Origin of the sequence: Colwellia sp. MB3u-41 (assembly GCF_014076845.1) — a bacterium.
Taxonomy (GTDB): Bacteria; Pseudomonadota; Gammaproteobacteria; order Enterobacterales; family Alteromonadaceae; genus Colwellia_A.
This window is the reverse complement of the sequence record NZ_JACGUT010000085.1, coordinates 1-52,477: the sequence shown is the minus strand read 5'-3', so window position 1 is coordinate 52,477 and position 52,477 is coordinate 1. Positions and strand designations below refer to the sequence as shown.

Genomic DNA, 52,477 nt, shown 5'->3' with positions numbered 1-52,477 from the left:
CAACAACAGGTGTCTCAACTACCGGCGTTTCAACTACAGGCGTTTCAACCACAGGTGTCTCAACCACAGGCGTTTCAACAACAGGTGTTTCAACTACAGGCGTTTCAGGGTATCTTGATTGAACAGGGTCTTCACTTACTTCTATATTTGAAACAACTGCAGGGTTTTCAGTTGCAGCGTTATCTGAAGATTGGCGACGACGTTGTCCATTAGAACGTAAATGTCTAGGTGAACGACGGTTTCTAGGACGTTGTTCATCAGTTGATTTAGTCTCACTAAGCTCTGGCTGTGTCGTATCAGGTTGAGCAACCACTGTCTCAACTGTTAACGCTTCATCAACTTTAGCAGCTACTTGAGTATTTTCTTCTGCGGCTATTTTGCTTAACGCGGCATTATTAACAACCGTTGAGTTTTCGTCAACAATACGTATTTTCTTCGTATTAGTGCGACGCTGACGGCGTACCGTCGTTTTTTCTTCTTTAGGCTTAATATTACGCTCTACTGGCGCTTTACGAGGCTGTTTATTTTGCTTGTTATCTTTATTTTCATTAATGTTGTCTTTATTGTCATTAATGTTAGTTTTTAATTCAGCGCGTTCTTCATTTTGAGCATCATTGCGCTTGTCGTTACGATTTACATTTCTATTGTCGTTACGATTTTCATTGCGATTATTGTTACGACGTTGTCCTTGACGACTACGCTGAGGACGACGCTCATTACTACTCGTTTCTGGCTTCTTAACTGGCTCAACAACCTCAGGTGCAACTTCTTCAGTAACAAATAGTGCTTTAGCCCATTTCACTAAACCATCAAATAATCCTGCAGATTCTTTTGTAACCGCAGTTGTTGGAGCTATTGGTTTAACGATGGTTGAAGGTGCTGATTGCTTAGGGGAAGACATACCCTGTAATGCAGGCTCGTCGCGTTTAGCGGCTTGCTTGTCAAATTTTGGCATTACTGCTTCTTCAACTGAAGCTTCAGTAATGGTTCTTTCGTAACTGGCTTCTTCAACACTTTCGTCTGTTCTTACTCTAAGTACTTCATATTGCGGTGTGTCCATATGAGGATTAGGAATAATAAGAATATTAACGCTGTGATGTTTTTCAATATGAAATACTGAACGACGTTTCTCATTCAAAAGGTAAGTCGCTACGGGTACAGGAACTTGAGCTTGTACATGTTGCGTATTTTCTTTAATGGCTTCTTCTTCCATTAAACGCAAAATAGACAAAGCTAATGATTCAACACTACGTACGTGCCCTGTACCGTTACAACGAGGACAAACGCCTTGACTGGTTTCACCGATAGAAGGGCGTAAACGTTGACGTGACATTTCTAATAAGCCAAAACGAGAAATACGGCCTAATTGAATGCGAGCTCTGTCTTGTTTTACAGCGTCACGCATACGATTTTCAACTTCACGTTGATGACGCACTGGTGTCATATCAATAAAGTCAATAACGACTAAACCGCCTAAATCACGTAAACGTAATTGACGAGCAACTTCTTCAGCAGCCTCTAAGTTAGTATTGAATGCCGTTTCTTCTATGTCACTACCTTTTGTTGCACGGGCAGAGTTAACATCAATTGATGTCATTGCTTCAGTTGGGTCAATAACGATTGAACCACCTGAAGGAAGTCTTACTTCACGTTGAAAGGCTGATTCAATTTGTGTTTCAATTTGGTAATGGGTAAAGAGAGGGACATCGTTGGTGTAGAGTTTAATTTTACTTAAAAAGTCTGGACGAACCACTTCAATATGTTTTTTTACGCTTTCGAATGTTTTCGGGCGATCAATTAGCACTTCACCGATATCACGACGTAAATAATCACGAATAGCACGTAAAATAACGTTAGTTTCTTGATGAATTAAAAAAGGAGCAGGTTTTGTTTCAGCCGCTTCTGAAATAGCTTTCCAGTGATGTAATAAAACATTTAAATCCCAGTCTAGCTCTTCGTAGTCTTTACCAACACCAGCAGTGCGAACAATTAATCCCATGCCTTTTGGTAAATCTAGTTTGTTTAGAGAGGTCTTTAAGTCAGTACGCTCATCACCTTCAATGCGACGAGAGATACCACCAGCACGAGGATTGTTAGGCATTAATACTAAATAGCTGCCCGCTAAACTAATAAAAGTCGTTAATGCTGCGCCTTTTTGGCCGCGTTCTTCTTTATCAATTTGAACAATAACTTCTTGGCCTTCGCGCAAGACTTCTTTGATATTTGGACGACCCTGGAAGGTATAACCTTTAGGGAAGTATTCGCGTGCGATTTCTTTCATCGGTAGGAAACCATGACGCTCTGCGCCATAGTCAACAAATGCAGCTTCTAGAGAGGGCTCTATACGCGTAATTTTTGCTTTGTAAATATTTGATTTTTTTTGTTGATGACCAGGACTTTCGATATCTAAATCATAAAGTTGTTGACCATCGACAAGTGCTACACGTAACTCTTCCGATTGTGTAGCGTTAATTAACATACGTTTCATAGTTTTAGTGACTCGGTTTAGTCACAACACTATAAGCTTCGAACACAAAGCAATTTATCGCTATGGTAACAGCAAGTTGTCAACCTCTCGGGTGTCATATTACAGCGCCATATTACGCTGTAAGCTGTTATTTAATCTGATTGTACCCTCAGGTGACCTTCACCCAAGAAAAATTGTTTCTTCATGCGCGCAGCAAATCGTGCTGTGCTCGATATTATCAAATTGATATTTGTTGAGCAGTTTGAAGTTCGGCGATTTGGCTTACTATTCGGGTTGTTGCTCGATGGAAACTTATCTAATTTGGTTTATATCATTATAAATACAAAATAGCTTTCGTTGCGCGGGACTAAAATGTTTATGCCGTTTTTTGACTTGTTATTCAGGTCAATACTTGCAACAGGCCGTTCGGTTAATGTGTCGGCGATAATAATTTATCGAGATAACGCACATTAATGTGGCCGCATTTTGCCTCTTACGTTTCGCTAAAAGCTTCTATTTTTAACCTTATTGTCTTAAATAAACAATAACGCTAAGATTATCCCACTTAATTGAGGCAAAAGGCAATTAAATCGCTGAGTTAATTACTCAAAAATGAAAATATATATGTTAAACTGACTTTTATGAATGAAAATACAAAACCCCAAGTTCGATTTTATACAATCGATAGCGAAGACGCTGGTCAAAGAATAGATAACTTTTTATTAAAAACCTTAAAAGGCGTGCCGAAAAGCATGATTTATCGCCTGTTAAGAAAAGGTGAAATTAGGGCTAATAAAAAACGGACTAAACCAGAATACAAAATTCAAGATGAGGATCTGATTCGTGTAGCACCCATTCGTATTTCTGAAAATACCAATGAAGTTTCAACAAAATTAAATGTTGTTGCCAATTTAGAGAAGCAAATATTATTTGAAGATGACCGTTTAATTGTTATTAATAAACCTTCTGGCATGGCAGTACATGGTGGCAGTGGTTTAAGTTTTGGCTTAATTGAAGCTATGCGAGCTCTACGTCCTGACGCAAGAATGCTTGAACTTGTTCATCGACTTGATAGAGATACTTCGGGTTGCTTAGTTATTGCTAAAAAACGTTCAGCTTTACGTCACTTGCATGAGCAGTTACGCAGCAAAACCGTGCAAAAATATTATCATGCACTGGTTAAGGGACAATGGTCGACTAAATTAACGCGTGTCACCGAAGGTTTGAAAAAGAATGATTTGAAATCCGGCGAACGTGTTGTTGTTGTTGATAATATTAATGGTAAAGAAGCTGAAACACGTTTTAAAGTGCTGAAAAACTTTGAAAATGCCACACTGATTCGCGCTTTCCCCGTAACTGGGCGAACGCATCAAATTCGTGTTCATTGCCAAATTAAAGGCCATCCTATAGCGTGTGATTCAAAATATGGCTATGAAAACTTTGATGAAGACATGAGAAAACTTGGTTTAAAACGGTTGTTTTTGCACGCGGCGAGTATTGAGTTTACTCATCCTAACACGGGCGAAAAAATGAAAGTAGAAGCGCCTTTAGAACATTCATTACAAAATTTACTGACAAAGCTTAAGTAATTTTCTCCAGCGTGATGCAGAAACGATTTCAGTATCACGCTTCTCCTTCCTATATTATACCTATGTAAAGCCAAGTACTGATCAGTAAATTAAGTCGATAATAAATTAATTATTAAAAGAGAATGTATGCACCATTATAAATTGGTTATTTTTGATTGGGACGGTACTTTGATGGACTCTGTCGATCGTATTGTTTTCTCAATGCAAGCGAGTGCTATTGCACTAGCACTTGAACCTCCTTGCTATCAGCAAGCTAAACAAATTATCGGTTTAAGTTTACCGAAAGCGATTAAAACTTTATTTCCAAGTTTACATGAAGCACAGATACAACAATTTACAGAACAATATAAGCATCAGTATGTTGAAGTTAATACCACGCCAACGCCTTTGTTTAACTATGCACTTGAATTACTGGTTAATTTAAAAAAAGAAAAAAAATTATTAGCGGTTGCTACAGGTAAAGCGCGGGCAGGTTTACAACGAGTATGGCAAGCGAGTGATACCGAGCACTTCTTCCATGCCTCTCGCTGTGCCGATGAAAGCATTTCAAAACCAGACCCTGATATGATCAACAGTTTGTTAAAAGAATTACATATCCAAAAACATGAAGCCGTGATGATAGGCGATACATCCTTCGACCTTGAAATGGCGCAAAGGGCAGGGGTTGATAGCATAGGTGTGACTTATGGCGTGCATGATGATGAGGTACTGTCAAAGTTCCAGCCAAAAGCTATTGTTGACTCGTTGGCTGAATTACATCAACTCTTGTTAAATACCGCAGTAAAGCTATAAAATAAGTCGGCTTTTGCTATTACCTTTTGATATTCTTATTTATTGACCAAAGGATAATTGTTGGGGCTGTTTTATTTTACTTTTTATTATTGATCTATTGTTCTTCCAAAACATCTAAACCTTGGGCCTTGAGCAAGCTAATAAGTTTAATTAAGGGTAAGCCTATTAGGGTGTTAGGATCGTCACCCTCAAGTTTCTTAAATAAACAAATGCCTAGCCCTTCACTTTTAAAACTTCCAGCACAGTTATAGGGTTGTTCAATATTTAGATAAGCGGTAATTTCTTGTGTTGATAATTTTTTAAAATGTACAGTGAACAATTCAACTAAAGACAGTGACTTTCCTGTTGAACTGTCGAATACACATAAGCCAGTATGAAACTCTACCACTTTACCACTGAAACTAGCGAGTTGTTTAAAGCCATTTTCAAAATTGTGAGGTTTACCTAATATCTTCCCTTCAGATAAAGCCACTTGATCTGAGCCGATGATCAGTGCATTTGGAAATTCACGAGCAACAGCTTTTGCTTTTTCTATGGCTAAACGTTCAACAAGCTCGATGGCTGTTTCATCAGCTAATGCTGTTTCATCAATATTCGGTTTTGCACACTTGAAGGCTAAATTTAATTTTTCTAAAATAATCTTTCGAAAAGGCGATGTTGAAGCTAAAATTAAGGTTTTCACAGGAATTACTCAAAATATAAACAGTTAAGTAATAATATGTGGGCTTTCTTTAGTTTTTAAACAAAATTTGTTATTTTTCTTTTGACAGAAGAGGGCAAGCACATTAACATGCGCGCCTTATGCAAAATCTTAAACTCCCGATAATGATAAACCCCCGAAAGAGCGCCCAACGTAGGTTGGTGTGTGACGGCTTCTTTGAAGTGTCGGGGATGACTAGATTGCTTGATGTGTGTACTCCATGCAATGAGCATATGCAGGTTAATGTTAAATTTGATGTAGATGATCTAGGCTTGAATGTAATCTCAGGCTCAGGAGTCTTATCAGTAGCATTAATTTGTCAGCGTTGTACTGAATCATTAATTATTGATTTGGATATAGAGTTTACTCTTAGTCCAGCCAAGAATGATGAAGCCGCTGAAGCATTGCCGTCATATTATGACGCAATAGAATTAGATGAAAATGGTGAAGTTAACCTGCTAGAATTAGTGGAAGAAGAGTTATTACTCGCAATTCCATTAATAGCAAAGCATGAGCCTAGTCAGTGTCAGGCACCAGTTGACAGTGTATGGGGCGAATTGCCTGAAGAGCTAGAAAAACCAAACCCTTTTGATGTATTACAGAAATTTAAATAAACAATTTATTTAATTATTAACGATTAACCGATTTTAGGAGTAGCTAATGGCAGTTCAAAAGAGCAAAAAGTCTCGTTCAAGACGTGGCATGCGCCGTTCACATGACGCAGTAACAACAGAAAATTTATCAGTAGATCCAGTATCTGGTGAAACACACCGTCGCCATCATGTAACAGCTGATGGCTTTTACAAAGGTGTTCAAGTAATCAATAAGTAAGCTGATTGCTTTGAATAGTCTAACCATAGCGTTAGATGTTATGGGGGGCGATAAAGGCCCCCTTATAACAATACCTGCTGCTATTTTAGCAGTTAGAAAAATTCCTGAACTTCATCTCATTCTTTGTGGTGATGCCGATATTATCAACGCTGAATTATCAAAAAAACAGTGTCTTGAACATCCTCAATTATCAATTTTTCCAACCACTCAAGTCGTGGCTATGGACGATAAACCTATTGTTGCACTGCGCAGCAAAAAGAATTCTTCAATGCGTAAAGCACTTGATCTTGTGCATGAGAAAAAAGCGCAAGCGTGTGTAAGTGCGGGTAATACCGGTGCGCTGTTTTCAATGGCTCATTTTGTCTTAAAAACATTAACGGGTGTCGAACGGCCTGCATTAATTTCTTCTCTACCCACTCATGATGAAAATAAACATGTCTTTATGCTCGACTTAGGCGCAAATGTTTTTTGTGACTCTAATATTTTGTATCAGTTTGCGGTTATGGGCTCTGTCATGGCTGAGCAAGTCGATGGTATTAAAGCGCCACGCATCGCATTATTGAATATGGGCGAAGAAGAAATGAAAGGTAGTGACCACATAAAGCTAACCGCTGCGATGCTAGCACAAAATAATGAAATTAATTATATTGGCTTTGTTGAAGGTAATGACATTTTTACGAATAAAGCAGATGTGATTGTTTGTGATGGCTTTGTGGGTAATGTTGCCTTGAAAACCTGTGAAGGTGTTGCTCGCTTAGTCTATCAAAAAATGAATACGGTGTTGTCACGCAACCTTTTTACCCGAATTGTTGGTCGATTATTGTCCTCAACGTTAAAAAAACTCTTCAAACCCCTGAACCCCGACCAGTATAACGGCGCAAGTCTGATAGGATTACGCGGCATTGTAGTCAAGAGTCACGGCGATGCGAGTTCAAAGGCTTTTTATATGGCTATATTAGAAGCGATAAAAGAAGTTGAACGCCAAGTACCGGATCGAATTAAAGACAAGCTTGAAAATGGTTTTGCTTGTGGTCGTAAATAAGTTATGAGTATTTATCTAAGGTAAAATGTATTTAAAAAATTGTTTTTTTTCAACAAGAAAACAATTCATTAAGTATCATTGATGCATACTTAATTAAAAACCAATAAACATTAGGTAATAAAATGCAAAATAATTTAGCGTTTGTTTTTCCCGGCCAAGGTTCTCAAACCGTTGGTATGTTAGCTGATTTTGCTGACAATGAAGTTGTACAAAATACGTTTTCAGAAGCTTCAGCTGCTTTAGGTTATAACCTTTGGCAATTAATTGCTGAAGGTCCTGTTGAAAAATTAAACCAAACAAACTTCACACAACCCGCTCTATTAACAGCCAGTGTCGCATTATGGCGTTTATGGGCATCTCAGTCTGATTGTAAGCCTGCAATGTTAGCAGGTCATAGTTTAGGTGAGTATTCAGCGTTAGTTTGTGCCGGTGTTATTTCTTTAACGGAAGGTGTTAAGCTAGTAGAAAAACGTGGCGAATTCATGCAAGCCTCGGTGCCTGAAGGTGTTGGCGCTATGGCTGCTATTATTGGTCTTGATGATCAAGCGATTATCGATGCCTGTGAAAAAGCACAAGGTGATGATGTCGTTGCGGCGGTAAATTTTAATTCACCCGGGCAAGTCGTTATTGCGGGGCATAAAGATGCTGTAGAGCGCGCTGGAGTGTTATGTAAAGAAGCGGGCGCAAAACGTGTATTACCTTTACCTGTGAGCGTTCCGTCGCATTGTGCATTAATGAAAGATGCCGCGGATAAGCTTGCTGAAGAATTTAGCCAAATTACCTTTAATACGCCACTGATCCCTATGGTAAATAATGTTGACGTAGTGGCAGAAACTGATGTTGCTGCGATTAAATTAGCCTTAATTAAACAATTATATAGTCCGGTACGTTGGACAGAAACGATTGAAAAACTAGCAAGTAATGGTATTTCATTGGTTGTAGAAGCTGGCCCAGGCAAAGTATTACAAGGGTTAATTAAGCGTATCGATAAATCAATTATCAGTGTTTCAGTTAATGATCAAGTATCATTGACTAAAGCATTAGAAACAATTAAATAGGATAAAATATGTTTTCTTTAGAAGGAAAAGTCGCCTTAGTTACTGGCGCAAGTCGTGGTATAGGCAAAGCGATTGCTACGCAACTTAAAGCCTTGGGAGCAACGGTTTTAGGTACAGCAACATCAGCACACGGCGCTGAAAAAATTAGCGAATATTTAGGTGAAGGGCATGGTTTAGTGCTTAATGTCACCGACAATGATTCAATTGCAGCATTGTTCGCTTCTATTAAAGAAAACCATGGTGGCATTGATATTTTAGTCAATAATGCTGGTATTACGCGCGATAATTTATTTATGCGAATGAAAGATGATGAATGGCAAGATATTATTGATACCAATCTTTCATCCGTGTTTAAAATCAGTAAAGCGGTTATTCGCGGTATGATGAAAAAACGCAATGGTCGCATTATTAATATTGGCTCAGTAGTAGGGACGATGGGTAATGCAGGGCAAGTAAATTATGCAACAGCCAAAGCAGGACTGATTGGTTTTACAAAATCATTGGCACGCGAGGTTGCATCTCGTGGCATAACTGTTAATACTGTATCGCCGGGGTTTATCGATACAGATATGACACAAACATTAACTGATGAGCAAAAAGAAGGTATTTTTTCTCAAGTTCCTGCCAATCGCTTAGGTAAACCTGAAGAAATTGCAAACGCAGTTGCTTTTCTAGCTTCTGATGGCGCAGCATATATTACCGGTGAAACATTGCATGTAAACGGCGGTATGTATATGGTTTAATTTGTTTGCTGAGTTTTAACAAGGCAATAAATTGAACAATTTTAGAGCAGTCAACAGGTTAGACCAGACGAAAATTAAAATTAGAAGCTTGCAAGCTAGGCTGTTGACGAATAAACTACACACAATTATGAAAAATTATATTTTCTAGAAAGGAAAAAAAATGAGTACTATTGAAGAACGCGTAAGAAAAATTACTATTGAACAATTAGGTGTAAGTGAAGAAGAAGTTAAAATTAGCTCTTCTTTTGTTGACGACCTAGGTGCTGACTCTTTAGACACTGTTGAATTAGTAATGGCGTTAGAAGAAGAATTTGATACTGAAATTCCAGACGAAGAAGCTGAAAAAATCACTACTGTTCAAGCAGCTGTTGATTACGTAACTGCTAACCAATAATTACAACGTAATTATTGGCTTTCAAGTAAAGCTTTTTAAATGAGAATTTAAAGTACATATTCAGGCGGTTTTTACCGCCTGTTTTTTTATCTACGATTTCAGTTTGTTACTTTCTCTAAATGAGAATGTAATGACTTCCTATCCCTTATAAACTCTTAGCGGAGGCACATAGCCATGAGACGCGTTGTTGTTACCGGTCTTGGTATGTTAAGCCCTTTGGGCAATTGTCCTAAATCTACTTGGCAAAATTTATTGCTGGGTAAAAGTGGTATTAGTAACATTGAACATTTTGATACGTCTGCATACACGACCAAGTTTGCCGGTTTAATCAAAGACTTTAATGCAGAAGACTATATTGCACGAAAAGATGCTAAAAAAATGGATCTTTTTATTCAATACGGTGTTGCTGCAGGTGCACAGGCTTTCAAAGACTCTGGTCTTGAAGTTAATGATGTAAACACCCATAGAATTGGCGTTGCTGTTGGCGCGGGTATTGGCGGTCTAGGGCTTATTGAAGAAAACGTCGAAAAAATGTTAAATGCGGGGCCTCGCAAGTTGTCACCATTTTTTGTGCCCTCAACCATCATTAATATGATTTCTGGTCATTTATCTATGATGCATAGTTTAAGAGGCCCTAATATTTCTATAGCTACCGCTTGTACGAGTGGGGTTCATAATATTGGACATGCGGCCCGTATGATAGCCTATGGCGATGCTGACGCTATGTTAGCGGGTGGGGCTGAAAAGGCATCAACACGTACCGGTATTGGTGGCTTTGGCGCTGCACGTGCATTATCAACACGAAATGATGCACCAGAGCAAGCTTCGCGCCCATGGGACAAAGACCGTGATGGTTTTGTACTTGGCGATGGTGCCGGTGTTCTAGTGCTTGAAGAGTATGAACATGCAAAAGATCGTGGCGCAAAAATTTACTCAGAGCTTGTTGGCTTTGGAATGAGTGCTGATGCTTATCATATGACATCACCACCAGCGAATGGTGAAGGTGGCGCGCGTGCGATGATTAACGCGATTAATGATGCTAAAGTTGATATAAGTAACATTGGTTATATTAATGCCCACGGCACATCAACACCAGCAGGTGATATTGCTGAGACAAATGCGGTAAAATCGGTGTTTGGCGACCATGCTTATAAAGTGATGATGGGTTCCACAAAGTCAATGACAGGTCATTTGTTGGGTGCTGCAGGTGCGGTTGAAACTATTTTTACTGTGCAAGCCTTGATGAATAATATGGTACCACCGACAATAAACTTAGATAACCCAAGCGAAGGCTGTGATTTAGATTACATTGCTCATACGGCACGTGATGTGAATTTAGAATATGCCTTATGTAACTCCTTTGGTTTTGGCGGTACGAACGGTTCATTAATCTTTAAAAAAGTTTAAGCGTTATAACCGATAGATATCATCAACTAAACCTTGCAGTTAATTGTTTAAGCCTGAATACTAGTCATCAGTATTCAGGCTTTTCTATTTCTAATGAAACCCAATATGTATTATCAAAGTATTAATGGCCAAGCAGAACAACACTTATCAATCAATAACCGTGGGTTAGCTTATGGCGACGGCGTGTTTACCACTGCGAAAGTGGTTAACGGCCATGTCGCGTTATTATCGGCCCATATCGAACGATTAACACGAAGTTGCGAAACACTCAATATTCCCTTGCCAGACATGGATGACGTTACTTGTGAATTAATTGCTGTAGCCCAGCGTTACGCTTTGTCGGTGGCGAAAATCATTATAACGATGGGGGATGGCGGACGAGGTTATTCTCGACAAGGTTGCTTAACAAGTAACGTTATTATCACCTTCCATGATTTCCCTAAACATTATGCCGATATGCAACAACAGGGTATTCACTTAGGTGTATCTTCATTGAAGTTAGGTGTAAACCCATTACTCTCAGGGATAAAACACCTAAATCGACTTGAACAAGTGCTTATTCGCCAAGAAGTTGATAACCGAGAGGAGGATGATCTATTAGTACTGAATTACTTTGATGATATTATTGAAGCGAGTGCGGCAAATGTTTTTTGGCTAAAGGATAATTGTTGGTATACGCCACAATTAAATGAATCAGGTGTTGAGGGGCTAATGCGTAATCATATTTTACAGTGTTGTAATAATGATCGTAAAATAATGGTCGTCAAAGAAAAGCTTTTAGGGCTTAAAGATATTGACGCAATGTTCATTTGTAACAGTGTTATGGGGATTATGCCGATTAGACAATTTCAAAATCAACCATTAGCACTAATACCATGCCATGAGATGATTAAATTTATACAGGATGTTAAGTAGAGCATGAAAAAATTTAAGATATTATTATCCGTTTCATTTATAGCGCTGCTCATATTAAGTGCTTCATTGGTTGCTTATACCTTCTATCAGATTAAACAACCACTTAATATTTTAACCACTCAATTATTAACGATTAAAGAGGGCACCTCGTTTAGTCGGTTTTCTCAGCAATTGATCAATGAAGGCTGGCTTGCAAGTCGTTTTTGGGTACGTAATTATGTTCGGCTAAAACCTGAGTATGCCAATATAAAAGCGGGTACTTATCAAGTTAATAAGGGTAGCTCTATCGAGCGTTTATTAGTGCAATTAGTTGTAGGTAAAGAGTATCAATTTAGCGTCACTTTTATTGAAGGAACAACCTTTAAACAATGGCTAATACAGCTAAGTGAAATGGATAACCTAGTGCAGACCCTGCAGCAAAGTTCGGTGGCTGATATTGTTAGCGAACTCAATATTGAGCAAACAAACCCAGAAGGGCTTTTTTACCCTGAAACATATGCTTTTACTGCAGGTACAACAGATATAGAATTATTAAAACGTGCCCAACAAAAAATGACAGTTGAACTAAATTTAGCTTGGGGAAGTCGTGCACATCCTTTGCCTTATGAAAATAAGTATCAAGCGTTGATTATGGCGTCAATTATTGAAAAGGAAAGTGGTGAAAATGCAGAACATGGCATCATTTCATCGGTGTTTATTAACCGTTTAAATAAAAAAATGCGTTTGCAAACCGACCCAACGGTTATTTATGGTTTAGGTGAACGTTATCATGGAGACATCAAATATCGTCACTTGCGCGAGAAAACACCGTATAATACTTACCGAATTAATGGCTTGCCGCCAACACCTATTGCTATGCCAGGTAAAAGTGCATTACATGCCGCGTTAAACCCATTAGCAACTGATTATTTTTATTTTGTCAGTAATGGGAACGGGCAGCATATCTTTTCTACTAACTTAAAAGATCATAATGCAGCAGTAGCAAAATATCAGTTAAAATAAAAACTTAAAAAGAAGTGAAAAATGAATAAAGGTCAATTTATTGTCATCGAAGGTATTGAAGGTGCAGGAAAATCTTCAGCTATTTCGGTGGTAAAAAAAATATTAGCTGAGCACGGGATTGATTTTATTACTACCCGAGAGCCAGGAGGAACCCCTTTAGCCGAATCGTTGCGTAACATTGTAAAATCTGCCGATCACGATGAAGTATTAACACAAGAAACTGAGTTATTACTGATGTACGCTAGCCGAAGCCAACTACTCGCCAATAGAATTCTTCCGGCGTTAGAAAAAGGTCAATGGGTTATTGGCGATCGCCATGATTTAAGCTCGAGAGCTTATCAAGGTGGTGGTCGAGAATTTAACGATGAACTTATGGATACTATCGCTCAAGTTACCTTAAAAGGTTTCAAGCCGCAGTTAACACTCTATTTAGATATATCCCCTGAGTTAGGTTTAGCAAGAGCACAAGCACGCGGTGCGTTAGATCGTATCGAGCTAGAAAAAATAGAGTTTTTTCATCGAGTGCGCAATAAATACCTTGAAATTGCTTTAGCAGATGAGACAATTAAAATTATTGATGCGAGTGCTCCTATGCCTGTCGTGCATAATAATATTCGCTTGACAGTTAACGCTTTTTTGAAAAATCATCAATAGCCATAACCGCTTTTAGGAAACACTAATGCACAGTTGGTTAGATCAGCAGCAGCTTTTATTATCAAAGCAAATAGCGCAAATAAAACTGCCTCATGCCATTTTAATTAATGGTGTTGAAGGGGCAGGTAAAAGTGATCTTTCTCAATGGCTCATTCAGGTTTTGTCATGCGCAAACCCTGTAAATAATCAACAAGTGCTATTACCCTGTAAAATATGTAAATCGTGCTTACTGCATAAAAGTCATACTTATCCTGATCATTTACTGATTGAAAGTGAAGGAAAAAGCATCGGTGTTGATCAAGTTCGACAAGCGAGTCGTTTTTTTGAAAAAAAAGCGCAAATAGGTCACTGTAAAACAACCTTAATTACCGCAGCGCATCAAATGACGGTATCAGCGGCAAATGCCTTATTGAAAACGCTCGAAGAACCCAATGCGGATAATTTTATTGTATTGCTGACCTCTGAACTTGAAACGTTATTACCAACCATTATTAGTCGCTGTTATGTTATAGATATCAGGCCGCCTGTAGGCGAGAAATTATTAGCAGAACTTAAGCAGTCAGGTACTGACCCATTTGTTAATTTGAGCCATTTAAAAGAGCTCTCTGACACTTTTGTTAAGGACCAATACCAACATTTTGAAAGTTGTTTCTTTACTTTTTTGCAAAATAAACCCATAAATCGTAGCGAAATATTGAGTTTACTGGCTGAAAATACTAACAGTGTACGCTGGTTAGAAAAAGTGATGGTTAAATTGATGCGTCAACAATATGCCTGGCTAAAAACCGAAATATTACTGAGTGAACAGGTAATATGGTCGATATATCAATTAGTGTTGTCTGCCGTTAAACAACTCAAGTTACTCATGCAAGCTAATAAGCAGTTTGTCTTTGAAAAGCTCCTCGTCGATATAACAGCGGTTATCGATGAGAAATAAGCTAAAAGTCTCGCGATATTAATTTTTGAGGAATAACTATGCACCAATTTAGCTTAGAGTTTTTATCTGACAGAGAGTTGTACCAATACTATATGCCTTTTGTAAAAAATGGTGGGTTATTTGTTCGAACCCCCGAACATTATAGTTTAGGCGATGATATTAAACTAGAAGTGACCTTACCTGACGCCTTAGAAGCATCAATTGTTATCGGTAAAGTTTGCTGGTTAACCCCTATAGGTGCCCAAAATGGTACACCAGCAGGCATAGGGGTAAGTTTTGATGAAGATAAGGATAATGTGTGTAACCAAATAGAGCAGTTGATAGGGCGCTTACTCAGCTCTTCAGAACCTACCTTATCGATGTAAATACGTTGTAGTTAACTAAAAATTATAGGAGAAAATTGTTTGTTTATAGATTCACATTGCCACTTAGATAGGCTCGATTTAACTGAATTTGATGGTAACCTAGATAATGTCCTCGCGGCAGCGGCAGCAGCTAAAGTTAGCGAAATTTTATGTGTTAGCGTTACATTAGCTGAATTTCCTAGCATGGTAGAAAAAACCGCTAAATACGATAATGTTTGGTTGTCGTGTGGTGCTCATCCATTAAATCAAGATGATTTAATTGACCAAGAAGAGCTTGCTCGTTTGTCGCAAACAGACAACGTTATCGCGATTGGTGAAACCGGTTTAGACTATTTTTATGCCCCTGAAACGAAAGCGGTGCAACTTGATTCTTTTCGCAAGCATGTTCGCGTTGCTAACCAATTAAATAAACCCTTGATTATTCATACGCGGGATGCACAACAGGATACCTTGGATATGCTTCGTGAAGAAAATGCAGAGAATGTTGGCGGAATTTTACACTGTTTTACTGAATCTTGGGACATGGCTAAACAAGCGATTGATCTTGGCTTTTATATTTCATTTTCTGGCATTGTTACCTTTAAAAACGCCAGTGAATTACGTGAAGTTGCCAAACAAGTACCCGATGACCGATTTTTAATTGAAACAGATGCGCCTTATTTAGCGCCTGTTCCGCATCGAGGTAAACAAAATCAACCCGCTTATGTTGTTGATGTTGCTAAATTTTTAGCTAGTGTTCGAGGGCAATCAATTGAAGAAATAGCGGCGCTTTCAACCGCAAACTTTAAACGCCTTTTCAAATTAGATTAACACCTATACCACACGCAAAAAAGTGCCCGAAACTATTACTAGTTCGGGCTCAAGGGAATGGCTCATATGGAAGTGAGCCTTGCGCTAATAAACTTTATTTGCAGTAATAAAATGCAGTAAAATAAAAATGAAACGTTGCGAGCAATTGATTAATATTTAAACTGTAAAATCAATTGTAGTGTAATCTTTTTTAAAAGCTAATTTAATTTCGATTAATTGTCAGTTATTAATAATTAAGTTATAAAATTATTTTTTGAATTGCTTTTTATTTTTGTGGTTGAATTTTGTATACCTGCTGTGCACTTGTTCTTCACACCTTCTCCACAAGCGCTTTTGCCTGTAATAACGACTCGTTTTATGTCATGATAATTTCATTACCTCGTGACTAATAAGATTATATTTGTGCTAAATCGTTTATGGATCAGTTTCTTTTTTATTGCTTTTGGCTCAGCGATTTATCAATGGCTATTTCTTGACAATCTTTTAATCTTTGAACAACTCGTGCAGGCACTTTTTTCAATGTCAAAAGTGACTGTCGATATTGCCATAGGCTTAATTGGTATTTTAAGTTTTTGGCTAGGGATGATGAAAATAGCTGAAAACGCGGGTTTGATGGACAAACTTGCGCGCGCTATTTCTCCGTTATTTACTCGCTTAATGCCAGAAGTGCCTAAAGGCCACCCGGCTGTTGCTTCTATGACGATGAATTTATCGGCTAACTTTTTGGGGTTAGACAACGCAGCAACACCGCTTGGTTTAAAAGCCATGCAAGATCTTCAGCAATTAAACCCAAAGAAAGATACCGCGACAAATGCGCAAATACTGTTTCTTGTTTTAAATACCTCATCGGTAACACTTTTTCCCGTTGCTGTTTTTGTTTATCGTGCTCAGCAGGGAGCTGCTAGCCCTACCGATGTTTTTGTCCCTATTATACTGGCAACGTTTGCTTCAACCTTTGCTGGTTTATTAGCAGTGGCAAGTGTTCAAAAAATTAAGCTGTATAACTCAATTGTTTTACTTTATTTGTCTGCTGCCATTGCCTTAGTAGGTGGTTTAGTGGTTTATTTTTCGATGCTCACCTCGCAGGCCCTTGCTGAACAATCGTCATTTTTGGGTAACTTTTTAATTTTTTCGACTTTAATTCTATTTATTTGGGCAGCGGTGCGTAAAAAGGTCGATGTTTACGACAGTTTTATAGAAGGTGCTAAAGAAGGCTTTGAAACAAGCATTAAACTGATCCCCTATTTACTGGCGATGCTAGTGGCTATTGGGGTGTTTCGTGCCAGTGGTGCTTTGACACTAATTGTCGACAGCTTTAGGCAGTTAGTGATGTTTCTAGGTTTTGATACCCGCTTTGTTGATGCGATGCCAACGGCGTTAATGCAACCGTTAAGTGGCTCTGGTGCGAGAGCGATGATGATTGAAACCATGAAAACCCACGGTGCCGATTCTTTTGCTGGCCGTTTAGCGTCGATTTTTCAAGGGTCAACAGAAACCACCTTTTACGTCTTGGCTGTTTATTTTGGCTCAGTGGGTATTCGATATAGTCGACATGCTATCGCCTGTGGCCTATTTGCTGACTTAGCAGGGATCACCGCAGCAATAGCGGTTTGCTACTGGTTTTTTGGTTAAACCCCTCAGCGCCTACACCTAATTTAACGATTGAATTGTCGACAATTATACTTTGCTCTACTTGACTTTTACTCTGTGTGCTTTATTATAATTTCTAAAATCAGTAAATGTCGACAATTGTATTGCTAAAACACTTTTGGTGTTAAGACAGTTATACGGTTAAGGCAATTATGGCGTTAGGACACTTATGGCATTAGACAATCCAACCTTACAAAAACCAGTGACTACTGCGGATAAAGTTTTTGATGCAATACTTCACGCTATCGTTGACGGAAAAATAGCGGCAGGCAGTAAAATTAGTGAGCCAGGTTTAGCTAAGCAGTATGAAATTAGTCGTTCAACCCTGCGTGAAGCCCTCAATCGTTTAGAAAAATGTCATTTAATTGAACGTAAAGCCAATGTTGGCTCTAGAGTTGTCGATTGCACTATTGAAGGCTTATTAGAAATATATGTTGTGCGCGAAGCACTTGAAGGTATGGCTTGTCGAGAAGCCGCAATCAACATGAGCGACGATGAAATAGCCGAAATGCAAGATATGCTTGCTCAACATGCCAACTCACAAGCCCTTATCGATGGTATCTCTTACTATCAAGAAGAGGGCGACTTAGACTTTCACTATAAAGTTATTTTAGGTAGTCACAACCAGCAACTGATTAATATTCTCTGCGGACAGCTTTATCATTTAGTGCGTATGTACCGTATTCAATTTGGTATGCACAGCCCACGCGCAACTCGTGCTTTTCAAGAGCATTCAAATATTATTCAAGCGATTTGTGACCGAGATGGTGAACTTGCTGAAATTTTGATGAGGCGTCATATTGCCGCATCAAGAAAAAATATTGAAAAGAAAATAGCGCTGCAAAACAGCACTGCAGCTTAACGACAGTACGGATAAATAAATATTAATAATGTTAATTATTATTTGATGACTATTGTTTAATAACAAATATTTAACGACTATTATTCAACGACAACTAAGAGGAAACCCGATGTCTACGCAACTTTCACCTGGCGCAAAATTCCGCCAAGCATTAGTAAACAACAAACCTTTACAAGTAGTGGGTACTATCAACGCTTATTGCGCGATGATGGCAGAGCAATTAGGTCACCAAGCGATTTACCTTTCTGGTGGCGGTGTTGCCAATGCTTCGTATGGTTTACCCGATTTAGGTATGACCTCTTTAAATGATGTTATTGCTGACGTTCAACGTATTACTTCTGCTTCAAGTTTACCTTTGTTGGTTGATATAGATACCGGTTGGGGGGGGGCGTTTAACATCGCTAAAACTATTCGCGATATGGAAAAAGCAGGTGCAGCGGCGGTTCATCTTGAAGACCAAGTGGCGCAGAAGCGTTGTGGACATCGTCCGAATAAAGAAATTGTTTCAACCCAAGAAATGGTTGACCGTATTAAAGCTGCTGTTGATGCGCGCATTGATAAAGACTTCTTTATCATGGCTCGCACTGATGCTTTTGCACAAGAAGGCTTAGCAGCTGCACTTGAAAGGGCTAAAGCTTATGTTGCAGCAGGTGCCGATGGTATTTTCGCCGAAGCGGTTAAAACAGAAGAACATTATCGCGCCTTTACTGAAGCGTTAGATGTGCCAGTACTTGCTAACATTACTGAGTTTGGCCAAACCGAATTGTGGAACAAGGAGCAATTAGGTGAGTGGGGTTGTGCAATGGTACTTTACCCATTATCAGCATTTCGTGCGATGAATAAAGCGGCTGAGTCGGTTTACAAAACCTTACTCGCTGATGGCGACCAAAAAGCTGAAATCGACAATATGCAAACGCGTATGGATTTATACGATTACTTGGGTTACCACGACTATGAGCAAAAGCTTGATGCTTTGTTCACCGAAGGCAAAAATAAGTAACAGATATTATAATAAAATAAAATAAAGTTAGTAGCGATACAAGCAGCTAACCCAATAAAAGAATATGAGGAAAATAGTATGTCAGATGTAAAAGTAGCAGATAAAAAAATTGGTGGCGCAGGCTTACGTGGTCAAAGTGCGGGTGAAACTTCGCTTTGTACTGTTGGTGAGTCAGGCTCAGGTTTAACCTATTGTGGTTATGATATTGCTGACTTAGCTGAAAACAGCACCTTCGAAGAAGTCGCATATTTACTCTTTCATGGCGAACTCCCTAATGAAAAAGAGCTCGCCACTTATAAAACTGAGTTGTTTGCCATGCGCGACTTACCGCAAGCATTAAAAGCGGTATTAAAACTGATTCCAAAAGAAACTCATCCAATGGATGTTATGCGCACCGGTTGTTCATTTTTAGGTAATTTAGAGCCAGAAAATGATTTTAGCGAGCAAAATCAAGCCGCCAATCGGTTATTAGCCGCATTTCCTGCCATCATGTGTTACTGGTATAAATTCTCCCATGACGGCGTAGAAATTGACTGTACTTCAACCGAAGACTCTTTAGGTGGACATTTCTTGCGCTTACTCAATGGTGAAAGCCCATCAGCACAGCATCAACGTGTTATGGATGTATCATTAATTTTATATGCAGAACATGAGTTTAATGCTTCAACCTTCACGGCGCGTGTATGTGCTTCAACTTTGTCTGATATGTTTTCATGTGTTACCGGCGCTATTGGCACTTTACGTGGTCCACTTCATGGTGGTGCTAACGAAGCCGCAATGGATATGATTGAATCATTTTCATCGCCAAGCGACGCTAAAGAAAAAATGGCGGGAATGCTTGAACGTAAAGAAAAAATCATGGGCTTTGGTCACGCAATTTACCGTACTTCAGACCCACGTAATGTCATTATTAAAGCATGGTCTGAAAAGTTAGCGAACGAGAATGGTGATACGTCACTTTACGATATTTCAGTAGCTTGTGAAGAATTCATGTGGGATACCAAAAAATTATTCTGTAACGCTGATTTCTTCCATGCTTCAACGTACAGCTACATGGGTATTCCCACTAAATTGTTTACCCCTATTTTTGTCTGTTCACGCGTAACAGGTTGGTCTGCTCACATTATGGAGCAACGTTCAAACAACCGTATTATTCGTCCAAGTGCTGACTACAAAGGCGCTAAGCCGAGAACGGTTCCACCTATCAGCGAAAGGTAATGACTATGAATTATGAACATCGCAAACCGTTGCCCGGTTATAAAATTGGCGGCATCAATATAGATTATTTTGATACTCGAGGGGCGGTTGAAGCAATAAGCGCCGGTAGTTACGCAAAACTACCTTATACCTCACGGGTATTAGCTGAACAATTGGTACGCCGTTGTTCACCTGAAACTTTAACAGATTCGCTTAAGCAATTAATTGAGCGTAAGCAAGATCTTGATTTTCCATGGTATCCGGCACGTGTTGTTTGTCATGATATCTTAGGTCAAACGGCTTTGGTTGATTTAGCGGGCCTGCGTGATGCGATTGCTGAGCAAGGTGGTGATCCTTCAAAAGTAAACCCGGTTGTGCCAACGCAATTAATTGTTGATCATTCTGTTGCTGTTGAACATGCTGGTTTTGAAAGTGATGCGTTTGAAAAAAATCGTGCCATTGAAGACCGCCGCAACGAAGACCGTTTCCATTTTATTGAATGGACCAAAACAGCGTTTAAAAATGTTGATGTTATTCCTGCGGGTAATGGCATTATGCACCAAATCAATTTGGAAAAAATGTCACCGGTTATTCAACTGCGTGACGGTGTTGCTTTTCCTGATACTTGTGTTGGCACCGACAGCCATACCCCGCATATCGATTGCTTGGGTGTTATAGCTATTGGTGTCGGTGGTTTAGAAGCAGAAACCGTCATGTTAGGTCGCCCGTCGATGATGCGCTTACCTGATATTATTGGCGTAAAACTGGTAGGTAAACGCCAACCGGGTATTACGGCTACTGATTTGGTTTTAGCCATTACTGAATTTTTGCGTAATCAAAAAGTGGTATCAAGTTACTTAGAATTCTTTGGTGAAGGCACCAAAGGCTTAACTATAGGCGACCGCGCTACTATTTCGAACATGACACCTGAATATGGCGCTTCAGCAGGAATGTTTTATATTGATCAACAAACCATTGATTATTTAAAACTGACCGGCCGTGAGCCAGAGCAAGTTGAACTGGTAGAAACCTATGCTAAACATACCGGTTTATGGGCTGATGACTTAGCTGACGTTGAATATGACCGCGTTATCGAGTTTGATTTATCATCAGTTGGTCGTAATATGGCTGGCCCGTCTAATCCGCACAGTCGTTTACCGACCAGCGAATTGTCGTCAAAAGGCATAGCGAAAGACCTTGATGCCTGTAAAGCACAAGAAAAAGCCGGAGAGATGCCAGATGGTGCGGTTATTATTGCCGCTATAACCAGTTGTACTAATACCTCGAACCCTCGCAACGTTGTGGCGGCAGGCTTAGTGGCTAAACGCGCTAACGAGCTTGGCTTATTGCGCAAACCTTGGGTTAAATCATCTTTTGCACCAGGTTCAAAAGTCGCAAAACTTTATTTAGAAGAAGCCGGCTTATTATCTGAAATGGAAAAAATGGGTTTTGGTATTGTCGGTTACGCTTGTACAACTTGTAACGGCATGTCGGGCGCGTTAGATCCAAAAATTCAACAAGAAATTATCGACCGTGATCTTTATTCAACGGCGGTTTTATCGGGTAATCGTAACTTTGACGGACGTATTCATCCGTATGCTAAACAAGCCTTTTTAGCTTCACCACCATTAGTAGTTGCTTATGCTATTGCCGGTACGATGCGTTTCGATATTGAAAAAGATGTACTCGGACAAGACCAACAAGGTAATGATATTACCTTAAAAGATATTTGGCCAACTGACGAAGCCATCGATGCGATAGTTGCCAGCTGTGTTAAGCCAGAGCAGTTCAAGAAAATTTATACGCCGATGTTTGATTTAGGCGCTTTTGAACCGGCTGAATCTCCGCTTTACGATTGGCGAGAAATGAGCACTTACATTCGTCGTCCACCTTATTGGGAAGGCGCCTTAGCAGGTGAACGTACCATGAAAGGTATGCGTCCGTTAGCAGTTTTAGGTGACAACATCACCACAGATCATTTATCACCCTCAAATGCTATTCAACTCGATAGTGCTGCAGGAGCTTATTTAGATAAAATGGGCTTACCCGAAGTAGACTTTAACTCTTATGCAACGCATCGCGGCGATCATTTAACCGCGCAACGGGCAACTTTTGCTAACCCTAAATTGTTCAATGAAATGTGTCGTGATGACAACGGTGACATTAAACAAGGTTCACTGGCGCGTATAGAACCAGAGGGTACTGAGTCACGTATGTGGGAAGCAATTGAAACCTACATGGAGCGTAAACAACCGTTAATTATCATTGCTGGCGCTGACTATGGTCAAGGTTCATCACGTGATTGGGCGGCTAAAGGTGTTCGTTTAGCCGGCGTTGAAGTGATCGTTGCCGAAGGTTTTGAGCGTATTCACCGCACTAACTTAGTGGGCATGGGTGTTTTACCCTTGCAATTTGTTAATAACGAAACACGTCATACCTACAATATTGATGGTACCGAAACGTTTGATGTTGCAGGTAACGGTGAAATGTCGCCGGGCGCTGAAATGAACGTATTAATGACCCGTACCAACGGCGAATTATTAACGATACCGGTAAAGTGTCGTTTAGATACCGGCGAAGAAGTGTCAGTTTACAATGCGGGTGGCGTATTACAAAAGTTTGCGAATGACTTTTTGGCGTCTAATGCATAAACGTTTATTTTTAATGATACATCGTTGGAAGTACTCACTTGGTCAACCAAGCTCCGTACTTCCACCTTGTTCTCAATAAAAAATAATTCGTTTAGTCATTAAACTCATATCTATAGCAACAACTTAGACGGTCTAAGTTGTTGCTTTTATATTTTTAGGTCGTATATTCTTGACAAAGAATAAGTAATAAACCAATGAAGGTGTTATATGTCTATTGTTCCTCAAACTCATAAACCACAAGTAAAAATCCCTGCTACTTATATGCGTGGCGGTACTTCAAAAGGCGTATTTTTTAATTTAACTGATTTACCTGAACGTTGTCAGGTTGCAGGCAATGCACGCGATAATATGCTGCTACGGGTTATTGGTAGTCCAGATCCTTACGGCAAACAAACCGACGGTATGGGCGGCGCAACCTCAAGCACCAGTAAAACAGTTATCTTAGCAAAATCAAACCAAGCTGATCACGATGTTGATTATTTATTTGGTCAAGTCGCTATCGATAAAAGGTTCGTTGATTGGAGTGGTAACTGCGGTAACTTAACCGCTGCGGTTGGCTCATTTGCGATTAATTCTGGCCTTGTTGATGCAACGCGTATTCCTGAAAACGGAATTTGTACCGTACGTATTTGGCAAAAAAACATCTCGAAAACGATTATTGCCCAAGTACCTATCACCAACGGTGAAGTACAAGAAACCGGTGATTTCGAGCTCGACGGAGTTACTTTCCCTGCAGCAGAAGTACCAGTTGAATTTATAGCGCCCGTTGACCCATCAGAGGCAATGTTTCCTACTGGAAATATTGTTGATAACCTAGAGGTGCCCGGTGTTGGTGTTTTTAAAGCAACGATGATCACCGCAGGTATTCCAACCATCTTTTTAAATGCAGATGAAATTGGTTATACCGGCGCCGAGTTACAAGAAGCTATTAATGGCGACCCTGCGGCACTAGAACGTTTTGAAACGATTCGTGCTTACGGCGCGATTAAAATGGGCTTAATTACTGAACTTTCAGAGGCTGAGGCTCGCCAGCATACGCCCAAAGTTGCTTTTGTTGCACCAGCTAAAGATTATGTTACCTCAAGTGGTAAAGCTGTTTTAGCAAGTGATATTGACTTACACGTTCGCGCATTGTCTATGGGTAAATTACACCATGCGATGATGGGCACAGCGGCAGTCGCTATTGGCGCAGCAGCCGCTATTCCTGGCACCTTAGTTGCTTTTGCTACGGGTAATGCTACAAGTGAAGGCTCAGAATCTGTGACTTTTGGTCATCCATCAGGCACGCTTAAAGTGGGCGCACAAGCCAGTGAAGTTAATGGCGCCTGGATTGTTGATAAAGCCGTAATGAGCCGAAGTGCTCGGGTATTAATGGAAGGTTGGGTACGTATTCCTGGCGATTCATTTTAGGTCAGCGCCTTTCATGCTATCAATAAAAATGGAGCGATTAGGCTCCATTTTTATTGAGTAATTACCTCATATGAAATACGACATAAATAACAAGGTAACTTTAAGACTGTAAGTATTGATAAAGCGCTTTAAGCACCTTCATTTTCCCTGTATCGCTCTCATGTTCATGCGCTAAATTTTCTAACGTGATCATAAATTCATCAGCACTTAATAAGCCTTTACCACCAAACTGAATTTTGTCTTGGCAACGTTGCTGCCACTTTTGTTGTTCAGCACTGCTTAAGGTTAATGGATAATTTCTGGCTCGATATAAAAACAATAAAGGCATTAATCGTTCATCTTGAAAAATAAACGGGTGAGTCGCTAATTGTTCAGGTGAAAGCTCACGTAGAATATCCATTTGTGCTTTATCACCGTGCGAAAAGAAATTACCTCCATACAGAGAGTGCTCAGCGTCTGGCTTTGCTTGGTCACTATAGTCTTCGGCGGCAAAAACTTCTGCTAATTTATCTCTTACTTCTAAATGCTGTTTTAACTTAGCCAAATTTGCTAAACAAAGCTCTCGAGGGATCTTCAAACGTTCGGCATTTTCAGGCAATAATGTTTTTGCTGGCGCAACAATAGGGCACTTGTTGAGATGAATAAGTTTTATGGGGATGGGTAATTCGTCATCGGCTAATTCATCGTGTCGAGTATACAATCGCGTTTTGATTTCATCGCTACTTAACTCAAATAATGGCTGTGGATCTAACGCTAAGTCTACGGCGATAATGGCATTTTTATTAACAGGATGATAAGCAAAAGGGGCGAACCAGCTGGTACAACCGTGCTCAGATGAAATTTTACTCGAGGTATGCACAATCGGCGTCATATTATAAACGTCAATTAATTCAGCAACCTGCTTTTTATTTCTCAGATTAAAAATAAAATCATAAAGCTTAGGCTGTTTTTCTTTAATCAACTTTGCCATCGCAATAGTGGCATAAACATCACTCATCGCATCATGCGCGGCTTGATGAGCAATATCATTGGCTTTAGTTAGTAACTCAAGACGAAAACTAACCACTTGTTCACCATCTCGCTCAACGGTTGGCCAGTTGATACCTTCAGGGCGAAGGGCATAACAAGCACGCACCATATCAATAATATCCCAACGAGAATTACCATTTTGCCATTCCCGGGCATAAGGGTCGTAAAAATTACGATAAAGCAGATAACGGGTAAATTCATCATCAAAACGAATACTGTTATAGCCAGCAACGCAGGTATCAGGTTGGGTAAATAACGTATGAATACGTTCAGCGAACTCAACCTCAGATAAACCCTCTTGCTGAGCTTTCTGCGGAGTAATACCCGTAACTAAACAAGCTTCCGGCTGCGGAAGATAATCTTGTGGCGGCCGACAATAAAACATTTCTGGCTTGCCAATAATGTTTAAATCATGATCGGTGCGTATACCGGCGAACTGAGACGGTTTATCAAACTTTGGCGATATGCCAAAAGTTTCATAATCGTGCCACAAAATACTTGGCTGGTTCATAGTGTCACTCTGTGTAACTTTACGTTCTTTGTTATTCATATAAATCAACCGATTAACTCTGTTTTATGTGTTGTTGTGTAACATTGGATATCATCGTATTTTCTACCGTTATAAATAAAAACATACTCATTTGTGTACCCACGGGAAATTTCTTGTGTGTACCCATGATAAAAATTATAAGGTAGTAAAAAATGGCACTAAGTGATTAAAAATTAAAATCTTTATTAAATAAAAAACAATCCAAACTTTTGATATAGCTAACCGTGACAGTTTAAGTGTGCGTATTTTGGAGTTCGGAATCATTACTTTTCAATATTGTTACCGTTACCATGATAAACCATCTCGCATTGCATTGGGACGTTATCCTGACATTTCATTGAAAAAAGCGCGTGAGAAGATACCAGAGTTACGACAATTATTAAATGATGGCTTCAACCCAGCAGTTCAAAAAAAACGTTCTAAAGCAACTCGAAACGCAACGTTAGACGAATGTATTGATTTTTTTATGAAAAAGCACGTCACAACTCTAAGAGAGGTCTCACAAGGTAATTACCAGTTAACATTAGTTCTTCATGGTAAAAATTCTTTTAAATTTCCAGTAGAAGAAGTAACCATTCCAGAATGGTTTCAGTTGTTTGTGAAGTGGCACAGTTAATTTGGCCACCTACTTAGAGGTGTTATTATGCATCACGTCAAACGTTAGGTGATACAAATGACAAAGAAAAAACGTCCCAATTTTAGTCCTGAATTTCGGTTAGAAACAGCACAATTAGTTGTAGATAATGATTATACCCATTAAGATGCAGCGAAAGCGATGGGTGCTGGTTATTCCACCGTTAGCAAATAGGTAAACAGTTAAATGAAGAGCGAAAAGGTAAACAACCTAAAGCGACTCAGATGACCGCCGATTAATTAAAAATACGTGAACTTGAAAAAAGATTGAACGCATTGAATTAGAAAAGGATATCTTAAAAAAGGCTACCGCTTTGTTGATGCCAGATTCCCTGAACAATTCTTATTAATTGAGAAACTCAATCAGAGCAACAAAATAAAATATCCAATCACTACGTTATGCGATGTATTTAAAGTACATCGCAGCAGTTATAAATATTGGGTGAACAGGGATAATAATTTAAGCTCGTCAGAGATTAAATTAAGAGCTGATGTTAAACGCTTTCATGCACTTAGTGGTGGCTCTGCGGCTGCTAGAAGCCTATCTGAACTGGTGACGAATGAAGGTTATCCATTAAGTCGTTATCGGGCAAGAAGCTTAATGAATGAGCTAGATTTAGTGAGTTGTCAGATACCTAAGCATAAATATAAGAAGGTGAATCAAGATCATGTGGCCATCCCAAATATACTCAAACGTCAATTCGCCGTTGTTGAGCCTAATACTTATTGGTGTGACGTACATTTGGACGGGTGATCGTTTGTTTTATCTTGCCGTTGTCCTTGATTTTTTTTCTAGAAAAGTTATCGGCGGGGCGATCTCAAACTTACCGGATAGTGAGTTAATGCTTACATCACAGATTATTACAATAAGACCAGGCCACATACTTACAACGGTGGAATAAGCCCAAATGAATCAGAAAGAAGATATGAGTTAAGCTACAAAACTGTGGCCAATATTACTTGACCACTTCACTCACTGTTACCGTGGATAATAGACAATATTTAAGGTGTGATTATTAGGTTTTTGTCACCAAGTTGAAGTGATACCTCCACCAAAATTACGACGCGAATTTAAAAATATGGCAGATAAGATGTCTGCATTATAGGGGTAGTCAATATAAGGATTTATAAAATGAACGAAAAACTACTGGATTTATATAATAAATATTGGCCAGATTTAGTAAGTAATGCTGTTCGATTGAGCAATGAAAGTGACAAGCGCAAACCAAGTCATCCATTACTTATAAGGGTAAATGATAAATATGAAAATGCTAAAATAAAAGTGATGATAGTTGGGCAAGAAACAGATGGATGGTGTGAATCTATGATTGGTTCAGAACGTAGCCCTGATGGTATTGCAAATATTTATTTTAACTATTTTTATGAAACAACTAAAAAAGCTGCTAAAGCTAAAAACAAAAGACCTTTTTGGAATAAATCAAATTTTAAGTACTTTAAAGACGCTTTAGAAAAAGAGCTTGGTAGTGATAATGTTGGCTTTGTATGGAATAACTTATCTAAAATTGGAAAAAATTCTCGTGGGGCAACTACAAAAAAAATTAATAAGTTAGAAGAAGAAAGTTTCAGTGTTCATATACAAGAATTAGATATCTTAAAACCTGACGTAATTATTTTTAACACTGGCAGTGATCGTGACTACCTACTAAAGCAAAGGTTTAATGTCACTTTATCCAATACTCATTATGCCGATACAAAGAAAGAAGTCGCAAAGGTTGGCTTCTCTGGGAAGCATGAAAATATTATATCATTCAGGACTTTTCACCCTAATGCTAGGGCTTATGTAAAAACAAGAAGAGCTAGAAATACCTATATAATTAAACAAGTGATTGAAAGTATCAAAATGATTGGCTAATAAATTTAATGTACAAAAGTAACACTTTAAATATTTTTATTTGGAGCAAAAAATGACAAAAATACCTGATGATTTCATCGAAATAGTAGAGATTAAGAAAATAAAAGTTTGGGCTGTAAAAAAATGTACAAAATGTAATGAATCTTTCTATTTTATGTTCCGTCAAGGAAGTGTTTTCTATGATAATAGTTGCGACTGTAGTCAAAGAGATAAAAGTCGAAAATCTAGCTGGGGTGAAGTAGCCGAAGTGTATAATAAACCCGAAAGTAAAGAGTTAGCTGAAAAGTATCAAACATTTTGGCAGCTTGATTAATAAAGGAAGAGCTATGCGATCAATAATGTCGTAATACATCTTTACTATTCATTTATGATTTACCTAATAGATGAATACCGATGACTTTTGAAGATATTTTTAAATAGTTTGCCCTTCCAAAAAGCTATAACGTTACGCTTCTTCCTTTGTTCGTTAAAGGGTTACTTGAAATACATCGAATAGAATCGTTAAGAAAAAAATAATTGTACTACAAATGAAATAAAAATTAGTGCTCTTGGTAACTATGGTATTTGGGAAGCTAAGCGTATCGTATTGGTTGGTTTTGATGATATCGAGTTACTAACTTAACCCCAAGTAATTACAATTACCGAAATCAACAGCGTATACGACCACATTATTAGTTTTGACGGTGATTTAAAACTCACAAGTGGTTCAGAAGAAGTTGAATAATATCTCCATACCTATTTTAAGAAACAAAGCGATGAAAAAAGAACTAAGAAAGTTAATGCGCCAGCAGGAAGTAGAGTGATAATTACTCAAAACGATAAGCAATTTGCAGAAGAGTTTATAAGACAGTACTTAAATGATTATGAATTATATCTATTGCAAAATAGCAAGTGTAATTGTCAGGCTATAGGGACAGATAAAACTTGATTCTGATTGAAATATGCGGTGTTATTCTATGATTCGGTAGTAAATTAACGATGTGACTCCACGTGTGAGCCCATGAGAGAATTACTTGTTCTATCCTTTTAAATTAAGGTAGGTTTCATAATCGTGCCAAAGGGTCGTAGCTTGGTTACTGGTATCGTTCTTTACTGGAGAATATTGTTTAGTCATCCGTATTTACTGGCCTTTAATCAATCTACTGTTGTTTGTTATTGTTTTTTTATTGTCATTAAATGATGTTTTAAATTTTTATACACACAGCTGCCAACATAAATTTTTTATGTGTCTGCAGAAAATATGAAGCTTACAGAAAAAGAATTAAAGAAGCTACAGGACAAACATTAAGATAACCCCCTGAGGTCTCTGATCGAGACTCTATAAGTCTTAGGGTATTTAAAAGGTAAAGTTGTTTAGCAATAGAGATATAAATTTAATAATAAGCCTATTCGCTTAACATTAGGATATTACCCTAGCATGTCATTGAGTGAGGTACGAAGTAAAGTACATCGCTTAAAGGTTTGTTATTAGGCCACATCAGTCGCGCCTCGTAGTCTTTTCAGCTATATAAATTTAACTCTGTCGTTTACTAATCAAGAAGCCTATTTTATCGTTCTTGATAGGTAACTGGTATATCTAGCTAAGACCTATTGTTGGTTATCCATTTTTTCAATAGATATTGGTATCGATTTATATGTTGGGGTACCGCATTCATCAGCAATACTTTCTAACGGCACTAAGGGATTTGTTTCTGGATAATAGGCAGCCACACAGCCTGGAGGGATAAGGTATTCAACAATTTTAAAATTAGAGAGCGAACGTTCTATGCCATCGTTTGATACCGTTGTTATTTTTACATGATCTCCATTTTTTAATGCCTGTTTATCTATATCTTTTGCACTCATAAAGATGATGTCACGTTCACCATATACACCACGGTAACGATCATCCATTCCATAAATAGTGGTGTTGTATTGATCGTGTGAACGCAGTGTTTGCAGCGTTAGTACTGGCTTTTTAGTCATTAACTGTGCACGCTCATGTACTAATTGGTCTGGTAATCTAGCATCACTAAAAATGGCTTTTTTTATTGGAGTACGCCAATGACGTTGTGCTGCTGAATTTTCTAGGTGGAAACCTCTACCTGCTTTTATTCGGGAGTTATAGTCATCAAAACCGGGTATAACAGCACTTATTTCTTCACGAATTAACCCGTAATTACCGGCCAGCGTATTCCAGTCGACTATTTTATCGCCTACTGATGCCATGGCTATTGCAGCAACAATAGCTGTTTCTGAACGAAGAGTGTTCGCTGCTGGTTCATTTTGACCCGTTGAACTGTGCACCATACTCATTGAGTCTTCTACCGTAATACATTGTTCACCGCAAGATTGACGATCTATTTCTGTACGGCCCAAGCACGGGAGAATTAGCGCACGTTTACCTGTTATCACATGGCTTCGATTTAATTTAGTACTGATTTGTACGGTTAAGTCACACTTTTTTAAGGCCTTGTGAGTACGTGTGGTATCGGGTGTTGCCGCTGAAAAATTACCGCCTAAGGCAATAAATACCTTAGCCTTACCCTCAAGCATGGCATGAATAGACTCAACGGTATTAAAGCCATTATCACGAGGAACATTAAAGGAGTAACGATTCTCTAGTGCATCAAGAAAGTCCATTGACGGATTTTCATTGATCCCCATAGTACGATTACCTTGCACATTTGAATGACCGCGTACCGGACATGCGCCAGCCCCTGCTTTGCCAATATTACCCCTGAGCATTAGTACGTTCAATAACTCTCGCACTGTAGCGACAGAGTGGCGGTGTTGGGTAATACCCATCGCCCAGGTGAAAATAACCTTATTACTGCTGGCATATATTGTTGTTATTTGTTCAATATTTTCTCGAGTTAAACTACATTGTTTGAGAATTTTGTCCCATTCACTTGCCGCGACACTTTGTTGATATGCTTCAAAACCATGACAATGTTTATTGATAAAGTCGATATCGAGCACTGATTTATCATGCTCAAATTTTTCAAATAAACATTTAGCGACGCCACGTAATAACGCCATGTCTCCGCCTAAGCGAGGGGTGAAATAATATTGACTGATGGTAGTCCCCGTTAAGAAGATCATTTCTTTTGGGCTTTGTGGGTCTGAAAACTTTTGCAATCCACGTTCTTTTAAATTGTTCACGGAGACAATTTTAGCTCCGCGTTTACTTGCCTCACGCAAGGTTCCCAACATACGAGGATGATTAGTGCCTGGATTTTGGCCGAAGACAAAAATGGCGTCAGCTTTAGAAAAGTCGTCCATAGTCACCGTACCTTTACCCGTACCTAGACTATTTGTCATGCCTATGCCAGAGGCTTCATGACACATATTAGAGCAGTCAGGAAAGTTATTTGTGCCTAATACTCGACCAAATAACTGATATAAGTAAGCCACTTCATTACTCGCTCGACCAGAGGTATACAATAATGCTTCATTGGGGGAGGAAAGTTGCTGCAGGCTAGTGCCAATTACTTTAAAAGCTTCTTGCCAATCAATTGGCTGGTAGTGATCACTTATTCCATCGTAATACATAGGTTGGGTTAAACGGCCACTTTTCTCTAGTGAATGATCATCCCATTGTTGTAATTCTGTTATTGAATACTGTTTGAAAAAATTGCTATCAACACGTTTACTGGTGGCTTCCCATGCAATGGCTTTAACGCCATTTTCACAGAAGTCTACTTTCCCGGCAGTGGTAGAATCACCCCATGCACAACCAGGACAATCAAAGCCACCTGGCTGATTTGCTCTGAGTAATGCTTTAACGCTTTTCGCGGCATTTTCACTTTGAATTAAGTGTTTAGCTGAGCTTCTTAGTGCTCCCCAACCACCAGCAGGTGGAGAATAGGCAGGATTGTTTTTTGATGACTTAGACATATAAATCCTTTATTAGGCGTAACGTTTTAGTTGCCCATGTTGGAAGCAAAATAAGGCTATTTGTGATGTGCGAGCTGAATTAACAGCTAAGTCAGTCGGCTGTGCTAGCGTGACTAACGTTGTTAGTAATAAGCGAGCTGCCTTGGCAATTAAATCATGACTGCAGCGGCTTGTTATTAAAGCAAAACCATCATGAGTCAGTCGTTTTTTATGCGACAAACAACCTAGCAATTTATCTAACGCTGAATGGCGCCCCACATCTTCTCGAAAGGCGATCATTTTAGCAGATAAATCAAAAAATGCAGCGCAATGATTTCCTCGGATACTCCCCGATTTTTTTAAAATACTAGGTAAGGCATCTCTTGCTTGAATAATAATTTTCTCAGAGGGTAATTGAAACGATTTCACCTCTTTTTGATGAGGCTGATTTAATGACATAGCAGCTTCAATAGAGTCAAGGCCACAGAGGCCACAGCCACTTGGCCCAGCCATTGTTCTACGTCGTTGCTTTAATCGATGCTGAACTCGTGCTAAAACCAGAATATCAACTTGCCATCCAGAGACATGTGAATGAACAATGATATCTAAAACTTCGTTAACCGAATGAATTAAACCTTCGCTTAAACTAAAGCCAAGTGCAAAGTCTTTCAAATGCTCAGGAGATGCCATCATTACCGCTTGGCTAATGCCATTAATACTAATTGCAATAGCTGCCTCTTTAAGCTGCGCTTGGTGCAACTCTTTCTGAGGAAGTTCAGCAATTTGTTTAGTGCAGCTAAGATGCTTTATAATAAAATTCTCCAAAGTGTTTTTATCTTAAAAGAGTGGCGTTTTGCCATACTATCGACAAAACCATTCTATTATACAATAGGACCAGTAAGGTTTTTAATTACCTCCATCATATTTTCTCGAACGCTCAGAGTTTTCAACCATTACACTTAAATCTATAGTATTAATTTCTCTCCAGACATCATTATCAATTTCAATACCATATTCAACCGTAAATTCTTTGTTTTTTTTCAATCTATTAAAAACTAATGAGGTGACTTTTACTCTTTTGTAAAGAAGAGGTTAAATCTAGCCAAGGGCTAGTAATCACCAGAAGAATTAATAAGACACTCATATTAAAAAGCTAAACATATGACAAATATACTTCTAATTAATAAGACACTCATGTTAAAAAGCTAAACATATGACAAATATACTTCAACATTTATGGAGTCCTCACCTATAAGAGATATTTTGACAATATATTCGTGTGTTAAAGGAAAATGTAGTCAATTTGCTTCCAAAATGACAATTTTTTGGCAAGGTTATTCACCCAAAGTCATGGGTTCATAATCTACACCTATTTTTAATGTCTTCAAGCAAAGAGTTTATTACAATGGCTTAAGTTATGTCGTCGCTTTAATTGCTGATGGTCGCAGTAATCACTCAACACATCTTCGTGGCCGATAGCACCATGAAATTGTGTTCTAAATTCGGTGGTGATGATTAACCAGTTGTCCGCTGAAATATTTAATCGCTTGAGTATCTCTGGTTGTTTTTGTTCGATGAAACCCCTTTTATCCCCGCTAATACAGCGGCCAGTTAACGCAATTAATTGAAGGTAGTCGGCGAGTTCAAAAGGTAGACCCTTTGGCGTGTTTTTTCTAGGGTTACCAATAAAGGGAAATAGGGTCTTTGGCTGCAGGCCATTTCTTGCCTTTTTACAACGAAGTTTTATGCTGGTGTGGGCAGAGCTCTCTGGTGTCTTTGCGATATTGGCTCGAATAGGGTTTAAATCAACATAGGCCATACAAGACGCTAGCGCAGCTTCATCCAATAACGCTTGGGATTTAAAGCGTCCTTCCCAAAATCTACCGGTGCAGTTATCTTCTTGGTTAGCCGCTCTTGCAATACTTTCATTGATATACCCCATAAACCAACTGATTTTCATCAGGCGTTTTCGATAGACCTCCGCGGTTGCATTAACCTCATCAAGTAAGGGTTGAGCTAAGCGCTCACCGTTGCAATATTGTTTGGTCAGTAACGTACCTTTGTGTATGCGGTGCCAGCGCACAAGTACGTCAGTCATTGTCCACTGCTTCGCTTTTTCTTCATCAATAAATAACACCACATGATAGTGATTACTCATCACCGCATAGGCACAAACCTCAATCGCAAAAACTTGCGTTAGAAAATGGAGTTTGTCTTCCACCCAATCTCGCCGGTGCTCAAAGCTTTGACCTGAAAAGGTATCTTCACCACATAAGAAAGCGCGTCGAACACAACGCGCCACACAATGGTAATAAGGAGTGTCTACTAAACTGATTTGTTGTTTCCTTGGTGTGGGCATAACTCACCTAAGATAAAATAGCTTGGTTACTTTAGCTTAGTACAAAGGTAAAACTTGTTCAATTTAAGATGAGTGTCTTGTTAATTGTTTCTTGTTAATTGTTATATCTAATATGAGCAGCCTCAGTAGCCAAAAAAATTATATGGTTAATGCAGAGGGGATAAATAACAAACAGATCAGCGGTAGATTATTATTTTATAAAATTTAAACGCGAGTATTTGTTGAGCGTATATGAAATTTGGTCTGCTGAACACAGAATTACCTTTAGACTAGTGGTAGAATTACAGCTTAGGGTAAGTCGAATTTTTCTATATCTAGGTTTGTGCTGTAAATGAAATGTATATCTTCAAGTGTTTTTGGGCGCTTTATTGGTAAAAATACGAAAATTAATATTACTGAGATCGGCTTATCTATTGATGTTGAAAAGACCTTAAGCCAAATTAAATGGCAAGAACTCATAACACCGCCAATGTTTCATATCAGCTTTTTTGGGTACATAATGACATTGGAAACGGCAGATAAAAGTTATGCTTTTAGTATGCTTGCTTTCAATGCTAAACGCGAACAGAAGAGTCAGTGTGATAAACTTTGGGCGTTAGCCAATATTAAGCCAGTTGAGGCCTTATTAACGTCCATCAAAAAAATTATTACCACTCGCTATTTACGTCAGTCAACTATTGATGTTACTCAGTCATTAGTCAATAAAGAACTCAAACGTTGGTTTCCTTGGATTAACACCAGCAAAGCACTGCCCTTGGTTGATAAGCAGCTGCAGCAGCTGTCGAATTACCATCACTGGCAAGAGCAGGCTATAGACGATTGTCGTGAACGTTATATCAAGCAACAGCTTCAAGCCCACCAAGCCTTTTTTGATCGTGTCGAGTCTAATCCTTTAACGTTATGTCAACGGCGGGCCTGTATTATCGACAATAATAATAACTTGTTGTTAGCTGGCGCAGGAACAGGTAAAACCAGTGTGATGGTTGGCCGAGCCGGTTATTTACTTAACAGCCAACAAGCGCAGCATAGTGACATTTTATTATTAGCTTATGGCCGAAAAGCGGCTGATGAAATGGATACAAGAATAAAAGAAAAATTATCGACTAATAAAATTAGTGCAACGACCTTTCATCGTTTAGGCCTTAATATTATTGCTCAAGTTGAGGGAAAAAAGCCTAGTTTATCGGTATTCGCCGAAGATGAAAAAGCAAAAGCTAAGTGGATCCAAAGATGTTTTGAAACCTTGATTAATGAGCAGGCCCAATATCGTCAACTTATTATAGAGTATTTCAGTAAATACTATTACGTTGAACGTAATGATTCTGACTTTAAAAGCCTAGGTGAGTATTACCAATATTTAAATGATAATGATATTCGTAGTTTAAAAGGAGAGAAGGTTAAAAGTTTTGGTGAGCTCTATATTGCCAATTGGTTATTTAACCACGGTATAGAATACCAGTATGAAGCGAGCTACGTTCATGATGTAAAAACAATCGAGCGCAGACAATACCAACCAGACTTTTTTCTACCTGAGCTTAATGTTTATATTGAATATTACGGGGTAGATGAGAACGGGAATACAGCGCCTTACATCAATAAAAGTGAATATCACACCTCTATTGAGTGGAAACGAGACACCCATAAAAAATTTAACACTCTTTGTCTTGAATTTACCTATGCTCAGCATAAAAAAGGGCAGTTAATTAGCGCTTTAGAATCATTTTTTAATGCTCATCAAGTTAAATTTGACTTACTCCCTGATGAAGCGATACTCGAAAATTTAAAAGAAAGTGGGCGGATAACAACACTTGCCCAAATGTTTTGTCAGCTAGTAGGACTTTATAAAGCCGCGTGTTTAGACCATTCGTTAGAAAATAATGTGATCATAAATTCTTCTGATCAAAAGCAGACTACAAAAGCTTTAACGTTGCTTAAACCGATTTTAACCGCTTATGATGAACACTTAACATCTCGCGCTGAAATTGATTTTGAAGATATGATTAATAAAGCATTAGCGTATGTGCAGGGGGGTAAATTTAATTCGCCATGGCGTTACATCATGGTCGATGAATTTCAAGATGTATCGGAGCCAAGAGCACGGTTAGTTAAAGCCTTACGTGACAATAATAAAGCCTGTTCAGTTTTTGCTGTTGGTGATGATTGGCAGGCGATATATCGCTTTAGTGGCGCTGACATTACCTTGACCACAGGGTTTGCTCATTACTTTGGCGTTACCACTCAATCAGCTTTAGACCAAACCTTTCGATTTAATAACCAAATAGGCAAGGTGGCAACAGACTTTATTAGCCAAAATCCAGCACAAATTAAGAAAAAAATAAAATCATTAAAACAAGTTAAAGCACCTGCAGTTTCATTACTTAAACGAGAGAATGGCGCACTCAACTCTTCAAAAAAAGGTATTGTTGATGAAATGGCTAATGGTGCAATCGATGATGTTTTAGCGGCTATTTCAGCTAAAGCGTGTAAAACCGTGAGTGTTTACTTATTAGCGCGTTTTTGGTTTCAATTACCAGATAAAGTCGATCTTAATCGGTTAAATAATCAATATCCGCTATTAACTATTGAATCTCAATCTTTTCATGCTTCTAAAGGAAAGGAAGCTGATTATGTCATTATTCTTGGACTCAAAAAAGGTGCTCATGGTTTCCCTTCAGAAAAAATAACACCAGCCTTACTTGACGCCTTACTCGCGAAAAAAGAAGCCTTTGCTTATGCCGAGGAACGACGATTATTTTATGTTGCCCTAACGAGGGCTAAAGATAGGGTTTATGTTATTGCCGATATGACTGAAGCAAGCTGTTTTGTTAAAGAGCTTGCCAGCGGTCATAACATCGAACTTGATGAATTTGACAGCACAGCCAGTCAATTATTTATAGATGAGATCAACTGCTTGGTTTGTGAAACAGGCATCTTAAAGAAACGAACAGGGCGCTTTGGCGATTTTTATTCATGTACACACTTTCCTCGCTGCGAGCATAAAGAGGAACCCTGTGCTAGCTGCCAAAGTCCAATGACGCGAAAACGTCACCCAGGTTTTAAGTTTTGTTTGAATGATGCCTGTAAAGGTGTCATACCGACGTGTAAAGAATGTCATGCTGAAATGGTGTTGCGCTCAAGTAAACGTGGTGAGTTTTGGGGATGTAGAAACTATAAAGGTAATGAACCAATGAGCTGTAAAAATGGTCTCGATACCGCCAAAATAAAATGGCCAGAATTGGTGAGTTAAATAATGCGAAATAGTTATGAACACCTGTAGTTTGAAAATATTTCAGTATAAATTGATCAATGAGTTTCTTAGCTGTTAACGAATAAGATAATAAGGTTTCATAAGTAAAAGCAATAAGTTATATTTTAGGTGCTACTATAATTAGTTGCCAGTTGCCAGTTGCCAGTTCAAGGATGAATAAATGCGTTTAAAAGGAAAAGTTGTTCAATGGAATGCAGATAAAGCCTTTGGCTTTATTACACCAAACGGAGGTGGAGACAATATTTTTATTCATAAAACAGCCTTATCAAATAGAAGTCGTACTCCACAAATTAACGATGTCATTACCTTTTCAGTTGCCAAAGATAAAACCGGACGCTATTGTGTTAGCGAGGCTACTTTTTCGGGTGAAAAATTAAAGAAAAATTCAGCTAAAAAAGCCAATAAATTTTCTATTTATTTAGCGATCATATTTCTAATAACGATAATAGCTGTTTATTTTTTTGGGCTATTCCCTAAATATTTATTATTGGGTTATTTAGGTATGATTGTCATTACTTTTTTTGCGTACGCTTTGGATAAATCAGCAGCAAAACGAGGGGGATGGCGCACTCAAGAAAGTACCTTGCACCTTTTTTCACTCTTTGGTGGGTGGGCAGGTGCGGCAATAGCGCAACAACTGCTAAGACATAAATCATCAAAAAAAGCATTTCAAAATGTTTTTTGGATAACCCTTACTATTAACATTGGTGCTTTAATTTGGCTTTATTCATCTTCAGGTGCGGAATATCTAGCATTACTTAGCTAAGTTATAGTTGACCAAATACAATTAATTACCTTACAGGTGATTAGAGACAATTAACTATAAATGTAGCATGATAAAAATGTTGTATGATGAGTGTTTTTTCTTTTGAGGATCTAATGCCGTATTCTTACATGATGACAACTAATTAAAAAGTAACAAGGATGAAGTTGCACAGCAGGGCGCATTAGGATGATGTAATTGGCACTACAATTTTATAATGACAATGCTAATAAATTAGCCCAACAATACCTTTCAAAATCTTTCGAAGAGGTCTTTCAAAGCTGGTCCCAATTATTGTGGGGTACTATAATAATCCTTATGCGCGTATTCTCGATATTGGTGCTGGGTTAGGTCGATATGCTAAGTACATCACCGAATGTGCGATAAAAACTCATAATGATGAGAACAACTTCAAGTGTTTGCGGTTGAGCCTGCAAATATACTGGCAGAGCTTGGAGCACGTCATACATCGTGTCTCAATGTAAAGTGGATTACTAACTCATTACCCGCATTAAGCATTATTACTAAATAAGAAGTCAGTTTTGATTTAATACTACTTAGCGCAGTATGGATGCATATTCCAATAAGTGATTGTGCTCGCTCAATTCGTAAACTGGCTAATCTATTAAAGCCAGATGGAAAGCTGGTTATATCACTTCGACACGGACAAACAGACGAAGAACGCCTAACGCGTAAAATACATAACGGTTGTGCGGATGAACTAAGGTACGGGCGCATTTCCATTTATTCGCCACGTAGCTGTAAACGAGGGTAAATCAGCTACCCATGAGTTTGCCTTGTTAATAGTGTATTGCGTATTGCAGACGGTCACTCTGGCGCTGTGCTCAGGCAAGAGGGCGATCGCGTTATATTGCCTGTTGGCTTAATTGCTCTTTATTGGTGTCATCAATATAAAGACTTAATTGATACACATAAGATATTTCAAACCCCCAATAAAAGTCCCAACATGGGCTTTATGAAAGCTAATGGGGGCATAAGTTAACGCATCGAACCGCTTCTGATTATTGTATTGGTAATTTATTTACCGGTGATGATGCCATAGCACTGCACAAAACAATTACATCCGCTGTTAGCAACATTAAAACAATACCGTGTCGCTTTATTACTCAGCCCAATAGTCACAAATCTGTTTTCGAGGTTGCCAGTAAAACAGTCAAGCCTAAAGAGAGTATATTTCTTGATTTACAAACACTAGCACCGTGGGGCGAATTCTCATTGCCAGAAGCAACGTGGTTAGCCTTTTATCGTTATGCTTGTTAGATTGAGCCTGTACTCGTTAGTGAGTGGGTAAAAACCATGGCAAGTTATGCGGGCAATAGTCATTATAAATCGCTTGAAAACCAATACCATTTGCACCAAGCCCTAAACTGGTTAGAGCCTAAGTCGACAACAACTGAAGTAGGTAATCGTTTTGAGCCGCTAAAAGAGGTCTTGCCAGCACAAGAGCAGACCCGATGTGTTTGGTCGCAAAAGTCATTAAAGCAACAATATGATATTGACCATAGTATGCCTTTTGCTCGTTGGCCTAATAACGACTTATGGAATTTGCTGCCAACTGACAGCCGTATTAACAACCAAAAAAGTGATCGACTCCCGACAGAGCAAAAACTTAAACAGGCAAAAGCAAGCATTCAACACTGGTGGCAAATTGCTTGGCTTGATGACTCCACGGCTTTAACCAAACAACCAGCCTTGTTAAAAAGAGTAGAGCCTGTAATGTTATTAAAAAGTTAATAAAGCCAATGTTTCTTTGCTGAGGCGAGCATAGCATTGCCTGGACTAAGTTCAGATAACTCATCGGTAGATGATTTGTTTGAAGCTCTAGTTATGCAACGCGGTCGATTGAAAGAAATGCAGCAGTTGACTGAGTGGTAGTATTTAACGCTATTTTACCCCTAATTTTTTATCTTCAATAATAAAACAGGCCAAAAGAGTGATACGCCTTTATAAGTAGCGTGATGAAATACCGAGATTTTTCATACTCCAACCATTGTCATCATCTTTTTTTATATAAGATACAGCATCTACTATTCATCACAAAAACAGAGATCAGCAAACTTAATTATTAGTTAACTAGGTTGATGATCTTTATTTTTACGTACAAAGACTAGTGTTAGAAAATTTCTAGCACGTCTTTAACATGAGATACGGGTATCAAGGTAACGCCTTTAGTTTCTAAACGTTTATTGTAATTACGTTTAGGTAATATAATAACTTTAAAGTCGTTACGAATAGCTTCTTTAACACGCTCTTCACCTGAAGGCACGGGTCTTATACTGCCGTCTAAACCTATTTCTCCAAAGGCGATAGTATTGACCGAAAATTTATGTTCTCTTGATGAAGATATCATTGCGAGGATCAAAGGCAGATCCGAGCCAACATCTTTGGTTAAATTAACACCTGAGACCACGTTTACGTAAATATCATTACCACCAATATTGACTCCCATACGACTTCTCAATATGGCTAACAGCATTTGCATGCGTTTATAATCAAAGCCGACACCACCTCTAATAGGGTTCTCAGCCTGAGACTCAGTAACAAGTGATTGTATATTGATTAATAAAGTTCTGCCGGTATCATTTGATGCATAGGCCATATTTCCACTCGATTCAGCACCATCTTTATCCAAAAAGATGGCCGACGGGTTTACAACATCTTGCATACCTTTGGCTGTCATGGCGAAAGTGGCTATTTCTGTGGTGTCACCAAATCGGTTTTTAGAGGTTCTAAGTGTTCGGTATTTACTGTCAGCTTCAGGCTCTATTTTACACATGCAATCGCCAATGTGCTCAAGTACTCTAGGCCCAGCCATATCTCCGGATTTAGAAACATGACAAACTAATATAACGGTAACACCATGCTCTTTCGCTAGCCGGTTTAGCATAGCCGCTGATTCTTTGACTTGAGTAACACCGCCAGGAGAATTGGGCAGTGAACTAATAAATGCCGTCTGGATAGAATCAACAACCAGGAACTTATAACCGTCGGTGACCATGACATTACAGATAAGCTCAACGTCACCGGAGTTCATTATGTCAATTTTAGAAATGTCGGCTTGTAATCTTAAGCCTCGGTCTCTTACCTGACCTTTAGATTCTTCACCTGAGGTGTATAAAGATTTACCGATTTGGCTTAAATGAGCGCATGTTTTTAACAACAATGTACTTTTACCCGCCCCCGGGTCGCCTGCTACAAGAATAACAGACCCTTCAACAATACCACCGCCCAACACTCGATTGAATTCAGAACTACCGGTATCAAATCGAGTTAAGTCCATATCAGAGACTTCACTCAATTTATCTATTTTTGCATCTTCTTTAGAGTAACCTCGGTGAGCGTTTTTACTCGGTGTGCGCTGTGTTATAACCTTGGACTCTTTAAATTCTGTAATGCTGTTCCAAGCCGAACAACTTGAACATTGACCTAACCATCGAGGATGATTTTCACCACACTCAGTGCAAACATAAGTTGTTTTATCTTTTGCCATAATATTCTTAATAATGTATTTGTGAGGGTTATTATTTCGCGCTAGTTATATTGTTTAACGAGAAAGTCAGTAGAGTCAACACGATCAATCGATTGACAAGTTATGAGTTTATTCCAATTCCTGATGCGCATTTAACCACAAGCTCAGGTGAAGAAGCAAAAATATAGTCTTTGTCAATATAAGTGATTTATATATCGCTTTCAATTTAGCGCGCTTGGTTGCCCATTACATAAAGTAGAATGACATTTATATGCTGTTGGTTTTAATTGATTACATTTTGCTTAAAGGTATTATTATGTACTAGAAACTTAGGTGAACACTAAGAGCATTGAAAGCGTGGTAGTATATTACTGCGATTTTAATGTAAAAACATCAGTTCTAGGGTGTTTCAGTTGAATGTTGAACGATATACGTTCATTAATAAAAAGTAACGGTATGTATAACAATAAAAGTAAAAAAAGTACGAAGCCTCAAGAGATTTCTTATAAACGCGTTCAATCATATATGATGTGGATGATCGAGAGATATGGCGATTATTCAGCAAAATCTTTACTGCAAAAAGCAAATTTGTTATTTAAAGAGGATACACAGTTTAATCAAACCGCCCTAGATTATTTAATTGAACATGAAATTATAGACGATGCCCGTTATGCAAAAAGGCTCACGATGAGTCTTGCCGAGAGTAAGATAGGTCCAAATAAAATAAAAGAGAAGCTTTACGCAAAAGGTTTTCAATCAGCAACGATTAATGACTGCGTAAACGAACTTGAAACCACAGAAGATGATTATTTTGATAAAGCATTAGCGCTAAAAATAAGAAAGTTTGGCGAAGAACCTATCTCAGATATAAAGTTAAAGCAAAAAGCTCTACGTCATTTAACAGCCACCAAAGGGTTTTCATATTCAATTGCTAATAAAGCCATTACTTATACGCCTGACGAAGAATAAGTTAGTTTAAGCGCGAACTAAATGGGTGTTCTTGTGAAAAATGACATCATCGCTCTAAAATGTGATCGACTCGTTATTGAGTTGCCGCATGCAGTGGAGTAAAGAAGTGACTGCGCATAATGATTGATATTACTAATCACCAAATGAGATTGACCATTGATGATCACTATTGCCACTAAGCTTAGATAGACATGTTTTTACTATATACTCACGCTGGGCGGTTTTTAGGTTCTATGAAAGGTCGCCATTGTGCGTAGCAATGTCATTAACTTAAGGATTTAACACATACGTTTATAATTCATTGGGTACTTATTTGTTTTGTTTCTACGGTCTTGTCGAAAAAACTTCCGGTCAGGTCGAATAGCACTTAAATTCTTTGATATTTTACTTAATATCAGTTCGTATAACTCAAGCTCAGCTAGCTTCATAATGAGTCTGACAACGTTATCCTTTAGCTGATTTATCGCAGAAGCTGCAAGGTTTTTAGTTAATAGCTTAGCGTGTAAGTCTTGTAAAACACCTTCAACAGAAACACTAGAATAATTCTCAATATTAAGACGACTTTTCAATACTTTAAAATCTTCTTCAACTCCCCAGCGTTGGTGATATAAATTAGCGAAAAGAGTAGTAGGATAAGCTTGTATATCTGTTAATGATGAAACCAAAATCTCTGGCTCGCCTGATGGCAGGTCAACTCGCACTAACCTTAACTGTAGTGATTCTGTCGATATCTTATCTTTTCTACATCTACGAAGAGATTTTTCAACACAAGGGAAATCAACGACATCACTATATTTCTCACTTTCTAAGAAAGCTTTAACAACATTAGATCTTTTAACAATGCGCATGCAAAAATCAACATTCTTTAGCATATGGTACTTATAAAACCAAACGGCAGGAGAACCTCTGTCATAAACGACTAAGTCACCTGTTTGGGTTTTATTTAAATGCTTTAGCGCCATTTCACGCTCTCCTGTTGAATGGCTTTCTACCTGTAAATCTAGGGTAATATTATTTTTAACATCATAAAGTTGTGAAAGACGAACATGAGGCATAGCGGCATGTGGGCGAGCTTTACCAAAATACTCAAGTAGTTTGTTAGAGATAGGTAATTGTGTGACTGAGCCATCAACAGCTAGCAGTCTATGGCCTTGCCATTCATCAATGGTTGCCGCTTCATAGAACGTTTGAACCAAATCATCATTTAACTCAATAAATGCCTGATGAGATAGTTTCATTTTGGCTTTACAAAAAGCTGCGGTGCTAACAGACTTTGTTGATAAGTAGCTATCGTCGATAACATTGAAAAACCGAACAAGTTCAGCTTGAATTGAACCATTAAGCGCATTCAACATAAAACTCATTAAACGAGGAAAAGTAAGCGTGCGATTTCGAGTGAAATCTGTAGGTTTTTTACGGTGATTTTCTAAAAATTCAGTTGAATGAATTTTATTGGTTGGTTTTTGTACTATTTGAATTAAATACTGAACAGCTCATTAGGGATTTATCTCTATTTTTAATTCATAGGCAGGTTAGCAATTAGCTAACTTATTGTAAATGCATAAATTAACCTTAAGTTAATGACATCGATGTGCGTAGTGTTGACGTTAGTGGTTGGCTATTATTTAAGTCAACTGATAGCCATAAGCGGAAGTAGAGCAATCATCAACACAGTTCAGGTTATGTTACATAGACGACCTTTTTATTAATAAAGAATCGACCTTAAAATAGTCAGCAAAGATACGAAAGAAGACCTTAGCCTTGGCTTATCTAGCGACAAGTGATCCGACAAAGGAGTCATAAGATTATTTAGCAAGTTATGCTTTCAAAAGAGGTATAAGCAATAAAAAACCGTCGATAATAGTTTTTATCGACGGTTTTATAGTGTTAACTTTTAATAATACTTCGTTTCAACTTTCCAAGACTGGTCTGAGTAATAATCACAAGTCCAAAGCTGCATATTTCTATTTGATTCCCCCTTGTAACCTGCAATGTCTAAACACATACCTTTTTGTTTATTGATGAGACTACCATTATTTTTCATTTTCCATTTTTGATCTGGTAAATCTTGACAATACCAAAACTGCACATTAGCTTTTTTACTGCCAGAATAACCACTTGCGTCTAAGCAAAGAGGAGTCGAAGTCGGGTAAACAGGGCGTATCTCAAACCATAGTTCATTCCCGTACATATCATATTCAGGGATGACACTATTAAAGCCTATAGTTAAAGGCGTTAAAGCTTCTCCGTCCCGCCATAATTCAAACGATTGATCAGGCCCACCATCACAGTAGAAAGCTTGAACATTTTGACCTTTCCACGCAGTAAAAGTAGAGCTTTCACCGTCAATGCATATTTTCCTAGGATCTGATGGACCATTAGGTTTTGCCTTATTAACAAATTTAACCCTGGTCCCTATAGTACGTGTTGAATCTATTGCTTCATACACTAAACTTTTATAAGTTTTTGTTTGCTCAATAAAACCATACTCATAAAAAACTTGAGCATATATCTTTCCATCCTTCTCCATTAAACCTTCGTACTCTACTTTTAAGTAGTCAGGGTAAGTTTGTTCTGTACTCCCGGTGTTAATCACATTCTTAGCTTCAAGTGCATGTGTTTGTATATATTTTCCTTCCATCGTATATTCTAAAATAATGTTCCGATGGTCGTGGTCATAATTTTCATAAAGACCGAGTTGAATATAGACCTTGCCGTTAGCAATCTCAGCTCCTTGAACGGATGTATTAAGACTATGCTCTGGAGAGATACGAAATGCCCGAATTGGATTCAAAGTCGTACCATTAGCAGGGAGATTACTGGTATTTAAATTATATATAAATACATGAGTATAATTTTTAGTATTAACTTTATAGTCACTTGTTACTTTTGCAAATGAAACTGTCATAGCGTATTCACCATCAGTTGCACCAGCCCATGTTCCCCATGAAGAGAAACTATTGCCGTTAGTATCAATGTTAACGTTCCCAGAAGAGGTTTTTGGGTGTGACAATGGTAGGGTTTTATTTGCTTCCAAAAAGGTTGAACAAAGTCCATAAATACAATCAGGTAAAACCGTTATACTATCTCCAAAGATAAAATAATTATTATCGGCATAGTCAATACTTTGGTGGGCTCGTATAAGTGTGCCAGTATCAGTAGCAGTATTACTATTTAATCGCCAAAGTTGATTTTCTTGTTTATTGTAGTTCTCACGGAAGCTTTCCACTTGGCTCGAATATGTATTCCAGACGATCTCTTGTGTTTGAACCTCTTTTGAAGGTACCTCCCATTTATGCAAAACATCCCATGTAGATGCTTCTACTACGATAGGAAGTAATAATACTGAGAGTAAAATTTTTTTCATTCTTTATCCTTGTATAATGAACTGATGTTTATTTTTGGAATGGAATATACTGAGTTTTACAATATAGTCAATACATAAACACCTGCTTGCTAACAATGTAATTACATTATAATTACATTTCTTGTGGAGAATGATGTGAGTATAAGGTTAGATTGGTTGTATTAATGTTCATAAATATTGTTTGGTGCAAACAATATACTTAGATGTATATTTCCTGCAGTGATAAACTATTGGAATCAGTAAATCAATTTTAGCCTATTATATTTTATATTAGTTGACTTCCGATAATTTAGATTATCAGAACGAAATCCGATTTGGAATATAAGAGGTAATATATTCACAAGATCAATATGATAATGACCGCTATAGGTTGTGAATAGCTTTTAGTAGCTCAAAACCTAATGTCAGTTTTTGGCTAGCTGTTGTCGTAAGATTCAATAATACCTAATGACTTCTTTGTCGGAAGAAGCAGTCACTTTTGTTTAAAACATCAATGACCGCTTTGGTGGCTTAGTCGCCTTTCAAGATAAGGTAGTTCAACGTATTCTTAAACTTCCAAACAGCTATCGATGCTAATGTCAGCTCGTATCTTTGTTAACATAGGGCTAGTGATTATTAGAGACTTCTTCAGCTAGCCAAAAGCGGTCATTAAGCTTTTGAGAAACTATGATCATATTCGGGGTAAGTTTAACTAAAACTTACTACTTGTTTGTGGGGCTGGTTTAAGCTCATTACTGCCGTTGGAACTTTATTTCAAAATGGCAACTTGGAGCCTAAAGCGGTCTGAAATCGTGACTAATATCTCCCTCAATTTAAGTCGGCTAGGATACGATAGCGGACGTTAACATCAATGGATTTTCGAACTGTTTATAGTGTTCGTTAGACGTTGAACTACCTTCATCTTGATAGTCAACAAAGCGGTCATAGCTGTATTGTTTTATTGATTAAGAATTACTTATTTGTACGGAAAATATATTATTTTTTTCATTTTATGTGAAATTTTTATTGTTCATTATGACGAACAATAAAAAAGACTTAGCCCTTTCCCTTATTGATAGTAAAAGTCCCTATGAACTTTGAAATTCATCAACTTAGGCGTCTAAAAGATCAAAAATCAAACTGAACAATAGCTTTAAATAGCTAAGATAAAGTGACTAAAGTGACTAAAGTGACTAATATAAAGGGACTAATATAAAGTGGCTCAAAAAAATAATGAAAAAGAAAAGCGAGCGGCTGAACTCTTTATCGCCAATAAAGAGCTTGAATTTCAAAATAATGAAAAAGAAAAGCGAGCGGCTGAACTCGTTATCGCCAATAAAGAACTTGAATTTCAAAATAATGAAAAAGAAAAGCGAGCGGCTGAACTCTTTATCGCCAATAAAGAGCTTAAATTTCAAAATAATGAAAAAGAAAAGCGAGCGGCTGAACTCGTTATCGCCAATAAAGAACTTGAATTTCAAAATCATGAAAAAGAAAAGCGAGCGGCTGAACTCGTTATCGCCAATAAAGAACTTGAATTTCAAAATCATGAAAAAGAAAAGCGAGCGGCTGAACTCGTTATCGCCAATAAAGAGCTTGAATTTCAAAAAGATGAAATCAAGAACCTAGCTTACTATGATATGCTGACGCAGTTACCTAACCGCTGGCAATTATTTGATAAACTTAATCAAGCTTTAGCCGCTAGTGCACGTAGTGGTCATCAGGGTGCGGTATTGTTTCTAGATTTAGACCACTTCAAAAACCTCAATGATACGCTCGGACATGATATTGGTGATTTGTTACTGCAACAGGTGGCTGAACGACTAATTACCTGTATACGTGCAGAAGATACTATTGCTCGCTTAGGGGGTGATGAGTTTGTGATAGTGCTAGAAGATTTAAGCGATAATGTCATCAAAGCCGCTGCTAAAACCAACGATGTAGCCGAAAAAATATTCCTCACACTTAATAAACCCTATCAACTTAATGCTCATTACTACCAGAATACCACCAGCATAGGGGCCACACTATTCATGGGTCATGAACTCAAACCAAATGAACTATTAAGGCAAGCTGATATTGCTATGTATGAATCCAAGAGTAAAGGTCGTAATACTCTGAGCTTCTTTAATTCAATCATGCAAGAGATAATTACTGCTCGTGTTAATCTTGAAAATGAGCTATGCAGAGCGATTGAGCAAGAGCAATTTCAATTATATTATCAAGTACAAGTTGACAGCACCGGGAGGGCCTTTGGTGCTGAAGCTTTAATACGCTGGCAGCATCCAAAACGTGGCATCATTTCTCCTTTGGACTTTATTCCAGTCGCAGAAGAGACAGGACTTATTATCGCCATTGGGCAATGGGTACTGCAAACCGCCTGTGCACAGTTGAAGCGATGGGAACAAGATCCACTGACGCATCATCTCACATTGTCAGTCAATGTGAGTCCTAAGCAATTTTTTGAAACAGAATTTGTAGCGCAAGTGCAGGCAACTATACAACTTTATGGCATCAACCCTACTAAGCTTAAATTGGAATTGACCGAGAATATGTTGGTAGATAATATTGAAAAAATAATTATTACTATCAATACGTTAAATGAAATGGGCATTACTATATCATTAGATGACTTTGGGACGGGCTATTCATCATTATACTACCTAAAGAAATTACTCATTTATCAACTCAAAATTGATAAATCATTTGTACATGATATTGTCACGGGCATCCAAGATGAAGCAATTATTCGTGCAATTATTGCCATGGCACACAGCCTAAATATAAGTGTAATTGCTGAAGGGGTTGAAACAGAAGAGCAAAGACAGTTTCTACTTAATAATGGCTGCATTCACTTTCAGGGTTATTTATTTAATAAACCTGTTCCTATTGATGAATTTGAGCTTTTAATTAGAAAAAGTTGAATAATGTTTAATTGGTAAAATATATTAATTTCTGTTTGATACGTTTTTTTGCCTTACCATATGAATCGGCAACCGCAGCAATGAGTCTTAAAGCAGCCACACGAGTGAGCTGCAAATATTGGCTAATATTGCCCTAAATTTTCTCCTGAATTTGCAAAGGCTGAATGTCCGCAATTGGCTAGGAGCTGAAGTATTGAGTTAGTCACTCGTAGCTTCCGCTATGCGCACCAGGGGATATTAGTACTAAAAACTAACCAGCTTTAGGTATTGTAATCAGCATTAAAAACATTAATCATCTCTTCATTCACATGATTTAAGAGTGGAAATACTTGCTCATTATCTGAATTAAACCAATAATCGGCGTGTTCAGGCAATATAAGTACTGGCATGCGCTTATGATACTCTCCACATTTGGCATTAGGGGCTGTCGTTAATGTGACTAGTTCAGTTATTTCGTGTTCGAATAATATGCCAGCCATGTACAGTGGCATTTTGTCAGCATGCTCAAAAAGATATTTAACTTTCTTACCTTCTTCTGTGCGCCATTCAAACCAACCGTTACAAGGCACTAAGCATCGTTGATGTTGAAAAGCTCGCTTGAAAGTAGGTTTTGTTGCTACTGTTTCAGACTGGGCATTGATTATTAATCTTTTGGACCAGCTTGGCTTTATTCCCCAATTGGCATTTACTTGTTGGTACCCTAATGGGGCAGTTGTGATTGTTGCCGCTAACTGACTAGGGCTAAAGTTAGTATTGGCCGTTACTTTAAAAGAAGTATCGAACAGGTTACTAACTAGCGGAGCTATTCTCTCAACAACACTAAATCGACCACACATTTAAAATGCCTTAACAAATAATTTTAGGAATATCATGCCATTTACTTGTATAGCTTGGCGATAAAAATTCACGCCTCATGTTCCATTTATGTACTTGACCTGCGCTAGCGACTTCAACAGTAGCATTCCCGTATCGATTATTTATAACGTCATAGCAGTTCATTAGCTCAGGATCATCAGTATTCACTGTAAATAGATCATGTTGCTGAAACTTACTATCTTGTAATTGTATTGCACCCACGCCACAACGGTAATAGTTAACGCCATTAATAAAAACATCAGTCATAACCGTTGAGATAGCGTTAGCAATTTTTAATGTATTGTCTGTTGCGATAGGAAATTCATAGATCACCGATTTGTTGAAGTAATTATCATCGTGTGGTGAACTAGCAGCAAAAATTAATAACCTTTTGATTAACGATTGTTGATTCCTTACTTTACGTGCGACAGTCGAACCATGGGTTGTTAATGCCGCTTTTAATGCATGGTAGTTAGTGACTCGTTCACCAAACGATCTGGTAGAAAATATTTCTTTTTTCGGTTGTTTTATATCTTCCCAATTGAGACAAGCAACGCCATTTAATTCATTAATAGTACGTTCAACGACAACACTAAATTGTTTACGCATCACTTTAGGTGATTGGTTAGCTAATTCCCACGCTGTATTTATACCTAAGGTGTTTAATCGTTTACCTGACCGAGAGCCAATGCCCCATACATCCGTTACTGTCATGCGCGATAAGACTTCTTTGCGCGATTTGTCATCATTAATAACCGCGACACCATCATAACCCGATAATTTTTTAGCTGCATGATTTGCAGCCTTAGCCAATGTTGGTGTTGTTCCAAAACCTACACCAACCGGTAATCGTGTTTCACGCCATACCGCTTTTCTGATGGTATGACCATACTCGTGCCAGTCAGTGATGAGTTTGTTGTAATTTTTGAACTGTAAAAATGATTCATCAATTGAATAAACGTACTGATTATCGCAGAACCTTGATATGACATTCATCATCTTGTCGCTTAGATTTGCATACAGCTCATAGTTGGAAGAACGGATCACCACATTATGCTTTGCTAAGAAATGTTTAATTTGAAAGTATGGTTTGAACTTGGGCACACCTAAACGTCGTGCAATAGGGCAAACTGCACATATACAACCGTCATTGTTCGTCAATACAACAACAGGTTTATTTCTTATGGACGGGTCAAATACTTTCTCGCAAGATGCGTAATAAGAGACAGCATCAACTAACGCATACATGCGGTAAGCTCTCTTGCTTGTCGATGTAAGCGTATTGAGCGAGTAACCACGCCCTCAATTTGAAACTCATCTTCAGGTGTTATTTTTACAGGTTGATGCAGTACGGAGGCTGATATCAACTGTGCATGCTTCTTATCAATAAATTTACAGGTAAAACAGCCATTGTAATTAGCGACTATGACATCACCATCTTTTACCTGTTCGGAGCGGTCAACTAACAACAAGTCACCATCAAATATACCTATATCTTGCATTGATTGTCCTTTAGCCACACCGATAAAAGTAGCATCAGGGTTTGCAATTAATAATTGGTCTAGAGATAATCCAAGTTCTTTATATTCTGCTGCGGGTGATTCAAAGCCAGATATACCAGCCTCGATAAAAATAGGAATAACTTTCATAATACACAACAATTATACTGTACAAAAACACAGTATAATTTATAAGTGAAATTTTATATAGACTTTGTAATAATTATTGTGTCTTGATGTAATTATTAATAGGTTATTGACTGTTCCTGCCACACTGAAGACATTAGCACTTGAGAATTGTCACTAAAATCTTTTGTATGTTTTGATCAACAGTGGAGATGGCAGAACAACCACATTACGCTAGTAGTTTCCTGATAGCTGACATTCCCCTTAGTTGAATACAAGTGTCGTTTGATAATAACTTTTTACCAATAAGCAGCTAAGTTCGAGTGTGAACTAAGCCACCAAAGCGGTCATAGACTTCAAATAAAAGCGACTGAACTGCCTGGATAGCAGATATAATGGCCCTGATTTGGCATGCTGTTCTTATCACTTTGAGGCATTACTACTTACTAGTATTATCAC

General features: G+C 38.2%; 43 protein-coding genes and 1 pseudogene. 32 read left to right on the top strand and 12 right to left on the bottom strand.

Annotation, left to right across the window (positions count from 1 at the left end):
• Positions 1-2,488, bottom strand: a 2,488-nt coding sequence (rne, locus tag H4J73_RS20155; protein ID WP_182250279.1) for a ribonuclease E, incomplete at its 3' end; no start/stop codon positions are given.
• 620 nt (positions 2,489-3,108) lie between these two features.
• Between rne and rluC the strand changes: the two genes are divergently transcribed.
• Positions 3,109-4,056: a 23S rRNA pseudouridine(955/2504/2580) synthase RluC gene (rluC, locus tag H4J73_RS20150; protein ID WP_182179723.1), complete on the top strand. Its 948-nt coding sequence runs from the start codon at positions 3,109-3,111 to the stop codon at positions 4,054-4,056.
• A gap of 126 nt (positions 4,057-4,182) precedes the next feature.
• Positions 4,183-4,848 carry an HAD-IA family hydrolase gene (locus H4J73_RS20145; RefSeq protein ID WP_182179725.1) on the top strand — a complete coding sequence of 222 codons (666 nt, stop codon included), beginning with the start codon at positions 4,183-4,185 and terminating at the stop codon, positions 4,846-4,848.
• Between the two features lie 94 nt (positions 4,849-4,942).
• Here the strand turns inward: H4J73_RS20145 and H4J73_RS20140 are convergent, their stop codons facing one another.
• A complete protein-coding gene (locus H4J73_RS20140; protein ID WP_182223124.1) occupies positions 4,943-5,530 on the bottom strand; it encodes a nucleoside triphosphate pyrophosphatase in 588 nt (195 codons plus the stop codon).
• A 209-nt stretch (positions 5,531-5,739) separates the two neighbouring features.
• Between H4J73_RS20140 and H4J73_RS20135 the strand changes: the two genes are divergently transcribed.
• From H4J73_RS20135 to prpF, 19 genes are all read left to right on the top strand, one after another.
• Positions 5,740-6,162, top strand: coding sequence for a YceD family protein (locus H4J73_RS20135; protein WP_259366749.1), 423 nt, complete (start codon positions 5,740-5,742; stop codon positions 6,160-6,162).
• A gap of 46 nt (positions 6,163-6,208) precedes the next feature.
• Entirely contained in the window at positions 6,209-6,379 is a 171-nt protein-coding gene (gene rpmF, locus H4J73_RS20130; RefSeq protein ID WP_070376498.1) for a 50S ribosomal protein L32, read from the top strand.
• Between the two features lie 40 nt (positions 6,380-6,419).
• Positions 6,420-7,421, top strand: a complete 1,002-nt coding sequence (gene plsX / locus H4J73_RS20125; RefSeq protein ID WP_404851847.1) for a phosphate acyltransferase PlsX — start codon at positions 6,420-6,422, stop codon at positions 7,419-7,421.
• A 122-nt stretch (positions 7,422-7,543) separates the two neighbouring features.
• Positions 7,544-8,479, top strand: coding sequence for an ACP S-malonyltransferase (gene fabD, locus H4J73_RS20120; RefSeq protein ID WP_182179732.1), 936 nt, complete (start codon positions 7,544-7,546; stop codon positions 8,477-8,479).
• An 8-nt stretch (positions 8,480-8,487) separates the two neighbouring features.
• Positions 8,488-9,222 (top strand): 3-oxoacyl-ACP reductase FabG, encoded by a 735-nt coding sequence (fabG, locus tag H4J73_RS20115; protein ID WP_182179734.1) that lies wholly within the window; start codon positions 8,488-8,490, stop codon positions 9,220-9,222.
• Between the two features lie 160 nt (positions 9,223-9,382).
• Positions 9,383-9,616 (top strand): acyl carrier protein, encoded by a 234-nt coding sequence (acpP, locus tag H4J73_RS20110; RefSeq protein ID WP_182179736.1) that lies wholly within the window; start codon positions 9,383-9,385, stop codon positions 9,614-9,616.
• Positions 9,617-9,784: 168 nt separating this feature from the next.
• Positions 9,785-11,023: a beta-ketoacyl-ACP synthase II gene (fabF, locus tag H4J73_RS20105; protein WP_182223126.1), complete on the top strand. Its 1,239-nt coding sequence runs from the start codon at positions 9,785-9,787 to the stop codon at positions 11,021-11,023.
• Positions 11,024-11,116: 93 nt separating this feature from the next.
• Positions 11,117-11,938 carry an aminodeoxychorismate lyase gene (gene pabC / locus H4J73_RS20100; RefSeq protein WP_259366748.1) on the top strand — a complete coding sequence of 274 codons (822 nt, stop codon included), beginning with the start codon at positions 11,117-11,119 and terminating at the stop codon, positions 11,936-11,938.
• A gap of 3 nt (positions 11,939-11,941) precedes the next feature.
• On the top strand, positions 11,942-12,940 hold the full coding sequence (gene mltG / locus H4J73_RS20095) for an endolytic transglycosylase MltG (RefSeq protein WP_182179738.1): 999 nt from the start codon (positions 11,942-11,944) through the stop codon (positions 12,938-12,940).
• Positions 12,941-12,961: 21 nt separating this feature from the next.
• A complete protein-coding gene (tmk, locus tag H4J73_RS20090; RefSeq protein ID WP_182179740.1) occupies positions 12,962-13,594 on the top strand; it encodes a dTMP kinase in 633 nt (210 codons plus the stop codon).
• Positions 13,595-13,619: 25 nt separating this feature from the next.
• A complete protein-coding gene (locus H4J73_RS20085) occupies positions 13,620-14,531 on the top strand; it encodes a DNA polymerase III subunit delta' (RefSeq protein WP_182179742.1) in 912 nt (303 codons plus the stop codon).
• A 38-nt stretch (positions 14,532-14,569) separates the two neighbouring features.
• Entirely contained in the window at positions 14,570-14,896 is a 327-nt protein-coding gene (locus H4J73_RS20080) for a PilZ domain-containing protein (protein WP_182179744.1), read from the top strand.
• A 39-nt stretch (positions 14,897-14,935) separates the two neighbouring features.
• A complete protein-coding gene (locus tag H4J73_RS20075) occupies positions 14,936-15,706 on the top strand; it encodes a TatD family hydrolase (protein ID WP_182179746.1) in 771 nt (256 codons plus the stop codon).
• A 402-nt stretch (positions 15,707-16,108) separates the two neighbouring features.
• Complete coding sequence (locus H4J73_RS20070) at positions 16,109-17,338, top strand: nucleoside recognition domain-containing protein (RefSeq protein ID WP_182179748.1); 1,230 nt, start codon at positions 16,109-16,111, stop codon at positions 17,336-17,338.
• Between the two features lie 187 nt (positions 17,339-17,525).
• Positions 17,526-18,218 carry a GntR family transcriptional regulator gene (locus H4J73_RS20065; RefSeq protein WP_182179750.1) on the top strand — a complete coding sequence of 231 codons (693 nt, stop codon included), beginning with the start codon at positions 17,526-17,528 and terminating at the stop codon, positions 18,216-18,218.
• Between the two features lie 109 nt (positions 18,219-18,327).
• A complete protein-coding gene (prpB, locus tag H4J73_RS20060) occupies positions 18,328-19,218 on the top strand; it encodes a methylisocitrate lyase (protein ID WP_182179752.1) in 891 nt (296 codons plus the stop codon).
• A gap of 78 nt (positions 19,219-19,296) precedes the next feature.
• The gene (prpC, locus tag H4J73_RS20055) at positions 19,297-20,436 is read left to right on the top strand and encodes a 2-methylcitrate synthase (protein WP_182179754.1); all 1,140 of its coding nucleotides are present in this window, start codon (positions 19,297-19,299) and stop codon (positions 20,434-20,436) included.
• A gap of 5 nt (positions 20,437-20,441) precedes the next feature.
• Positions 20,442-23,066: a Fe/S-dependent 2-methylisocitrate dehydratase AcnD gene (acnD, locus tag H4J73_RS20050; RefSeq protein WP_182179756.1), complete on the top strand. Its 2,625-nt coding sequence runs from the start codon at positions 20,442-20,444 to the stop codon at positions 23,064-23,066.
• A 207-nt stretch (positions 23,067-23,273) separates the two neighbouring features.
• The gene (gene prpF / locus H4J73_RS20045; protein WP_182179758.1) at positions 23,274-24,476 is read left to right on the top strand and encodes a 2-methylaconitate cis-trans isomerase PrpF; all 1,203 of its coding nucleotides are present in this window, start codon (positions 23,274-23,276) and stop codon (positions 24,474-24,476) included.
• 100 nt (positions 24,477-24,576) lie between these two features.
• Here the strand turns inward: prpF and sbcB are convergent, their stop codons facing one another.
• On the bottom strand, positions 24,577-26,055 hold the full coding sequence (gene sbcB / locus H4J73_RS20040; RefSeq protein WP_182179760.1) for an exodeoxyribonuclease I: 1,479 nt from the start codon (positions 26,053-26,055) through the stop codon (positions 24,577-24,579).
• Between the two features lie 199 nt (positions 26,056-26,254).
• Here sbcB and H4J73_RS20035 point away from each other — a divergent pair, with 199 nt between their 5' ends.
• The 4 genes and pseudogenes from H4J73_RS20035 to H4J73_RS20020 all read left to right on the top strand — a co-directional run bounded on the left by H4J73_RS20035 (position 26,255) and on the right by H4J73_RS20020 (position 28,874).
• The gene (locus tag H4J73_RS20035) at positions 26,255-26,671 is read left to right on the top strand and encodes an Arm DNA-binding domain-containing protein (RefSeq protein WP_339379391.1); all 417 of its coding nucleotides are present in this window, start codon (positions 26,255-26,257) and stop codon (positions 26,669-26,671) included.
• 57 nt (positions 26,672-26,728) lie between these two features.
• A pseudogene (locus H4J73_RS20030) lies at positions 26,729-27,652 on the top strand (IS3 family transposase).
• 168 nt (positions 27,653-27,820) lie between these two features.
• The gene (locus tag H4J73_RS20025; RefSeq protein WP_182179764.1) at positions 27,821-28,561 is read left to right on the top strand and encodes a hypothetical protein; all 741 of its coding nucleotides are present in this window, start codon (positions 27,821-27,823) and stop codon (positions 28,559-28,561) included.
• A gap of 52 nt (positions 28,562-28,613) precedes the next feature.
• Positions 28,614-28,874 carry a hypothetical protein gene (locus H4J73_RS20020; RefSeq protein WP_182179766.1) on the top strand — a complete coding sequence of 87 codons (261 nt, stop codon included), beginning with the start codon at positions 28,614-28,616 and terminating at the stop codon, positions 28,872-28,874.
• 1,274 nt (positions 28,875-30,148) lie between these two features.
• On the opposite strand, the gene H4J73_RS20015 is transcribed toward H4J73_RS20020, so the two are convergent.
• The 3 genes from H4J73_RS20015 to H4J73_RS20005 form a co-directional block, all read right to left on the bottom strand.
• Positions 30,149-32,440 carry an FdhF/YdeP family oxidoreductase gene (locus H4J73_RS20015; RefSeq protein ID WP_182179768.1) on the bottom strand — a complete coding sequence of 764 codons (2,292 nt, stop codon included), beginning with the start codon at positions 32,438-32,440 and terminating at the stop codon, positions 30,149-30,151.
• 12 nt (positions 32,441-32,452) lie between these two features.
• Positions 32,453-33,244, bottom strand: coding sequence for a formate dehydrogenase accessory sulfurtransferase FdhD (gene fdhD / locus H4J73_RS20010; protein ID WP_182223122.1), 792 nt, complete (start codon positions 33,242-33,244; stop codon positions 32,453-32,455).
• Between the two features lie 559 nt (positions 33,245-33,803).
• Positions 33,804-34,778 carry a transposase gene (locus tag H4J73_RS20005; RefSeq protein WP_182179771.1) on the bottom strand — a complete coding sequence of 325 codons (975 nt, stop codon included), beginning with the start codon at positions 34,776-34,778 and terminating at the stop codon, positions 33,804-33,806.
• A gap of 331 nt (positions 34,779-35,109) precedes the next feature.
• On the opposite strand from H4J73_RS20005, the gene H4J73_RS20000 reads away from it, so the two are divergent.
• The 5 genes from H4J73_RS20000 (at position 35,110) to H4J73_RS21115 (ending at position 40,564) form a co-directional block, all read left to right on the top strand.
• On the top strand, positions 35,110-38,025 hold the full coding sequence (locus tag H4J73_RS20000; RefSeq protein ID WP_182179773.1) for a UvrD-helicase domain-containing protein: 2,916 nt from the start codon (positions 35,110-35,112) through the stop codon (positions 38,023-38,025).
• A gap of 181 nt (positions 38,026-38,206) precedes the next feature.
• On the top strand, positions 38,207-38,812 hold the full coding sequence (locus H4J73_RS19995) for a DUF1294 domain-containing protein (protein WP_182179775.1): 606 nt from the start codon (positions 38,207-38,209) through the stop codon (positions 38,810-38,812).
• Between the two features lie 568 nt (positions 38,813-39,380).
• A complete protein-coding gene (locus H4J73_RS21125; protein ID WP_404851844.1) occupies positions 39,381-39,584 on the top strand; it encodes a hypothetical protein in 204 nt (67 codons plus the stop codon).
• A 36-nt stretch (positions 39,585-39,620) separates the two neighbouring features.
• Complete coding sequence (locus H4J73_RS21120) at positions 39,621-39,812, top strand: hypothetical protein (protein ID WP_404851845.1); 192 nt, start codon at positions 39,621-39,623, stop codon at positions 39,810-39,812.
• 314 nt (positions 39,813-40,126) lie between these two features.
• Positions 40,127-40,564, top strand: coding sequence for an HNH endonuclease domain-containing protein (locus H4J73_RS21115; protein ID WP_404851846.1), 438 nt, complete (start codon positions 40,127-40,129; stop codon positions 40,562-40,564).
• Between the two features lie 379 nt (positions 40,565-40,943).
• On the opposite strand, the gene radA is transcribed toward H4J73_RS21115, so the two are convergent.
• Complete coding sequence (radA, locus tag H4J73_RS19985; RefSeq protein ID WP_182179777.1) at positions 40,944-42,320, bottom strand: DNA repair protein RadA; 1,377 nt, start codon at positions 42,318-42,320, stop codon at positions 40,944-40,946.
• Between the two features lie 396 nt (positions 42,321-42,716).
• Between radA and H4J73_RS19980 the strand changes: the two genes are divergently transcribed.
• The gene (locus tag H4J73_RS19980; RefSeq protein WP_259366747.1) at positions 42,717-43,268 is read left to right on the top strand and encodes a regulatory protein RecX; all 552 of its coding nucleotides are present in this window, start codon (positions 42,717-42,719) and stop codon (positions 43,266-43,268) included.
• 278 nt (positions 43,269-43,546) lie between these two features.
• Here H4J73_RS19980 and H4J73_RS19975 read toward each other — a convergent pair whose 3' ends face one another.
• Entirely contained in the window at positions 43,547-44,716 is a 1,170-nt protein-coding gene (locus H4J73_RS19975) for an IS4 family transposase (RefSeq protein ID WP_310649674.1), read from the bottom strand.
• A 446-nt stretch (positions 44,717-45,162) separates the two neighbouring features.
• A complete protein-coding gene (locus H4J73_RS19970) occupies positions 45,163-46,635 on the bottom strand; it encodes an RICIN domain-containing protein (RefSeq protein ID WP_182179779.1) in 1,473 nt (490 codons plus the stop codon).
• A gap of 1,196 nt (positions 46,636-47,831) precedes the next feature.
• On the opposite strand from H4J73_RS19970, the gene H4J73_RS19965 reads away from it, so the two are divergent.
• Positions 47,832-49,538, top strand: a complete 1,707-nt coding sequence (locus H4J73_RS19965; RefSeq protein ID WP_182207860.1) for an EAL domain-containing protein — start codon at positions 47,832-47,834, stop codon at positions 49,536-49,538.
• Positions 49,539-49,798: 260 nt separating this feature from the next.
• On the opposite strand, the gene H4J73_RS19960 is transcribed toward H4J73_RS19965, so the two are convergent.
• Genes H4J73_RS19960 through H4J73_RS19950 form a run of 3 tightly spaced genes read right to left on the bottom strand, consistent with a single transcriptional unit; the run spans position 49,799 to position 52,042 of the window.
• Positions 49,799-50,374, bottom strand: coding sequence for an SOS response-associated peptidase (locus H4J73_RS19960; protein ID WP_182179783.1), 576 nt, complete (start codon positions 50,372-50,374; stop codon positions 49,799-49,801).
• A gap of 10 nt (positions 50,375-50,384) precedes the next feature.
• Positions 50,385-51,641 (bottom strand): Y-family DNA polymerase, encoded by a 1,257-nt coding sequence (locus H4J73_RS19955; protein ID WP_182179785.1) that lies wholly within the window; start codon positions 51,639-51,641, stop codon positions 50,385-50,387.
• Positions 51,629-52,042, bottom strand: coding sequence for a LexA family transcriptional regulator (locus tag H4J73_RS19950; RefSeq protein ID WP_182179787.1), 414 nt, complete (start codon positions 52,040-52,042; stop codon positions 51,629-51,631). The genes H4J73_RS19955 and H4J73_RS19950 overlap by 13 nt, the downstream gene beginning before the upstream one ends.
• Positions 52,043-52,477: the final 435 nt, after the last annotated feature.

Coding starts and splice junctions, on each gene's coding strand:
- rpmF (WP_070376498.1), top strand. CDS start 6,209: ATGGCAGTTCAAAAGAGCAAAAAGTCTCGTTCAAGACGTGGCATGCGC.
- prpC (WP_182179754.1), top strand. CDS start 19,297: ATGTCAGATGTAAAAGTAGCAGATAAAAAAATTGGTGGCGCAGGCTTA.
- H4J73_RS20080 (WP_182179744.1), top strand. CDS start 14,570: ATGCACCAATTTAGCTTAGAGTTTTTATCTGACAGAGAGTTGTACCAA.
- H4J73_RS20085 (WP_182179742.1), top strand. CDS start 13,620: ATGCACAGTTGGTTAGATCAGCAGCAGCTTTTATTATCAAAGCAAATA.
- H4J73_RS19995 (WP_182179775.1), top strand. CDS start 38,207: ATGCGTTTAAAAGGAAAAGTTGTTCAATGGAATGCAGATAAAGCCTTT.
- rluC (WP_182179723.1), top strand. CDS start 3,109: ATGAATGAAAATACAAAACCCCAAGTTCGATTTTATACAATCGATAGC.
- H4J73_RS19950 (WP_182179787.1), bottom strand. CDS start 52,042: ATGAAAGTTATTCCTATTTTTATCGAGGCTGGTATATCTGGCTTTGAA.
- fabG (WP_182179734.1), top strand. CDS start 8,488: ATGTTTTCTTTAGAAGGAAAAGTCGCCTTAGTTACTGGCGCAAGTCGT.
- plsX (WP_404851847.1), top strand. CDS start 6,420: ATGGGGGGCGATAAAGGCCCCCTTATAACAATACCTGCTGCTATTTTA.
- H4J73_RS20020 (WP_182179766.1), top strand. CDS start 28,614: ATGACAAAAATACCTGATGATTTCATCGAAATAGTAGAGATTAAGAAA.
- H4J73_RS20065 (WP_182179750.1), top strand. CDS start 17,526: ATGGCATTAGACAATCCAACCTTACAAAAACCAGTGACTACTGCGGAT.
- H4J73_RS20145 (WP_182179725.1), top strand. CDS start 4,183: ATGCACCATTATAAATTGGTTATTTTTGATTGGGACGGTACTTTGATG.
- H4J73_RS20015 (WP_182179768.1), bottom strand. CDS start 32,440: ATGTCTAAGTCATCAAAAAACAATCCTGCCTATTCTCCACCTGCTGGT.
- H4J73_RS21125 (WP_404851844.1), top strand. CDS start 39,381: ATGCATATTCCAATAAGTGATTGTGCTCGCTCAATTCGTAAACTGGCT.
- prpB (WP_182179752.1), top strand. CDS start 18,328: ATGTCTACGCAACTTTCACCTGGCGCAAAATTCCGCCAAGCATTAGTA.
- acnD (WP_182179756.1), top strand. CDS start 20,442: ATGAATTATGAACATCGCAAACCGTTGCCCGGTTATAAAATTGGCGGC.
- prpF (WP_182179758.1), top strand. CDS start 23,274: ATGTCTATTGTTCCTCAAACTCATAAACCACAAGTAAAAATCCCTGCT.
- H4J73_RS20135 (WP_259366749.1), top strand. CDS start 5,740: ATGACTAGATTGCTTGATGTGTGTACTCCATGCAATGAGCATATGCAG.
- acpP (WP_182179736.1), top strand. CDS start 9,383: ATGAGTACTATTGAAGAACGCGTAAGAAAAATTACTATTGAACAATTA.
- H4J73_RS20025 (WP_182179764.1), top strand. CDS start 27,821: ATGAACGAAAAACTACTGGATTTATATAATAAATATTGGCCAGATTTA.
- H4J73_RS19980 (WP_259366747.1), top strand. CDS start 42,717: ATGTTGAACGATATACGTTCATTAATAAAAAGTAACGGTATGTATAAC.
- H4J73_RS20005 (WP_182179771.1), bottom strand. CDS start 34,778: ATGCCCACACCAAGGAAACAACAAATCAGTTTAGTAGACACTCCTTAT.
- H4J73_RS19955 (WP_182179785.1), bottom strand. CDS start 51,641: ATGTATGCGTTAGTTGATGCTGTCTCTTATTACGCATCTTGCGAGAAA.
- H4J73_RS21115 (WP_404851846.1), top strand. CDS start 40,127: ATGGCAAGTTATGCGGGCAATAGTCATTATAAATCGCTTGAAAACCAA.
- radA (WP_182179777.1), bottom strand. CDS start 42,320: ATGGCAAAAGATAAAACAACTTATGTTTGCACTGAGTGTGGTGAAAAT.
- sbcB (WP_182179760.1), bottom strand. CDS start 26,055: ATGAATAACAAAGAACGTAAAGTTACACAGAGTGACACTATGAACCAG.
- tmk (WP_182179740.1), top strand. CDS start 12,962: ATGAATAAAGGTCAATTTATTGTCATCGAAGGTATTGAAGGTGCAGGA.
- H4J73_RS20000 (WP_182179773.1), top strand. CDS start 35,110: ATGAAATGTATATCTTCAAGTGTTTTTGGGCGCTTTATTGGTAAAAAT.
- fabD (WP_182179732.1), top strand. CDS start 7,544: ATGCAAAATAATTTAGCGTTTGTTTTTCCCGGCCAAGGTTCTCAAACC.
- mltG (WP_182179738.1), top strand. CDS start 11,942: ATGAAAAAATTTAAGATATTATTATCCGTTTCATTTATAGCGCTGCTC.
- pabC (WP_259366748.1), top strand. CDS start 11,117: ATGAAACCCAATATGTATTATCAAAGTATTAATGGCCAAGCAGAACAA.
- H4J73_RS19970 (WP_182179779.1), bottom strand. CDS start 46,635: ATGAAAAAAATTTTACTCTCAGTATTATTACTTCCTATCGTAGTAGAA.
- H4J73_RS19960 (WP_182179783.1), bottom strand. CDS start 50,374: ATGTGTGGTCGATTTAGTGTTGTTGAGAGAATAGCTCCGCTAGTTAGT.